The organism is Arthrobacter flavus, from assembly GCF_039526005.1.
GTDB classification, from domain to species: domain Bacteria; phylum Actinomycetota; class Actinomycetes; order Actinomycetales; family Micrococcaceae; genus Arthrobacter_D; species Arthrobacter_D flavus.
In genome coordinates this window covers 56,248-112,200 of the sequence record NZ_BAAAIJ010000009.1, presented here as the reverse complement: position 1 = coordinate 112,200, position 55,953 = coordinate 56,248, and the positions used below count along the sequence as shown (strand labels likewise).

55 protein-coding genes, 1 tRNA gene and 1 pseudogene (1 of these 57 only partly in view) are annotated in these 55,953 nt (G+C 61.9%); 32 read left to right on the top strand and 25 right to left on the bottom strand.

What is annotated here, in order from left to right:
- The 3 genes in view from ABD059_RS04450 to ABD059_RS04440 are tightly spaced (each overlapping or abutting the next) and all read right to left on the bottom strand, a layout consistent with a single transcriptional unit that may run on beyond the window.
- Positions 1-617, bottom strand: the 5' portion of a protein-coding gene (locus ABD059_RS04450; RefSeq protein ID WP_343878074.1) for a carbohydrate ABC transporter permease. Its footprint begins 223 nt before the window's first position; only the first 617 of its 840 coding nucleotides appear in the window; it begins with the start codon at positions 615-617; its stop codon lies off the left edge, out of view.
- Positions 614-1,567 (bottom strand): carbohydrate ABC transporter permease, encoded by a 954-nt coding sequence (locus ABD059_RS04445; protein ID WP_343878073.1) that lies wholly within the window; start codon positions 1,565-1,567, stop codon positions 614-616. The genes ABD059_RS04450 and ABD059_RS04445 overlap by 4 nt, the downstream gene beginning before the upstream one ends.
- Positions 1,564-2,688: a LacI family DNA-binding transcriptional regulator gene (locus ABD059_RS04440; RefSeq protein ID WP_343878071.1), complete on the bottom strand. Its 1,125-nt coding sequence runs from the start codon at positions 2,686-2,688 to the stop codon at positions 1,564-1,566. The genes ABD059_RS04445 and ABD059_RS04440 overlap by 4 nt, the downstream gene beginning before the upstream one ends.
- A gap of 213 nt (positions 2,689-2,901) precedes the next feature.
- On the opposite strand from ABD059_RS04440, the gene ABD059_RS04435 reads away from it, so the two are divergent.
- The 5 genes from ABD059_RS04435 (at position 2,902) to ABD059_RS04415 (ending at position 8,452) form a co-directional block, all read left to right on the top strand.
- Positions 2,902-3,474 carry a DM13 domain-containing protein gene (locus ABD059_RS04435; RefSeq protein ID WP_343878069.1) on the top strand — a complete coding sequence of 191 codons (573 nt, stop codon included), beginning with the start codon at positions 2,902-2,904 and terminating at the stop codon, positions 3,472-3,474.
- 248 nt (positions 3,475-3,722) lie between these two features.
- Entirely contained in the window at positions 3,723-5,522 is a 1,800-nt protein-coding gene (locus ABD059_RS04430) for an ABC transporter ATP-binding protein (RefSeq protein WP_343878067.1), read from the top strand.
- 158 nt (positions 5,523-5,680) lie between these two features.
- A complete protein-coding gene (locus ABD059_RS04425) occupies positions 5,681-6,757 on the top strand; it encodes an AvrD family protein (protein WP_343878065.1) in 1,077 nt (358 codons plus the stop codon).
- Entirely contained in the window at positions 6,744-7,727 is a 984-nt protein-coding gene (locus tag ABD059_RS17700; RefSeq protein WP_377959536.1) for an NAD-dependent epimerase/dehydratase family protein, read from the top strand. Before ABD059_RS04425 ends, ABD059_RS17700 begins: the two co-directional genes overlap by 14 nt.
- A gap of 92 nt (positions 7,728-7,819) precedes the next feature.
- Entirely contained in the window at positions 7,820-8,452 is a 633-nt protein-coding gene (locus ABD059_RS04415; protein WP_343878062.1) for a ScbR family autoregulator-binding transcription factor, read from the top strand.
- A gap of 129 nt (positions 8,453-8,581) precedes the next feature.
- On the opposite strand, the gene ABD059_RS04410 is transcribed toward ABD059_RS04415, so the two are convergent.
- On the bottom strand, positions 8,582-8,971 hold the full coding sequence (locus ABD059_RS04410) for a thiol-disulfide oxidoreductase DCC family protein (protein ID WP_343878060.1): 390 nt from the start codon (positions 8,969-8,971) through the stop codon (positions 8,582-8,584).
- A gap of 291 nt (positions 8,972-9,262) precedes the next feature.
- On the opposite strand from ABD059_RS04410, the gene ABD059_RS04405 reads away from it, so the two are divergent.
- The 7 genes from ABD059_RS04405 (at position 9,263) to ABD059_RS04375 (ending at position 13,379) form a co-directional block, all read left to right on the top strand.
- Positions 9,263-9,484: a hypothetical protein gene (locus ABD059_RS04405; protein ID WP_343878059.1), complete on the top strand. Its 222-nt coding sequence runs from the start codon at positions 9,263-9,265 to the stop codon at positions 9,482-9,484.
- Positions 9,485-9,511: 27 nt separating this feature from the next.
- On the top strand, positions 9,512-9,688 hold the full coding sequence (locus ABD059_RS04400) for a hypothetical protein (protein WP_343878058.1): 177 nt from the start codon (positions 9,512-9,514) through the stop codon (positions 9,686-9,688).
- A gap of 8 nt (positions 9,689-9,696) precedes the next feature.
- Positions 9,697-9,888 carry a hypothetical protein gene (locus tag ABD059_RS04395; protein ID WP_343878057.1) on the top strand — a complete coding sequence of 64 codons (192 nt, stop codon included), beginning with the start codon at positions 9,697-9,699 and terminating at the stop codon, positions 9,886-9,888.
- A 68-nt stretch (positions 9,889-9,956) separates the two neighbouring features.
- Entirely contained in the window at positions 9,957-11,804 is a 1,848-nt protein-coding gene (locus ABD059_RS04390; RefSeq protein WP_343878055.1) for an alpha/beta fold hydrolase, read from the top strand.
- Entirely contained in the window at positions 11,801-12,415 is a 615-nt protein-coding gene (locus ABD059_RS04385) for a hypothetical protein (protein WP_343878053.1), read from the top strand. Before ABD059_RS04390 ends, ABD059_RS04385 begins: the two co-directional genes overlap by 4 nt.
- Positions 12,412-12,543 carry a hypothetical protein gene (locus ABD059_RS04380; protein WP_343878051.1) on the top strand — a complete coding sequence of 44 codons (132 nt, stop codon included), beginning with the start codon at positions 12,412-12,414 and terminating at the stop codon, positions 12,541-12,543. Before ABD059_RS04385 ends, ABD059_RS04380 begins: the two co-directional genes overlap by 4 nt.
- Positions 12,540-13,379, top strand: a complete 840-nt coding sequence (locus ABD059_RS04375) for a class I SAM-dependent methyltransferase (protein WP_343878050.1) — start codon at positions 12,540-12,542, stop codon at positions 13,377-13,379. Before ABD059_RS04380 ends, ABD059_RS04375 begins: the two co-directional genes overlap by 4 nt.
- A 238-nt stretch (positions 13,380-13,617) precedes the next feature.
- On the opposite strand, the gene ABD059_RS04370 is transcribed toward ABD059_RS04375, so the two are convergent.
- Together ABD059_RS04370 and ABD059_RS04365 are read right to left on the bottom strand one after the other, a co-directional pair.
- Positions 13,618-14,145 (bottom strand): GNAT family N-acetyltransferase, encoded by a 528-nt coding sequence (locus ABD059_RS04370; RefSeq protein ID WP_343878048.1) that lies wholly within the window; start codon positions 14,143-14,145, stop codon positions 13,618-13,620.
- Between the two features lie 121 nt (positions 14,146-14,266).
- Complete coding sequence (locus ABD059_RS04365; protein ID WP_343878047.1) at positions 14,267-14,764, bottom strand: tetratricopeptide repeat protein; 498 nt, start codon at positions 14,762-14,764, stop codon at positions 14,267-14,269.
- A gap of 91 nt (positions 14,765-14,855) precedes the next feature.
- Here ABD059_RS04365 and ABD059_RS04360 point away from each other — a divergent pair, with 91 nt between their 5' ends.
- Positions 14,856-15,263 (top strand): ASCH domain-containing protein, encoded by a 408-nt coding sequence (locus tag ABD059_RS04360; RefSeq protein ID WP_343878046.1) that lies wholly within the window; start codon positions 14,856-14,858, stop codon positions 15,261-15,263.
- Between the two features lie 174 nt (positions 15,264-15,437).
- Here ABD059_RS04360 and ABD059_RS04355 read toward each other — a convergent pair whose 3' ends face one another.
- A complete protein-coding gene (locus ABD059_RS04355) occupies positions 15,438-16,976 on the bottom strand; it encodes an MFS transporter (protein ID WP_343878045.1) in 1,539 nt (512 codons plus the stop codon).
- A gap of 79 nt (positions 16,977-17,055) precedes the next feature.
- Between ABD059_RS04355 and ABD059_RS04350 the strand changes: the two genes are divergently transcribed.
- From ABD059_RS04350 to ABD059_RS04335, 4 genes are all read left to right on the top strand, one after another.
- Complete coding sequence (locus ABD059_RS04350) at positions 17,056-17,613, top strand: TetR/AcrR family transcriptional regulator (RefSeq protein ID WP_343878044.1); 558 nt, start codon at positions 17,056-17,058, stop codon at positions 17,611-17,613.
- A gap of 819 nt (positions 17,614-18,432) precedes the next feature.
- Entirely contained in the window at positions 18,433-19,140 is a 708-nt protein-coding gene (locus tag ABD059_RS04345; RefSeq protein WP_343878042.1) for an ABC transporter ATP-binding protein, read from the top strand.
- Positions 19,137-20,432 carry an ABC transporter permease gene (locus tag ABD059_RS04340; protein WP_343878041.1) on the top strand — a complete coding sequence of 432 codons (1,296 nt, stop codon included), beginning with the start codon at positions 19,137-19,139 and terminating at the stop codon, positions 20,430-20,432. The genes ABD059_RS04345 and ABD059_RS04340 overlap by 4 nt, the downstream gene beginning before the upstream one ends.
- Before the next feature lie 67 nt (positions 20,433-20,499).
- Positions 20,500-21,165, top strand: a complete 666-nt coding sequence (locus ABD059_RS04335) for a TetR/AcrR family transcriptional regulator (RefSeq protein ID WP_343878040.1) — start codon at positions 20,500-20,502, stop codon at positions 21,163-21,165.
- A 94-nt stretch (positions 21,166-21,259) separates the two neighbouring features.
- Here the strand turns inward: ABD059_RS04335 and ABD059_RS04330 are convergent, their stop codons facing one another.
- Positions 21,260-22,114 (bottom strand): PhzF family phenazine biosynthesis protein, encoded by an 855-nt coding sequence (locus ABD059_RS04330; RefSeq protein WP_343878039.1) that lies wholly within the window; start codon positions 22,112-22,114, stop codon positions 21,260-21,262.
- A 450-nt stretch (positions 22,115-22,564) separates the two neighbouring features.
- Between ABD059_RS04330 and mraY the strand changes: the two genes are divergently transcribed.
- Positions 22,565-23,668 carry a phospho-N-acetylmuramoyl-pentapeptide-transferase gene (mraY, locus tag ABD059_RS04325; RefSeq protein ID WP_343878038.1) on the top strand — a complete coding sequence of 368 codons (1,104 nt, stop codon included), beginning with the start codon at positions 22,565-22,567 and terminating at the stop codon, positions 23,666-23,668.
- A 1,181-nt stretch (positions 23,669-24,849) separates the two neighbouring features.
- Here mraY and ABD059_RS04320 read toward each other — a convergent pair.
- Positions 24,850-24,922: transfer RNA gene (locus ABD059_RS04320), tRNA-Ala, on the bottom strand.
- Between the two features lie 51 nt (positions 24,923-24,973).
- Between ABD059_RS04320 and ABD059_RS04315 the strand changes: the two genes are divergently transcribed.
- The 4 genes from ABD059_RS04315 (at position 24,974) to ABD059_RS04300 (ending at position 30,206) form a co-directional block, all read left to right on the top strand.
- Entirely contained in the window at positions 24,974-26,494 is a 1,521-nt protein-coding gene (locus ABD059_RS04315; RefSeq protein WP_343878037.1) for a DHA2 family efflux MFS transporter permease subunit, read from the top strand.
- A gap of 196 nt (positions 26,495-26,690) precedes the next feature.
- Positions 26,691-28,178, top strand: coding sequence for a S10 family peptidase (locus ABD059_RS04310; RefSeq protein WP_343878036.1), 1,488 nt, complete (start codon positions 26,691-26,693; stop codon positions 28,176-28,178).
- Between the two features lie 100 nt (positions 28,179-28,278).
- Positions 28,279-28,407 carry a hypothetical protein gene (locus tag ABD059_RS04305; RefSeq protein ID WP_343878034.1) on the top strand — a complete coding sequence of 43 codons (129 nt, stop codon included), beginning with the start codon at positions 28,279-28,281 and terminating at the stop codon, positions 28,405-28,407.
- 8 nt (positions 28,408-28,415) lie between these two features.
- Complete coding sequence (locus ABD059_RS04300) at positions 28,416-30,206, top strand: glycoside hydrolase family 15 protein (RefSeq protein ID WP_343878033.1); 1,791 nt, start codon at positions 28,416-28,418, stop codon at positions 30,204-30,206.
- A gap of 11 nt (positions 30,207-30,217) precedes the next feature.
- Here ABD059_RS04300 and ABD059_RS04295 read toward each other — a convergent pair whose 3' ends face one another.
- Together ABD059_RS04295 and ABD059_RS04290 are read right to left on the bottom strand one after the other, a co-directional pair.
- Positions 30,218-31,831 carry an amidohydrolase gene (locus ABD059_RS04295; RefSeq protein ID WP_343878032.1) on the bottom strand — a complete coding sequence of 538 codons (1,614 nt, stop codon included), beginning with the start codon at positions 31,829-31,831 and terminating at the stop codon, positions 30,218-30,220.
- Between the two features lie 50 nt (positions 31,832-31,881).
- Positions 31,882-32,382, bottom strand: coding sequence for a DUF456 domain-containing protein (locus tag ABD059_RS04290; RefSeq protein ID WP_343878031.1), 501 nt, complete (start codon positions 32,380-32,382; stop codon positions 31,882-31,884).
- Between the two features lie 109 nt (positions 32,383-32,491).
- Here ABD059_RS04290 and ABD059_RS04285 point away from each other — a divergent pair, with 109 nt between their 5' ends.
- On the top strand, positions 32,492-33,562 hold the full coding sequence (locus ABD059_RS04285) for a TIGR04086 family membrane protein (protein ID WP_343878029.1): 1,071 nt from the start codon (positions 32,492-32,494) through the stop codon (positions 33,560-33,562).
- 59 nt (positions 33,563-33,621) lie between these two features.
- Here ABD059_RS04285 and ABD059_RS04280 read toward each other — a convergent pair whose 3' ends face one another.
- The 4 genes and pseudogenes from ABD059_RS04280 to ABD059_RS04265 form a co-directional block, all read right to left on the bottom strand.
- Positions 33,622-35,694 (bottom strand): bifunctional copper resistance protein CopD/cytochrome c oxidase assembly protein, encoded by a 2,073-nt coding sequence (locus ABD059_RS04280; protein WP_343878028.1) that lies wholly within the window; start codon positions 35,692-35,694, stop codon positions 33,622-33,624.
- Entirely contained in the window at positions 35,687-36,523 is an 837-nt protein-coding gene (locus ABD059_RS04275; RefSeq protein WP_343878026.1) for a DsbA family protein, read from the bottom strand. Before ABD059_RS04275 ends, ABD059_RS04280 begins: the two co-directional genes overlap by 8 nt.
- Positions 36,524-36,575: 52 nt before the next feature.
- A pseudogene (locus ABD059_RS04270) lies at positions 36,576-36,734 on the bottom strand (Dyp-type peroxidase); the annotation flags it as partial.
- 172 nt (positions 36,735-36,906) lie between these two features.
- Positions 36,907-37,527 (bottom strand): hypothetical protein, encoded by a 621-nt coding sequence (locus ABD059_RS04265; RefSeq protein ID WP_343878025.1) that lies wholly within the window; start codon positions 37,525-37,527, stop codon positions 36,907-36,909.
- Positions 37,528-37,612: 85 nt separating this feature from the next.
- On the opposite strand from ABD059_RS04265, the gene ABD059_RS04260 reads away from it, so the two are divergent.
- On the top strand, positions 37,613-38,206 hold the full coding sequence (locus tag ABD059_RS04260; RefSeq protein ID WP_343878024.1) for a vitamin K epoxide reductase family protein: 594 nt from the start codon (positions 37,613-37,615) through the stop codon (positions 38,204-38,206).
- A 3-nt stretch (positions 38,207-38,209) separates the two neighbouring features.
- Here ABD059_RS04260 and ABD059_RS04255 read toward each other — a convergent pair whose 3' ends face one another.
- Both ABD059_RS04255 and ABD059_RS04250 read right to left on the bottom strand, forming a co-directional pair.
- A complete protein-coding gene (locus ABD059_RS04255) occupies positions 38,210-38,494 on the bottom strand; it encodes an ArsR/SmtB family transcription factor (protein WP_343878023.1) in 285 nt (94 codons plus the stop codon).
- Positions 38,495-38,618: 124 nt separating this feature from the next.
- On the bottom strand, positions 38,619-39,530 hold the full coding sequence (locus tag ABD059_RS04250) for an SDR family oxidoreductase (protein WP_343878022.1): 912 nt from the start codon (positions 39,528-39,530) through the stop codon (positions 38,619-38,621).
- 320 nt (positions 39,531-39,850) lie between these two features.
- Between ABD059_RS04250 and ABD059_RS04245 the strand changes: the two genes are divergently transcribed.
- The 5 genes from ABD059_RS04245 (at position 39,851) to ABD059_RS04220 (ending at position 43,588) form a co-directional block, all read left to right on the top strand.
- Entirely contained in the window at positions 39,851-40,693 is an 843-nt protein-coding gene (locus tag ABD059_RS04245; RefSeq protein WP_343878020.1) for an SDR family oxidoreductase, read from the top strand.
- 9 nt (positions 40,694-40,702) lie between these two features.
- Positions 40,703-41,317 (top strand): flavin reductase family protein, encoded by a 615-nt coding sequence (locus ABD059_RS04240; protein ID WP_343878019.1) that lies wholly within the window; start codon positions 40,703-40,705, stop codon positions 41,315-41,317.
- 425 nt (positions 41,318-41,742) lie between these two features.
- Positions 41,743-41,934: a helix-turn-helix transcriptional regulator gene (locus tag ABD059_RS04230; RefSeq protein WP_343878016.1), complete on the top strand. Its 192-nt coding sequence runs from the start codon at positions 41,743-41,745 to the stop codon at positions 41,932-41,934.
- On the top strand, positions 41,924-42,352 hold the full coding sequence (locus tag ABD059_RS04225; RefSeq protein ID WP_343878014.1) for a hypothetical protein: 429 nt from the start codon (positions 41,924-41,926) through the stop codon (positions 42,350-42,352). The genes ABD059_RS04230 and ABD059_RS04225 overlap by 11 nt, the downstream gene beginning before the upstream one ends.
- A gap of 153 nt (positions 42,353-42,505) precedes the next feature.
- The gene (locus ABD059_RS04220) at positions 42,506-43,588 is read left to right on the top strand and encodes a fatty acid desaturase family protein (RefSeq protein ID WP_343878013.1); all 1,083 of its coding nucleotides are present in this window, start codon (positions 42,506-42,508) and stop codon (positions 43,586-43,588) included.
- 94 nt (positions 43,589-43,682) lie between these two features.
- Here the strand turns inward: ABD059_RS04220 and ABD059_RS04215 are convergent, their stop codons facing one another.
- The 4 genes from ABD059_RS04215 to ABD059_RS04200 form a co-directional block, all read right to left on the bottom strand.
- On the bottom strand, positions 43,683-44,528 hold the full coding sequence (locus ABD059_RS04215) for an HpcH/HpaI aldolase/citrate lyase family protein (RefSeq protein ID WP_343878011.1): 846 nt from the start codon (positions 44,526-44,528) through the stop codon (positions 43,683-43,685).
- 165 nt (positions 44,529-44,693) lie between these two features.
- Positions 44,694-45,848, bottom strand: coding sequence for a glycerate kinase (locus ABD059_RS04210; protein WP_343878009.1), 1,155 nt, complete (start codon positions 45,846-45,848; stop codon positions 44,694-44,696).
- Between the two features lie 152 nt (positions 45,849-46,000).
- On the bottom strand, positions 46,001-46,810 hold the full coding sequence (locus tag ABD059_RS04205) for a hydroxypyruvate isomerase family protein (protein ID WP_343878008.1): 810 nt from the start codon (positions 46,808-46,810) through the stop codon (positions 46,001-46,003).
- A 224-nt stretch (positions 46,811-47,034) separates the two neighbouring features.
- Entirely contained in the window at positions 47,035-47,976 is a 942-nt protein-coding gene (locus tag ABD059_RS04200; protein ID WP_343878007.1) for a type IV toxin-antitoxin system AbiEi family antitoxin domain-containing protein, read from the bottom strand.
- A gap of 262 nt (positions 47,977-48,238) precedes the next feature.
- On the opposite strand from ABD059_RS04200, the gene ABD059_RS04195 reads away from it, so the two are divergent.
- Together ABD059_RS04195 and ABD059_RS04190 are read left to right on the top strand one after the other, a co-directional pair.
- On the top strand, positions 48,239-49,216 hold the full coding sequence (locus tag ABD059_RS04195; protein ID WP_343878005.1) for a ring-cleaving dioxygenase: 978 nt from the start codon (positions 48,239-48,241) through the stop codon (positions 49,214-49,216).
- A gap of 8 nt (positions 49,217-49,224) precedes the next feature.
- Entirely contained in the window at positions 49,225-49,863 is a 639-nt protein-coding gene (locus ABD059_RS04190; RefSeq protein ID WP_343878004.1) for an alpha/beta hydrolase, read from the top strand.
- Positions 49,864-49,985: 122 nt separating this feature from the next.
- Here ABD059_RS04190 and ABD059_RS04185 read toward each other — a convergent pair whose 3' ends face one another.
- The 3 genes from ABD059_RS04185 to ABD059_RS04175 are packed head-to-tail and all read right to left on the bottom strand — an operon-like array spanning position 49,986 to position 53,250.
- Positions 49,986-50,876, bottom strand: coding sequence for a sugar phosphate isomerase/epimerase family protein (locus tag ABD059_RS04185; protein WP_343878003.1), 891 nt, complete (start codon positions 50,874-50,876; stop codon positions 49,986-49,988).
- Positions 50,873-52,087, bottom strand: coding sequence for a dihydrodipicolinate synthase family protein (locus ABD059_RS04180; RefSeq protein WP_343878002.1), 1,215 nt, complete (start codon positions 52,085-52,087; stop codon positions 50,873-50,875). Before ABD059_RS04180 ends, ABD059_RS04185 begins: the two co-directional genes overlap by 4 nt.
- The gene (locus ABD059_RS04175; protein WP_343878001.1) at positions 52,084-53,250 is read right to left on the bottom strand and encodes a Gfo/Idh/MocA family protein; all 1,167 of its coding nucleotides are present in this window, start codon (positions 53,248-53,250) and stop codon (positions 52,084-52,086) included. Before ABD059_RS04175 ends, ABD059_RS04180 begins: the two co-directional genes overlap by 4 nt.
- A gap of 250 nt (positions 53,251-53,500) precedes the next feature.
- Between ABD059_RS04175 and ABD059_RS04170 the strand changes: the two genes are divergently transcribed.
- The gene (locus tag ABD059_RS04170) at positions 53,501-54,850 is read left to right on the top strand and encodes a glycoside-pentoside-hexuronide (GPH):cation symporter (RefSeq protein WP_343878000.1); all 1,350 of its coding nucleotides are present in this window, start codon (positions 53,501-53,503) and stop codon (positions 54,848-54,850) included.
- A 47-nt stretch (positions 54,851-54,897) separates the two neighbouring features.
- On the opposite strand, the gene ABD059_RS04165 is transcribed toward ABD059_RS04170, so the two are convergent.
- Entirely contained in the window at positions 54,898-55,914 is a 1,017-nt protein-coding gene (locus ABD059_RS04165) for a LacI family DNA-binding transcriptional regulator (RefSeq protein ID WP_343877998.1), read from the bottom strand.
- Positions 55,915-55,953: the final 39 nt, after the last annotated feature.

Here is a 55,953-nt window from a genome sequence, read left to right as displayed (position 1 = left end):
ACGAAGGTGAACATGGCCGTCGCAACAAGCCCTGGTGCCAGCAGTGGGAGGATGATCGTCCGCAGGATCGTGATGCGCGAGGCCCCATCCATTTCTCCGGCTTCCTCGAGTTCGACCGGGATCGCCGCAACATAGCCCTGCAGCATCCACAGGGTGAAGGGCAAGGTGAAGGTGACGTACACCAGGATCAGACCCAACAGAGTGTCATTGAGGCCGATCGAACGCAGCACCAGAAACAACGGGATGATGATGAGGATGGAGGGGAAGACCTGGCTGGTGAGGATCCAGATTGTGCCGGCCGCGCGCAGCCGCCCCTTGAGCCGAGCGAGGGCGTAGGCCATCGGCATCGACAGCAGCACAGTGATTACCATCGTTGACAGCGAGACCATCAAGGAGTTGCCGGCCGCCGGCAGGAGGTTCTGACGCTCCAAAGCGGAACCGTAATTGCTGAAGTCCCACACAGCCGGCACGAGGTTAACGGCGAGCGAGTTCAGTTCCCCCGACGATTTGAACGAGGCGGACAGCAGCCACAGCAGCGGGAAGCCGAGAAAAAGGAGAAACCCCGTCAGCGCGGTGTACATGAGCACCGTCGCATACCAGGGACGCTTGAAATTCACGACCGTGCTCCCTTCGTCTGGCGGAACTGATTGATGAGGTACAGCGACAGGATCAGCATGATCGCGATCACGAGTACGTCGCCCATCGCCGAGGCGTATCCGATTTCACGGTTACGGAAGGCCTCCAGATAGGTGAACAGTGGTGGAATCATCGTGCGCCCTCCGGGACCGCCCTCGGTGAGGACATAAATGAGGCCAAAGGAGTTGAATTGCCAGATGAAGTCGAGGGCCGTTACCGCAAAAATGATAGGGCGAAGGGAGGGCAGGGTGATGTGCCAGAACCGGCGGAACGCTCCGGCGCCGTCGACCGCCGCAGCCTCATGCTGCTCGGATGAGACCGACTGCATACCCGCCAGCAGTAGCACGGTCGTCTGCGGGATGCCCGCCCAGACACCGACGACGATTACTGCAGGGAGTGCGGTCGAGAAGTCGCCGAGCCAGTTGACTCCCGGGATGCCGACCGATTCGAGCACTCCGTTGAGCGGGCCCGAGTTGGGGTTGTAGATCATCCGCCACACAATCGCGATGACCACCGGCGGCATCGCCCAGGGGATCAGGGCCAGCACCCTGGTGAGACCCTTCAGGCGTAGATCACTGTTCAGCAGGAGAGCCAGACCCATCGCGCAGACGAGCGTGAGGAGCGCGACCGAACCTGCCCAGACAATGCCGATTCCAAACGATCCCCAGAAGCGGTGATCACCGAAGAGTTCGATGAAGTTTCCGAAACCGATGAAGTTAATCTCGGCATTCCGCCTCAGCGTGGCATCGGTGAAGCCGAGAGCTACACCGCTTACCAGCGGGATGACGGAGAAGATGATGATTGGAAGAAGTGCCGGAATCACCAGACCGATGGCTTCCCGACGTTGCGCGCGAGCGCGGTAACCCACCCGTTTCACTCCCCGCGGTGCCATCTTCGCCTCGCGTGGGGCCTTTGTGGCGCTGGTGCTCATCGGGCTGCCCTCTCGTCGTTGAGATCACTGGCTTCGGTGCGGTGGCTGGGAGGTGATACTGCGGGGCCCTGAGTGCGCGCGCGGGATGATCCGCGGACGACCAGTGAAGGCGCGACGGTAACGGTATGCGCGGGACGATTCGGTTCCTCGATCCGCGCGAGCAGCAACTCCGCCGCGACACGACCACGCTCTTCTGCACCGAGGTCGACGCTGGTGAGGCCTGGGCGGATGACTCCCGCCAGTTCGGTGTTGTCGACGCCGGTGATCGCGATATCGCCGGGGACGGTTAGTCCGAGGTCGGTAGCTGCCTGGATTGAGCCGATGCCGATCAGGTCATTCGCCGCGACAATCGCATCAGGACGCGGGTGTTCCTGCAGGACCCGAAGCGCTGCGGCGTAGCCCGCCGCGATAGTGAAGTCGTCCGCGCCGACGCTACGCGCCGAGATGGCCGGGTGCGCGGCGACCGCGGCAGCAAAACCATCGCGTCGGAGGGCGCCCGGGGTGGTGTCGCTGGGACCGTTCACGAATACGACATCTCCCCGGCCCTCCTCAACGAGGTGGTCTACGAGAAGGCGCATAGCTGTGATCGAATCCGCGCGTACGGTGTCCAAGGTGGCGCTGTCAGGCAACCGTCCGAGGACGACCACAGGCGTCGGTGTCTTTGCGAGCGCAGAGAGGAGTTCATCCGTGACGCGCAGCGGCGAGAGGATCATCCCGTCGACATATCCGCGGCCGAGGTCGCGCACCACGTCGACCGAGGAGGAGGACGTGCCCGTGGATGACAGCACCAGCCGGTAGCCGGAAGCCGAGACGACACGTTCAATTGCGGTCATCATCTCGACGTAGACGGGGTTACCGATGTCGGCGACGGCGTAGGCGAGCTGGTTGGTACGGCCCAGCTTCAGCGACTGAGCCGTCGCGTCGGCAACGTACCCGAGTTCTTCGGCGGCTTGCTGCACCTTGGCTACGGTCTTGGCGCTCGCGATCTGACCGTTTAACGCCCGCGAAGCAGACGCAACGGACACACCGGCATGTACGGCGACCTGCGTGATAGTGACCCGGACCAACGCTCTCCCTCGAGTGTTGTAAACGTTTACAGTGGATGCACGAGATAATTCCATTGACGCGCTCCGGTGTCAAGAAAAAGCGCCCACTGGGCGTCGGGACAGTGTCTTGTGGTCCCCCTCGGGCCTCTGCGTGGGTGCGTGACTCCGCCCGGATCAACCGGGGGCAGCCGAGGCTGATGCCCTAGCTGGCTCATCCTGAACACCAAGACCGAGACCAGCCCCGGGCGCTGACCGGAACTGCGTCATCGACATGATCGTTGAGAGGGCATGAACAGACGCATTGTTGTTCCGATAGTGACCCTACTGGCCTTCACCGTTATTGCTGTCGGGCTGTATCTGTTCCAGCCGTGGCGGATGTTCACCAGCTCAACCGTGACCGAGGACATTCCGTCTGTAACGGAGACTGTCACCCCTGCGCCAACCCAATCCGGGCAGCCATCGGTTGAGCCCTCCGAGCCCTCGGCTGAGCCCTCCCCGATCGCTCCTCGTGAGATTCTCACCGGCGAGCTGATCAGCCACGAACATGCCAGCACCGGTACCGCGAAGATCATTGAACTCGCCGACGGGAGCCAGATCCTAAGGCTCGAAGGCCTGGACACCTCCGACGGCCCGGACCTTCGGGTATGGCTTACCGACGCCCCCGTGATCGAGGGAGTAGACGGCTGGCATGTCTTTGACGACGGCGCCTACCTCGACCTCGGTGCCCTCAAAGCCAACAAGGGTAATCACAACTATGCGATCCCGCCCGGGGCAGACCTGACCGCCTATAGCTCGGTCAGTATCTGGTGCGCGCGCTTCGCTGTGTCCTTTGGCGCCGCCGAACTGGAGGGACAAGTCTGATTCGGGGCCGAAAGAGATTCTTGTAGCCGTACGCCTCGTCCAGCGGATGCCACCCACGCCAGAACTCCAACTAACCAAGACTGAATTCGCCCGAACTCAGTAAAGAACATAGCGTACTGTTTTCTTTGAGATGGCTCCCTTTACTTTCACACGGATACGACGCGATGGATAGGCTCACCTCGCCTGATCGTGACATTCCCCCGAGAACGACCGATTGACCGCCTGCCGCACATCAGAACCGAGGCCCAATGTCTGACAAGTCCGAGTCCAGTGCTGCTGGCGAGTCCGGGTCGTCAAGCAGATTCAGGCATCTTTTGCCGTACCTGGCTGCCCACAAGACAGCCCTCACCCTCGCCTTGATGCTGAGTGTCCTCGGCGCGGGAGCGTCGTTGGTGCAGCCGTTACTGGTGAATCAAGTCATCGGCCGAGTGGAGGCTGGACAGGCACTCGGGAGCCTCGTGGTCATCTTGGCGGTCCTCGTCGTCCTCTCGGGCGTCCTGGGCGGCTTACAAACCTACATTCTCCAGCGGACCGGAGTTGCAGTAGTTTTCGCCGCCCGGCGGGGACTTGTGCGCAGTATCCTCAATCTTCCCATCAAGGAGTTCGATCGGCGTCGTACGGGCGACCTCGTTTCTCGCGTCGGCTCTGACACCACACTGCTCTACGGCGTCCTCACCCAGGGCCTCGTAGATGCCGCGGGAGGCTCACTTGTCTTCATCGGCGCGCTGACCGCGATGCTGATCATCGACCCAGTAATGCTGGCCCTGACCCTCTCCGTTGTCGCCATTTCAGTGGTGACGGTCACGGTACTGTCCAAGCGCATTCGGCGCGCGAGCCTTGAGCAGCAGCGACGCGTCGGAGACCTGGGCGCCGCGGTCGAGCGGGTCCTCAGCGGCATCCGGACCGTACGCGCCGCGAATGCTACGGAGCGAGAGATTGCCAAGATCGACCGACAGTCTCGTGGAGCTTTTGAAGCTGGCCTCGAGGTCGCCAGGATCTCCGCATTCATCGTGCCCATCTCCGGGATCGCCATGCAGGCATCCTTCCTTATCGTCCTGGGGGTCGGCGGCTACCGAGTCGCTTCAGGCACGATTTCATTGGCCGACCTGGTCGCCTTCATTCTCTTTCTCTTCATGATGATTGGCCCACTGAGCTCCGTGCTCGGAGCGATCACCTCCGTGAATCAAGCCTTGGGCGCGATAACTCGCATCCGCGAGGTGACGACGTCTCCCAGCGAGACTGACGACGACGTGAAGATCGACCTTGTCTCGCCCTCCTCCACCGCAGCCGTGTCCTTCGAAGAGGTCACCTTCTCTTACGGAGACGAGACCACTGACGATGAACTCTCCGGACAAAGCCACCCCAGCTCGCCTGTCCTGGTGGGGCTGTCATTCGAAGTACAGCGGGGGTCGCGGACCGCAATTGTGGGGCCGTCGGGAGCGGGAAAGAGTACAGTGCTTGCTCTTCTTGAGCGATTCTACGACCCGTCGTCGGGAGTTGTGCGGCTGAACGGAACGAATGTAAGAGACATAACTCGGACCAGCCTGCGGTCGCAGATCGGCTACGTCGAGCAGGACGCCCCAGTGCTGGCGGGGACGATAGGCGAAAATCTCCGGTTGGTGGCAGACAGCGCAACAGATGACGAGTGCAGGGCCGTCTTGGCATCGGTGAACCTCGACGCAGTTCTTGGGCGGAGTCCGATGGGACTGGAAGCATCAGTCGGCGAGGACGGCGTCATGTTGTCAGGCGGCGAACGTCAACGGTTAGCTATCGCGAGAACACTGCTAAACGCGCCGCCGATCCTGCTTCTCGACGAGTCGACGTCGTCGCTGGACAGTCTCAATGAAGTATTGCTGCGCGACGCAATCGATGCCATCTCAGCGCAGCGAACACTGATAGTGATCGCGCACCGGCTCTCGACTGTTGTCGACGCCGATCAGATCATTGTCCTTGATGGCGGACGCATCGTCGGAGTTGGCACACACTCAGAGCTCCTATTCACAACGCCCTTGTATCAGCGCCTGGCGGAACATCAACTCCTCGCCTGAACGTATCCCGTGCTCGGCTATGACCGGTATCCGGAACACGAATATCACTAGGACTCTGGAAACAAAACAATATAATCGGTATGTTTATTAGGTCGCCGATCCGACGATGATGCTATCCATCCACACCACGAGGTCGATGAGATCCCATGACAATCATGTTGAAGCGCCAAGCTGCTGATGAGCATCGAGCAGGAGACCGGCCTGAACCGGCGAGTGACAGCGAAGGTTTTGATGAGTATCTCGGGCCAGCTGACCAACGATACTTTGGATCTGGCTATCGGCGCGTCAAGCACCAGATCCTGGAGCTGGCAATCCGATGTGACCCCGATGGGTCCGCTGCTCTGGCAGGGATGGGTGCCGCGCTCTATCCCCACGACTGGTCGAACGACCCGGCCGGGGTGCCCCGAAAGCCTCACCTGAGCACCATCGATGCCTTAGTCATGTCCGTCAGCATGGCTGAAGAGCACCTACGCCACGTCGATGGTTTGTCCGAGGCTCAGTTAGGCGATGCGTGGCTGGTTGAGATCGACGTCAAGGCCGGGGCGCAGCCGTGGGACCAGTTGAACAACATCCCACTATTCTGTCGACGAACCAGCCTTGATCGCTCAGGGACCTCAGCCGAGTCAGCTTTCAAAGCCAAGGTCGGAGCCATGTCGGTTGTCGTGCGCCTACGACACAATTTTCCTGTCCTGGATGACGCAGCCGCAAGGCAGAGCGAACGGGACAAAGGAGTACGCAACGCGTCATGTCTAGGCCGCGCTCTCGAGGGGCGGTACCGGGAGACAGGGCATAAGTCCTCCGTTCGCCTCGTCGAAGTGGGCGGCGAGATAGTGATGGATTCGACCCACCGGATCGCTCCTCGTGGCCAGAGTCGTCCAGAAGGCTTGGAGAGTTCGTATTGGCCTAGCGTGACGGTGATCGATTGTCTCGTGATCGCATCGCAAATGGCGCAGGTTCTCATTTACGCGGCACCTTCGATCAGTCGCAGTACCGTTTCGAACCTGTGGATGCGGAGAGCGCGCTTCACGGCAAAGCGGCCACCCCAAGCGGGAACGTACGCCTCCGCGGTTCTGCGGATCACGGGAGAGCGGTCATTCGATCGGGGGAAAGAGGGATCTCTGCACAGCGTCGACGTCGAATGCTCGAACCTGTTCGGCATCGCGGCTTCTGCCTCTCTTGCGTACACCTTGCCAGTTGCCGACGGCGAACTGCCTGCTCCTCGTGATCGCGATTAGGGTGCTGACGGAACCTCCGGTTCGTGACAGCGGAGCGGCGAGTGAGGTGGGCGACGGTCGTCGTGTTCTGTTGATCGGCGCCCGAGGATTCATCGGCACGGCTGTCTCTCAGCAACTCAGAGCCAGTGGGTGGCTCATCACCCATTTGACCCGCCATGCGCTCATCCCGGGGCAAGGTGAAATCGCAGGTGACCTCACAGATCTCGATTCGTTACGACGAGCGTGCGTTGGACACGACGTCGTCATCAATGCGGCGAGCTATGTCGGTCCCGATGCGAGAGAACAGCACGAGGTGAATTCGCGCGGGTCGCGGCACCTGGCCAACGCTATCGAGGGAACGAGTGTCTCGCGCCTGGTCTACATCAGCAGCACAAGTGTGTACGGCGGCCAGGTGCCGAACGGATCAAGGGAGCAGCACGTCGGATTCACACCACGCTCCACCTTGAGCGCGAGCCGACTCGAAGCAGAGAGAATAACGCTCGACACCGGTGGAGTGGTTCTGCGACCGCACCTCGTCTACGGTCCGCGGGACAGGTTCTTCCTCGCCCCGCTAATCCTCGCGATGCATTCACTGGGCGGTTGGATAGAACGCGGCAAGGCTCGAATCTCCGCTATCTCCAGCGAGACCCTCGCGCGTGCCGTATCCGAAGTGGCTGCACACACCTCCATGCCGGTTGCCGGCCAGGTTTTCCACGCTGCTCATCCCAAGACTGTATCCGTTGAGCAGTTGGTAGAATCGATACTGCGCTCCGCTGGTCGTACAGCGCCAACCAGGTCATTCTCCGCAGACCACGCCTTCGAGGTATTGAGATCGAAGGGGGTCACTGCGAACCAGATCAGTATGGTTGCAACTGACAACTGGGTCGACTCCACTCGACTCTGGGAGCGTCTGAATGTTCCACCAGCCGCTCCTTTGCACCTGACTGCTGCTAGCCACACGTGGTACCAGTCTCAGCTGGATCGTATGTAATAAACTGTCCCAAAACTGACAAACCGGGCGATGGAAGGATGCGAACAGCACATCCAAGCCGGTAGCATTTCCGCGAAAAACAATGGAGACGAATGGCCAAGCAAGCTCGAGCGCGCGCGACGAGAGAACTGATCGTTCAAGCTGCCGGCACCGTGTTCTCGCAGAAGACCTATGCACAAGCCACGCTGGGAGATGTGCTGGCAGAGGCTGGCGTTACGCAAGGCGCCCTGTACTTCCACTTCCCCTCCAAGAAAGCTGTCGCGCAGGAAGTAATCGATCGGCAGCATGAGCTATTCCTGGCCGCAGGCGAAACTCTCAGCGACCCATCCGTCAGGGGGTTGGAAACGATGATTATGCTGTCACGGGAACTCGCCCAACAGATCACTTCGGATCCGCTGGTGCGAGCCGGCCTTCGACTGAGCACGGAATCAGCAGACGTATTCGTCGAGACCGCGAGCAAGCCCTACGAGGACTGGATCTCGGCGTGTGAGGTGCTCATAGATCGCGCGATCATCGAAGGCGACATCTCTCCACGGCAGGACTCAGGTCGGCTAGCCGCTTTTGTAATCGCGACGTTCACCGGTGTGCAATCTCTTTCCCAGGCGCGGACCCACTGGGCAGACATCATCGACCGCCTTGAAGAGATGTGGGCGTTCTTGCTCGAAGGTATCTCCTCGACAGACGCAGCCCAACGCCCCGACGTCTCGGCACTGCTTAGAAGCTGAACGCGGATCCACCGGTTTAGGTGGCGATCGTGAGGTTTGCGTGCTGTATCTGGCTAGATGAGGATGCATCTGACCGGCCGGGCCGACACCGTCAAACTTGAGCGGCGCTGGTACGGGACTGGCCCTGCTCTACTTCGAGGGTGATGAATCGATCCGGCAGGCGTTGGTACCACCTGAGAGACGGTAGCGGTTGCCCGCAACCCACCGGTAGCCGGGCTTCGCCGCCCAACTCAATGGCGGGGTTCGGAGCATAAACCCGGCCGCCGACCAGAACACTCCTTGATCACGCAGTAATTCTGCGATCGCCAGATGACCGCCGATGGGCGCCCTGCCCGGGCGGTAGACCCAGGCTTGTTCCACCGCGTCCGACGTGGTGAGCCCAATGCGGGACAAATCCACATCCGGGTGGGCGGCCAGTTGCATCATCGATGGCAGCCGCCGTCCGAACCACGAGAGCGCATTCATGCAGAAGCCACAGTCGGGGTCGTAAATGAAGAACGGAACATCGACGTCAGTCACTTGATCCCGCATCTCCTTTCGATTCGCCTGCCGCCCGCAATCCGGGTCAGGTGTCTTCACACAGAGCATGAGCATTCGGCAGCGACGCCTGGATTGTGCCGGATAAAAGGTCGCCAACCGACCTTCCAGCCCGCAACCGGGGGCATGAATAAAACCTATCAAAAAAACAGGGCGTATGGTATTTTTTTGAAGAAGGACAGGGTTTAGACCTTGGGGGCGCGAACCGATCGCGGCTTTCGGCATAGTCGTCGGCCTGCAGGAAACCTTCTACACAACGAATGGGGCTACGAAATGATTGACCTTCTCGAAAAGCGTGTCGGGGCGACACTCGACGCAGCAACCGCCGCAGCGAATGGCAGGACGTTCGCTACGTCAGTCAGCCCGGTGTTGGCAACACCGGCGGCGGCTCCGGTCGTGGCCGTCGCCACCTGGAAGCTCGCTGCAGGAGCAGCCGCCGGTGCCGGAAGCGTCGTCGGCGCCTACGTCGCTGGCCGCTGGGCTGGTAGCTGGTAGCTGGTAGCTGGTAGCTGGTAGGTCCAGATGGACTCTCTTACACTGCGAGCCGCCACCGTCCTCGACAGCATGCATGTCGACGGCGCACCGGCGCGCGCCTTGGTCAGCATGCCTGTGCTGGCTACTCCTGCTCTGCTGGTCGGCGCGGCTTACGTTGCTGTCGCGGCGACTGTTCAAGACTGCCCCAAAGTGGGCGGAAGGTAAGGAACGACATGACAACAATCGACCAGCGGGCAGGTGCCGTTCTCGACCGCCTCGTATCTACCAACCCGAATGAGAAGGGGGTCACGCGAAGCAGCATGCCCGTGCTCGCAACGCCATTCGCAGCTGCGTTCGCCGGTGCCGCATATGCGGGCGGGCTCATTGCAGCTTTTGAAGCAGGCAGGACCGTTCGCGGCGGCTGAGGATCGGTCGACGACGACCGAGATTCTTCCAGCTAGGCAAAACGCACCAGTAGTTGAAGGGTACGGACATGGGTCTGTTTGACAGCATCGCCACTTTGGTCGCTCAAGGAACCGGGGAGCGCGAGCGTGCTCTTCGTAATTCTGAGCGATTAGGCGCAGTGACGGCCATGCTTTCCAGCCTTGAGGCTCTGGCCAGTCCGAGGGACACTGGGCGGGGACAATTGAACGATTGGCACACCGTGCGAGGCGTGCTCTCTGAGCGCTCACCTTTCCTCACCCAGGTTCTGGACCAACTTGACAGCAATCGTGCCGATCGGGCGTTTCACGCAGTGCGATGCGCCATGGGGGGTTTCATACTTCTGCCCGGCCAGAGTACTGCAATAAGGAATGTGAGAACTGCCGCATCCCTTGGTCTTGTGGCGGCGGGGATGTTAAGTCAAGTGCGATCACGCTATGGAAGCGACGGGTCGGACCAGGCGTCGCTGCAGGTGAATGCTGCGACCGCTGTGGCTAGGCTCATGCCGAGTGCGCGGGTCGTCGATGCAACCCTCTGGTACATCGCGCTGCAGGGGGTCATGTCTTACGCCGCGTCCGGGTGGGTCAAACTGTTGGGTCGCCCCTGGCGCCAGGGAACAGCGCTATCCGGCGTGATGCGAACCTCAACCTATGGACATGACGGAGCGTGGCGGTTCCTGCAGAAGCATCCGAAATTCGAGCACATTGCCACCGCAGGTCTGCTTGTGTTCGAATCCGCTTATCCTCTGGTCTATCTTGCTGGCCCCCGAGTTGGTGCGTTGGTCTCGTTGTCGGCGATGAGCTTCCACGTTCTGAACGGTGTGGTCATGGGGCTTGGCCGGTTTGTGTGGGGTTTTGCTGCGTTCCATCCTGCAATTCTCTATACGACTCACAGACAGTCTGCGCGTTCAGGCGGCTACCTGCTCCCGATAGCAAGCGCCTCGCTGTTGGCGGCAGTGGTTGGAGTTATCCAGATCGCAGCACTTCACCGGCGACGGCTCGTGCTCGACGGTCCACCATTCCGTGAGAACCTCGAGACTCGCAGCGGCAACGTGCTCAACTACGGCGGAAAGCTCAAGGGAGCATCTGTGCTGGTTGTCATGGAAAACGCTCTGTTCGCGACGCAGGAGCACTACGGATGGATCACATCGGCTCTCGACCGCGCGGACGACGTGGACTTCATCACCTATGACCGTGCCGGTTACGGCGCTTCGCGCCTGAACGCCGCGAAAAATCGCACTGGTCAATACCTCATCGACGATTCAGTTGAGGATCTCGTCTCATTGGTCTCTACCCTGCACAAACCTGGTCAGAGACTCGTCCTCGTCGGACACTCCTTCGGCGGAGAAATTATCCGTCGCGCAGCACGCCGGATCCCATCCGAGGTGCTCGTCGGAATCGTTTTGATCGACAGTACCCACCCTTCTCAATTCGCATCGTCTGCACTTCAAAGTGAAGGTCTGCAACTGATCAGGGATGGGCAGGCTCAAGTAGGAACAATCGTGAACCTCGGTTTCGGTTCGCTGATGGAGCGCCCGGAGTGGGTGGAGCAACTCCCACGTCGCTTCCGCCGGATTGCGAACAATCAGTACCGCGACGGCCGGATGTGGACTGCTGGGAGACGAGAAATCGACGCTATCGCTCGGGAGCTGGATATTGAGGAGCCGCCACAGCTCGAGAAGCTGCCACACACGAAAGTCTCAATCATTTCCGCATCGCGGACGATGGAAGATCCGGACGCGGGCCGAATGCAGGTCGAGATGGCCGAATATTACGGAGCGGCGCACGCTCATTCAATCTTCAAAGCGACTCACGACTCGCTGCTCACCGACCCACTCGTCGCTGTGAGGGTCGCAGGCGTCATCCTCGACCTGGCCTGCACAACGGAGGAGGCGAAATGATGCCCCGTAGGGCTGTCACGACCGCTGAGCTCGGTATCGTCGCCGCCTTCTCCGGCGGCCTCGTCATCACGTTCTTATCCCAGCTTCCGGGAAATGCATTTGATCGCCTGCGCAGAACCGACGTGTTCGGACTCATACCGAATTGGAAGTTTTTCGCACCTGTTCCTGCGATGGAGGATCACGAACTGTTCCATCGTGCGCAACTTCAATCAGGCGACTACAGCACCTGGACGCGTACGTCCCCTCCCGCTCCGCGTCAGCTGGCTCATCTCGTATGGTTTCCAGGTCGCAGAGCGGACAAAGGAATCTTCGACCACGCCAGCGAGCTCGTACAACTCACGATTGCCGATGGGCTGGAGGATGTGGGCGTCGCCCCCTCTTACCGACTGATCCAGGCGAGTGCCGAAGCTGCTGTGCGGCGCACGCACCCCGACGCGCCCGCGTACCAATTCGCAATCGTCAGGCACGCAGGATTCGACGACTCGGTCGAACCGCAGGTTGCGCTGTTGTCGCCGATACACCTTGTGGCTACCGACCGCCATCGCGATCCCTCTACCTCTGCCGTCCGGCAGACCCAGAAAACCGAAGTAAGGAAGAAGGTACAAAGATGACAACTCTCATTGTTTTCATACTCGTCGGAGGCGCATCCCTATCCACCGCGGTCTGGCTCGGATTGCGTGGAACCAAGGGCGGGCGAGAATTTCTGCGCCGCGCAGGAGAAGAAGACGTACAGAAGTGACGATTGAGGAGGCAGAGGTCGAATCTGTCCTGACCGCGAAACAGATCTCGGAAAAGTACGGCAGTGACGTCGCACCTATCTACAAGTCCATCTTCGGTGAGTTGAACCCAGAGTCGTCTGAGATTCTGGCGCTGAAAAGTTTGATCGGCGACCTCGACAGCCCTATCGTTGTTGAGTTCGGAGTCGGCACCGGCAGAGTCCTAATACCCTTGGCGGAAGCGCTCGCCCCCGACACCTCACCCCGGCTAGTTGGTATCGACGGGTCATCAGATCTGCTGGATATCGCACGAGCAGCCTCCGAGCGTCTGCCGATCGAGCTGATCGAATCGGACATCAGCGCTATCGACCTCGATGTTCCCCACGCGTTGGGGGTGACCTCGCTGGTCTTCTGCGTCTGCGGTACGATCTCGATGCTGCCGGATCGCGAATCTCAGTTGCGATCATTGCACAACGCGGCCGCGCTCCTCACAGAGACTGGGCTTCTCGTGATCGAAACCCATTCGCCGGAGCTCATCCGCCAGGCTCTTGGACAGGGTGGCGGGTCCACCTATGTACCTTACCCACCCTCGAACCGAGGTCTTGTGTCCTTCCACGACATCGATGGAGACCGTTGGACAGTAAAAGAGGTCTGGATTGACGGCGACGAAATTACGAGGATGTCGGAGTCCAGCCTGCTAACCACAGTCGATGACTTGACCGCATTGGCTGCACAAGCTGGCCTCGAGGTAGTCGAGACCTGGGGGTCGCTCTCTGGGGGAGAATATTCGCTCGATGCGTCCCCGATGTATGCGCTTGTCCTGCGCCGACGGAGCAAGCAAGACTCGGGGAGGCCCTGATCTCGGTCCGGGAGTTGCGTACCGTCTGTCGACAAGTGTTGACCGATCACGGTCCAGAGGACCTAGCCCGAGGTCCTCAACCGTTCTCCAAGGACCAGGCCGGGCGGGGCCTCGGACGAGTTCGGTCTTCGGCTGTGGAACCGCTTCAACGCTTCGGATTAAAGTGCAGTCATTCGGAATACGCTCGGGCCTCCCCTATCGACGCCAATCAGCGAAATGGAAAGTCGTCAGAAGGATCTTAGCGGGCGCTCCCGTTTAGGTGCTGGAACATCAAGTGATCCTGCCATTCCCCTGCAATTTTCAAGTAACGAGGAGCAAGCCCGTACTCTTTGAAGCCTACTTTCGCGAGGACCCGCTGAGAGGCGACGTTATTCTTCAACGTCTCGGCCTGCACCCGGTGAAGCCCCAACTGACTATCCGCAAAAGCCAGCGCTGACTGGACAGCCGCAGTAGCCAGGCCCTTACCAGTCTCACTTTCAGCAAGCCAGTACCCCATGCTGCACGACAGAAAAGGGCCCCGGACAATGCCATTGAGGGTCAGCCTGCCCGCAACTCCGCCATCGTCGCCTAACACGACCCACGGCACTGTCTCCCCACGCTCATGGCGAATAAGTGAAGCTTCGATATCGGCCCGTTGGCCAGAGGGGGTGAAGTAAGTATCCGGTCGAACAGGATCCCACGGCGCCAAGAAGGCCCGGTTCTGGATCTGCAGCTTCGCGAGTGCTTCATCGTCTGAAGGCGCGATGAGCCGGAGAGGAAAAGTCATGAGTTCTACATTCGCAGATCCCACCATGTCCACTCAATCGCACCAAATCGGCAGAAAACCCATACGCCGATCGCTATGTGGGCTTGTCACGGCTGACGATTCCCCAGTGCGAAACTCTGTTTCAGGTTGTCGTGGCGGTGCTCGGAAGTTCGGCAGCGTAATCGTTCAGCGCCCGCTTATACCCATCCAATGTGGGAATAAGGGCTGTCAGCGCTATTCGCAGTGAATCGCCATGCCGCCCCTCGTCGTGCAACGCCAAGGCAAGGAAGGCCTGGCGGGCACCCTCATCAGCTCCACCATCGGGCATCGATTCAAGGATCGACACGGCCTCTTTCGAATCACCGACATTCCGCAGACTGCTCGCGAGCTGGATGAACGCGCGAATCGCATGTGTGCCCTCGAGGCCTGCTTCGATGGCTCGCCTGTACAGCGGAATTGCCTCGCCTTCGAGCCCAAGAGCGTCGTGCACGCCTGCTAACTCAAACAGTGCCTCCGCGTCACCATCTGGCCGCCCTGACATGAGATCGCGCATTTTGGCGATAGAGCCATTCGGGTCATCATCGTCGAACTCTTGCTCGTAGAATGCGCCGATTCTTTGGTCCCAGCTGGCATCAGTCATGATTCCAGCTTGCCATGTCACTCTGGTCGACTGCATAGTCTCTCCTAAGGGATCGGCTTGCGGACTTGCTCGGTACTGGTTAGCTGGTGGGGTGAATGATGAATTGGTCCCCGTCGAATTTGCCTTTCCCGGTGCGTTGCGGGACTACCTACTAGCTGCAATCAGATCCGGAACCAAGACAGCGACAGCATCTCTCGCTCGTGAGTACGAGGTTGGGGGCGAGCCGCTACCGGTTACCGGCCAGCGAGGTACCGTCATCGACTCGGACGGCAACGGATCGTTCATCATCGAAACGTCCGAGGTTCAGATTGTCCGACTGGACGATGTCCCCTTGGACCACGCGCTGGCGGAGGGCGAGGGGTACGAGTCCGTTGCAGAGTGGCGGGCCGGGCATACCCAGTTCTGGACGTCGGTAGCTATGAGGACGGAACTTGGCGACGAGTTCGTGCTAACAGGCGCATCTTTGGTAGTGCTCGAACGCTTTATTGTGGTGCGGTAGGGGATTCCCAACGCGACACTGGGCCCGATAATCTATGCAGTGTTTTGCGTATCGAGGCCATAGCGTTGCTGTAGGGGTGATCTGGCGACGGACGGTAGTCGGGATCGATGCCCGTGAGCCGACTTCTTACTGCATCGAGCTCATCGAGAGTCGGATAGGGCTGTCTTGGTCGCCCTAGTCTCCGGCATCTTCACGGTGACCTCTCTTATTGTGTACCGGTTCACTTTTTAGTGTTGTCGCAGTCGTCCACAGAACATCGATGATTACCACTAGGACCCAGATTTTTCCGGCGTTGTAGATGAGGCTTGGAACTCCTTCGAGTTCGGGACGACCCCCTGTACCAAGATGCGCGCCGAGGTCATTAGTGCTGAAGGTATCGGTGATCCAGGACCAGCCGGTGAGAGCCAATCCAGTCTGAACCACGGCGAATATGGCGACGTGCCACATAAGACCGGTGATTTTGGAGCGGTCGGCCCGAGTATTCGTCACGGTTTCCTCCTCGGTTAGCTTTTGGGTTGGTTCCGTTCGCAGCGCGGCGCCCTGCACCACTACTGCGGGGGACGAGACCGGGGGCGCAGACTTTCTCGGCTCGCTGTCGCGGGGAAAGTTGGTTGCACCGGCGCGTTTGACCGCCCACGGGGTGATGAGGGCGCCGAGAGCAATGATGGATGCGAAGAGGAAGCAGGCGATCTGCCAGTTCGTGGTCTCGTAGCTGATCCCAGCTGCCAAGACTCCCGCCCCGGCACCAGCCAGTCTCGCGGATTCATAGAGTCCGAATCCCTTGCCCGCACGGTCACCAGATACTTCAGCGATCACGGACTGTTCAATCGGGATGATGGTTGCCCAAGCGGCCCCACTGAGAATCCACAGTGCGGCAATCAGCAGTGGAGATGGAGCAAATCCAAGGGAGAACGCGAACAGAGCACTGGACAACGCAGCGATAGCAACCACTTTGCGCCGCCCAATACGCATGGCCAGCCGGTGCGCTGGCACAGGCATCAAACTCATCACGATCGCCCCGGGCAAGAACACCAAGGCGACAGTCACCACGTCAAGGTCGAAAGCACTTTGGAGATGAAGGAGCAACAGTAGCCCGATGGCTGCTTCCGCAAGCGACGTCACCCCCGTCGCGAACAGCATTGGCCAGTGCCGCCGGGTAGGAATCGCCCGGGCTTCACGGCCCAGCCGCAACACGGGATGGCGAGGAGCGCTAACCAGCAATGCTGCCGCAATGAAGCAGGCTAGCGAAGCGCCGAGGAAAACGCCGTGGAAATCGAGAGAACCGATCAGCGTCAGGCCAGTAACGAATGCCACCCACGAGCCGGTCTCTTGCCATGCCATCAGTCGCGGGAAAGATGAAGAATCCTCTGCCACCGTCTCGCTGACCATCGCGCGCAAAGGCACCCAAAACAGTGCCCCACCGACACCACCGACTACAGCGGAGGCAAACGCCATTGCGGGGGCAGAGGAGAAAGCGTACCCGGCACACGAAATCCCATATAGTGCTGCTCCTACTGCCGCGATACTTCGACGATCACTCACATCAGCAAGAAGCCCCGCGGGAAAGCGTGCCACGAATGACACCAGCAGCTCGGTGGCAACCAACAGTCCGATCATCGTTGCATCCAGCCCCAGGGCAGAGCCAGCCCACAGGGGAATCAGGAAGTCGAGCAAGTCCACCGGCCCACCCACAAGTGCGGCGGACCACCTCACGGATGTTACGCGAACGGGCTGTCGTTCAGAACTCGGTGGCGATTGCATGATTCACAGAATACACACGTATTCTAGTTCTATGAACCGAGCCCCGGACAAGCACGAAGCTTTCGCTGAATCTGTGCTGAAGTTGATTGTCCGCGGGGGCATCCAGGCTGTAAGCGTGCGCACCGTCGCCTCAGATGCTGGCTGGTCAGTCGGCGCTCTACAAAAAACGTTCCCGAACAAAGAGGCCCTCCTGCGTGCCTCTCTCCAGCTTTTGGTAGCCCGGGTCGACACCCGAATGGAAACCATACCCTTCACCGGAGACGCAGCAGACTATCTCGTGCGTCTCATCACGGAGACCCTCCCCCTCGACCAGGTGCGAAGAGATGAAGCCCTAGCCTGGAATGCGTTCACCGCCGAAGCCACTCATACCCAGTGGATCGCCGACATGCTCACTTCCCAGGACGAACGTATTTCCGAACAACTCGTGCAAGCTCTCAGTGCTCTGGGGGTCCCGCAACCCGCAATCACCGCAGCCAGCATCCTCGCAGTCTCTGATGGATTCGCAACCAGACTCCTGTACAACCCGGACCGCGCAGAAGAACTCAGGGCGGCGCTCGAACCAATCATCAGCCGTTTACTGGTCATGTAATCGCCGAACATGAGCGTTTCGTTTGCGGATCGGCCAGCGGGACAGTCGAAGCAAGCGATTAATGCAGTAGCCGAGCACGACAAGACTGACTATCGCCAAGAGAACACTCTCTGGCCAGCCAATCGCTGGCCGCCCGTGAGTGATCCCTCTGCGGGCGTGGTTTGAGGCGATCAGGCGGGGATGGTTGTCATCTTGAACGGAACATTTGGGCGTACGACCTATCGGGAATCACCGATGGTCCGCGCTGACTCCTCGATGGCGCTTCCACTTCAAGTGAAGAACCAGCCCTCGAGCAATCATCGCTATCCCAAGGGCAAGCATTAGATAGGGGCTCCACCGCTGGAAGTCTTCAACGGCTCCAACTACTCCTACACCGCACCAAGCCAGTCCGAAAGCCAAAAACCAGATTGATTGGGCACGCGTCCTATTTGGATCAGATCCATTTCCAGTGCTCCCCATCACCCCACACTACAAATATTTGTACCCAGTGACCACCGAACACTACATCGATAGGGACTGCTGAAGGCTTACTTGACTCTTTTCTTTATGGCTGACGCCGATAACGTTCAAATACGTCAACTAGGGTCTGGCTTGCCTAACGATCGCGGCAATGTCGCTGGGCTCGGGAAGACGAGTTCATGACACCTGCCGACGTTGGTCTTCTCGATGGTTACAACCGGACTCTCGACGCTCTCAAGTGGCGCTATGGCGACGCCCTCCCCGAGGCCAGTGCTGAGCAACTAGAGAAACTACAGCCTAAGCATGTTATTATGCAGTCACTGCAAGTTTTACCGGGGGACAGGACTGAAGGTCACAGCAATGACATCCACGCCAATCATCGACGCCAAGAATATTAGCAAAGCCTACGGATCAGGGACGGGCCGGTTTGAGGCGCTCCGAGATGTCTCTCTCCGAGTACACCGGGGTGAAAGTGTTGCCATCGTGGGTAAGAGTGGATCTGGAAAATCCACGCTGATGCACATTATCGCGCTGCTCGATGTCCCTGATGCTGGAACAGTTTCTTTCGCCGGTCAAGACGCGCTGTCTCTTCCCGCAAAGCAAATGAGCGAGGTCCGCAATAAAGAGTTCGGCTTCGTCTTCCAGCAGTTTTTCCTCACACCTGGCGCCTCAGTGCTCGACAACGTCACCTTGCCTCTGAAAATAGCGGGTGTTCCGGGCAAGTTGCGGAAAGAACGCGGGCTGGCAGTCTTGGAACAGTTCGAACTCGCAGACAAAGCCTCCAATAAAGCCACTGACCTCTCCGGCGGTCAGAAGCAGCGGGTGGTGATCAGTCGGGCGTTGGTCAACGAACCGAGCGTCATCTTCGCTGATGAACCAACCGGCAACCTCGACAGTGCAACGGGAAGAGTGGTCGAGGATACGCTATTTGATTTGAACCGTGATCTTGGGATCACGCTGGTCATCGTGACCCACGACGAGGACCTCGCGGCGCGGTGTGACCGTCAAGTCTTTGTGCACGACGGCGTCATAGTCTCCGAATCCCGCAAGACGGAGGACGCAGCATGAAAGCCACTGACCTGATCGGTTCCGCCGTTCGCAACACTTTCCGCAGCAAGCTCCGGACAACCCTCACCGTGCTCGCGCTATTCATTGGTGCGTTCACCTTGACCTTAACGACAGCAGTAGGCGCGGGAGTCACCGACTACGTCACGAAGCAGGTGGCGAGCCTAGGCTCAGATGATGTTTTCATCATCTCCCGCACCGTACCGACGTCGACTGACGGTCCCGTCCCGTACGACCCTGCCACCTCGAGCGCATCCTCCGGCGCCGGAGGAACTAGCCTCCCGGGGCCAGGCGGAAGCGATCCGCTAACCGACCCGGACCTCGCCGAACTGGCCGCTATCGACGGCGTCCTCAGCGTGGACCCGGTCCAGGGCATCGCCATCGACTTCATCGAACACGCTGGCGGACCACAGTATGAGTTCAGCATCAACCCCACATCATCGATCACGCAGGCTGATCTCCTCGCTGGAGAGCAACTCTCGCAAGACTCATCGACCAACGAAACAGTGATTCCCTCCGATTACGTGGAATCGCTTGGCTTCGCCGACGCGGACGACGCCGTCGGTTCCACCGTCCAACTGGGTCTGACCGATCTGCTCGGGGAGCAGCACACGGTCGATGCCGTCGTCGTGGGCGTGTCTCAGGACAGTCTCCTCGCCTCCGGCGCGGGAGCGAATCCTGCACTGGTTGCCGAAGCCGCCGACCTCCAGTCAGCGCGGATCGACACAGGCCCGGCCCGTTACCCCCTCGCCGTCGCCTACTTCGACCCGTCCCAGTCCGCCGCCGGAATCGACACGCTGAGAACCGAGATCGCGGATGCGGGTTTCAGTGCTCAAACCATTCAGGACCAACTCGGAGTCATCAAGACCGTCATCGATGGGATTGTCGGCGTCTTAAACGCCTTCGCTGTCATCGCGCTCATTGCTGCCGCGTTCGGGATCGTGAACACGTTGCTGATGAGTGTGCAGGAACGCACCCGCGAAATCGGTCTGATGAAAGCGATGGGAATGCGCAGCGGCAAAGTGTTCTCCCTCTTCAGCCTCGAAGCCGCGTTTATCGGGTTCCTCGGCAGTGCTATCGGTGTCACCAGCGCCGTCGTGATCGGAACAGCCCTCAACTCCATCCTCAGCGCAGGTCCCCTCTCGGCACTCCCCGGATTGGAGATCCTGCTCTTCGAGCCTTCAGCCATCATCGGGGTCATAGCCCTCATCATGGCTATTGCCTTTGTCTCCGGCACGCTTCCTGCGAGCAGGGCCGCGCGAAAGAACCCCATCGACTCGCTACGCTACGAGTGATCATATGATCCAATCGACAAGACCCGCCGGCGCGCGAAGGGCGAACTCGTAGCAGGAGGAACCGCGCATGATAGCCCCCAAAGAACCGGGACCACGCCAACGTAAACAAGCAGCGACGGCACTCACCATCGAACGGAGCGCAGTCGCTCTCGTGCTCGAACACGGCCTCGAAGCTGTCACCGTAGACATGATTTGCGCTGCAAGCCATGTATCCCAGCGCACCTTCTTCAACTACTACGGAACAAAAGACGCCGCGATCCTCGGCACTGTCCCCGCCAGTCTCAACGAACAAAAAGTACGCGAATTCCTCGCTTCAGACTCCCCCGACCTCCTCGGGGATCTGTTGGACCTCCTCGCCGCGCTCCTACCCGGAGGAGCGACTGACCCGGAACTTGTCGCCACGCGGATGAAGATCATCACCCAGACACCCTCACTGATGCAAAAGGAAATGGAGCGGTTGTCAGCTATCCACGACGACGTCTGCGGCATCCTCTATCTTCGTTTGCGCAGACACGCTCAACCTGGGGAAACAGAAGATGCGATCCGCCAGCAAAGCACACTAATTGCCCACCTCATACCCGGCGTTGTGCGTTTCAAATTCGAGCAACCACACGATGGCGCCATTGCAAGTGAGGTGGGCCCCACATCGCTCCTAAAATCAGCGTTGAAAAAACTCATCCCGCCGGATCGTCCCGCCCAATCCTCCACGGACGATGGTTCTGAAAAGCGCTGACAATGGCCGCAAGAATCCGATCTGGCTTCGGTAAGACGCCCCGCCCTCCCTTCCCGCACCCCGTAGCCTCTTGATACGTCAACCAGGTTCGCGGTTAGGCGGTAATAGGGGTGACGGGTCCCGAGATGAGGGCGGCGGTGGCGAGGAGTTTGACGTTGATACAGCTGCGGCGTCCCATTTCGAGTCCTTGAGTGATCGTGAGCTGGTCACCGGCTGTGACCCGGCCGAGCGTTTTGAGGTAGCCGGCGAAGGCCGCTGCCGCTGCGCCTGTGGCTGGGTCTTCGATGACTCCGCCCCAGGGAAACGGATTCCGTGAATGCCATTGTCCGGCCCCAGCGGGGGCAATGAGCTGAATGGTCACCCAATTTTGGGCCCGGCAGAGTGCACGAAGTTTCTCGAAGTCGTAGCTGAGCTCAGCGAGCCTTGATGTTTTCTGGGCGACGAGCACAGGGTGATGATTACCTCCGAATCCGATGGCCGGTGGGTAATCGGGGTGCAGGTCCGTGCTGTCCCATCCGAGGTAGTCCAGGAGATCGTTGAGATGGCCAGGGTCTATGGGTGTGCTTGAGATGGTGGGACTCTGGAATGCTCCACTGGTTGCTGTACCGGCGTTGGTGGCGGATGCGAGAACGTTTCCGACGTTCGTGTCCAGGGTGAAGTCCCCGAAGCCAAGTTCGTGTCCCAGGGCTACCGCAGTGGAGATGGTCGCGTGTCCGCAGAAGTCGACTTCTCCCCCAGGGGCGAAGTAGCGCACTGTCAGCGCGGTGCCGCGCCGAAGGGGCGAGGTCACGAAGGCGGTTTCGCTGTATCCCACATCGGTTGCGATGCGCTGCATCTCCAATGGGGTCAGAGACTGTGCGTGGAGGACGACTCCGGCGGGGTTCCCGCGGTCGGCTCGGTCCGCGAATGCCGCGTAGCGGCTGACCTCGGAGGCGGGGAAAATGGTCAAGGTGTCTCCTCTGATTCACCATCGATGGCCCAAATGTGTTCCACCAGCAACCGCCGTAAGTCAGCGACGACGCAGCTCGCGCACCACATGCTCGATGTGTCTGGCCCTATCCAAGCCATGGCTCTCCCGGTTAAAGAAAATCAGCCCGAGCCGGGAGGCGAGCGGGCTGATCATGATGAATAGAACCTACCACGCACCCGATGAACACTCAGGGTAAGGATCCGAAGCCGACTGTAGAAACGAGCTGAAGGCTTCCGCATGTTGCCGTCGTTGTTCAGCTCACACAATTCATCGTTTGCGTGGCGCAGCGAGGAGGGAGTGCTTGGGCGGGCCTCACTGATCCTGCTCTGGTCCTTTGATAACCTCGGCGGAGTCGCAGGCGATACATGGGGGAAACGTGAATAGCGAAGCATCCGGTCTTGGTTCAGCTGATAAGTGGGTGCCCATTAGATGATTGCGCTGCTACTTGCTGCGGCTTTAGCTTTGATTATCGCCCTATTCGGCACGCCCTTGTTCGCGCGTTTCTTAGTCAGGAAGAGCTACGGTCAGTTCATCCGTGAAGATGGCCCGACCTCTCACCACACCAAGCGCGGAACACCCACAATGGGTGGGGCAGTGATCATTGGAGCGGTGGTGATCGCCTACTTCGCGACACACGGCATCATGATGATGTTCAGCGAATCGGCCGGCCCATCGGCCTCCGGACTGCTGCTGCTACTGGTCGCTATTGGTATGGGTTTGGTGGGTTTTTGTGATGACTACATCAAAATCTCCAAGCAGCGCAGCCTTGGCCTCACCGGACGCGCGAAGATCATCGGCCAGACAACTGTCGGCGTGGCATTCGCTATTCCGGCTCTCAACTTCCCGGATGAGAACGGGCGGACTCCGGCCTCTACCGCTATATCGTTCGTCCGGGATACTTCCCTCGATCTGGCGTTCGCTGGCCCGTTGGTCGGGGCAATCCTCTTTATCCTGTGGTCCACCTTTATCCTCACCGCTACGTCCAACGCCGTGAATGTCACTGATGGGTTGGACGGTCTAGCCACAGGCGTCTCAATTTTCGTTTTCGGTGCCTACATGCTGATGGGTATCTGGCAGTTCAATCAGCGCTGCGCCAATCCCGGTGTCCCTGACAACATTTGCTACGAAGTACGAGATCCACTCGACCTGGCCCTGATCGCAGCAGCGTTGTGCGGTTCACTCGTTGGATTCCTCTGGTGGAACACCTCGCCAGCAAAAATCATCATGGGCGATACCGGCTCACTCGCCCTAGGCGGTGCAATGGCTGGATTCGCCATCCTGTCCCACACCCAACTCCTCCTCGTCATCCTGGCCGGACTGTTCGTGATGGTGACCATGTCCGTCATCATCCAGGTGTCCTACTTCAAGCTTTCCGGAGGCAAACGAGTATTCCGGATGACCCCACTGCACCACCATTTCGAGCTGAAGGGATGGGAACAAGTAACAGTAGTAGCCCGCTTCTGGATCGTTGCTGCCCTCTTCGTCGCCGCCGCGCTCGGCATCTTCTACGCCGAATGGGTTGTACTGGTGTAACGCAATTCATCGTCATAGGCCGAAGCTATACATCATTTAGCCCAACGGTGAAGTGATCAGAGTCAACCCCACAAAGAGGACAAAGGAGATGACAGGAGCACCTATTGCTATCCAAATAGCCACAATGCCTTGTTGACGACCTCGCCGCTTTGATACAGCCACTGCTCCTTGGATGAGTGCCCAGAGACTAAGTCCCAGCCACAACACTTGCGACCCCAAAGCCGCGAAACAAGCTATCAGAAGGCTCCGCTCCGATTCGCTAAGGCCTTGGGCACTCTCAACCTCAAGCGGACCGAGTTGCGAACCCACAAACGTCGACGCGACAAGAGAACCAACCGCTGCAACTATTCCAATTCGCATCGCAATGGTTCCTAAGCGGTTCGTATAGGTAGAACGCTCGGTGTCGGTTGGTGCGAAACTCATTGCAATACCCTTTCACGTCTACAGCTAAGACAAGAACCAGACGTACAGTACCGCGCAGTTCTCACCACTTGCGGCTCACCAGCGACGTCGCCTAAACGATCATTCTCGAGACCGATCCTCACGGAAGATTTCCGATCCCTGTTGCGGATGGGTGTACCCCAACGCGTCACACATGATGGGCGGGTGATCACCCAATCAGATTCAGACTGCCTGGTTTCTGACGTAAAACCCGAACCGCTCGTAGAGCGGCTATTCTCTCCGACGCTGCGGTTACAACGACTGGGACTCCGGCAGGAACGTATTCCTCGATCGCAATTCTCGCAAATTCAAGCCCACTTGTCCGTGCACCTGGCGCGAACCATAGATCCGAAACGCTGCAGCGTCTTCTTAGTACTTCTGGCTTCAGTCAGAAGAATCACGGCATCGCGGGAGCGCGAGGTGATCACGTCCACTGACGGCATGTACATCAGGAAGAGGAGAACGAGGATTGGCAGCGTGATCGCTGCTTGCAGCCGCTTTTGCCAAGAACTCCGAGGGTTTTTTTCCTCTGCTCAGAGTCAGGGACGTGCTCCAACTGAGCGGAAGCAGATCGACCATACGGGCCCGCTTCACTTTCTAGCTGACCGTCCGCGAGAGATTTCATGAGACCTGATCCTACGGATTCAGCATGACAATAACTAACCCCTGCCGCAAGCGAAATTCCCAGAAAGCGAGGGCCCTCCCACCCAACGTTTCCGCGGGTCAAAGGACCTCAAAAGTGGAGCTTAGGGGAATCGAACCCCTGACCTTTTCATTGCGAACGAAACGCTCTACCAACTGAGCTAAAGCCCCGCAGAAAGTACTGTAGCAAATCGAGGCCCAGACCCGGAGTAACCTCAGAGAATGACCACACAACGCTCCGCTGAGGAGCAGACCGAGATCAACGCCTGGCCAGCGCTCTGGGCGCTGGTGATCGGCTTCTTCATGATCCTGGTGGATTCCACGATTGTCTCAGTCGCCATCCCGGCGATCATGAACGGGCTGAACGCCGATCTGGACAGCGTGGTGTGGGTCAATAGCGCCTACCTGCTCGCGTTCGCCGTGCCACTACTGATCACTGGACGGCTCGGGGACCGGTTCGGCCCTCGCCGAATCTACCTCGCCGGCCTGACGGTGTTCACCCTGGCCAGCGTGTGGTGCGGGATGGCCGGGTCAGTGGAGATGCTCATCATGGCCCGGGTCCTTCAAGGACTCGGGGCGGCGCTGATGACGCCCCAGACCATGGCCGTCATCACCCGCATCTTCCCACCGGAACGCCGAGGCGCTGCGATGGGGCTGTGGGGATCCGTGGCAGGTGTCGCCACCCTCATTGGCCCGGTACTTGGCGGCTTACTGGTCGACTCACTCGGCTGGGAGTGGATCTTCTTCGTGAACGCACCGGTCGGCGTCGTCGGTCTGATCCTTGCCTACCGTCTGGTCCCCCGGCTTCCGACCAACAGCCACAGCTTCGATTTCCTCGGCGTGGTCCTGAGCGCCGCGGGGATGTTCTGCCTGGTGTTCGGCATTCAGGAGGGCCAGACATATGACTGGGGGACCATCGCCGGGCCCATATCGGTCTGGTTCCTGATCATCACCGGCGTGGTCCTGCTCGTGGCTTTCCTCCTGTGGCAGCGTTATAACCGCAAGGAACCCCTGGTACCTCTGGGTCTGTTCAAGGACCGTAACTTTTCCCTGGGCAACACATCGATCTTCGCGATGGGTTTTGCGATCACCACCGTCGCCATCCCGCTGATGCTGTACGCGCAGAATGTGCGCGGCTTCTCCCCCACCGAGGGCGCCTTGCTGCTCACCCCCATGGCGATCATCTCCGGTTCACTTGCCCCTCTGGTGGGGCGACTGGTCCAGCGCGGTAACCCCAAGTACATGGCCATCTTCGGATTCTCAGCCATGTCGGTGTCACTGTTCTGGCTCGGCGCCATCATGACTCCCGATATGCCCGTCTGGGCGTTGCTGCTCCCCATCTCACTGCTCGGCCTGGCAAGTGCCGGCATCTGGGCGCCGGTTTCCCTGACAGCTACCCGCAACCTGCCTCGGTCCTCGGCGGGCGCCGGCTCCGGCGTCTATAACACCACCCGGCAGGTAGGGGCCGTACTCGGAAGCTCCGCCATTGCCGCAATGATGCTCTCCCGTCTGGCTGCCAACATCGGCGACGGCGGAGCCGAGGCTGTGCCCGGCCAGCAGCTTTCCGAAGCCCTACAGCCCGGATACGCGGCAGCCATGGGCCAGTCTCTTTTCCTGCCGGCCACGGTAATCCTCATTGGGCTCGGTGCTGCCCTGTTCTTTGCCCGCCCCCAACCCCGGACCGGCTGGGCGGACGACGAATCGCCGTCGGGCGTTCCAGCCGAGACGAATGCGGCGAAGTAACCGCCGCTGGCTCCAATTTTGGGGAGCAACCTGGACTGGACGCGTCAACCTGGACATCGGTGAGGGAGATTCTGCTATCCGATGACCAGGTTGCTCACCAGGACCGACAACGGCGACCTCGACGGCCCCCCGCCCGCCCGAGACACACCGCCGACGACGACTGGTTGCCTCGGGGAACTACCTGTACGCTCGAGTCATGGCTGACAACACTGCAGAAACCACCGATGACTCCGCAACCTCCGAGAAGGTCGAGGAAGTCAAGGAAGTCACCGACGACTTCGCCATCCGGCAGCACACCACGGCGTCGGGCCTGAAGTACACGAGCACTACCGGCCGGTTGGTCCTGCGCCGGGAGGAAACGAAGGACGGGAAGTCCGACGGATTCAAACCCAAAGCCGAAATCTTCATCGTGGCCTACACCAAGGACACGGAGCCCGACGACGGCCAGACCCCAACACGGCCCGTCACCTTCGCATTCAACGGCGGTCCCGGATCGGCGTCGATCTGGCTTCATCTGGGCCTGCTCGGTCCACGCCGCGTCGATTCCGGCGATACCGGTGCCATGACTCCCGCACCGTTCGGCCTGGTGGACAACCCCGAGACACTCCTTGAACACAGCGACCTGGTCATGATCGACCCCGTCAACACCGGCTTCTCCCGCGTCGTCGAAGGCGAGAAGTCGGACGAGTTCCACGCCTTCATCGAAGACCGCGATCTGGTGGCCGAGGTCATCCGGCTCTGGACTACCCGCAACAACCGCTGGCTCTCGCCAAAGTACCTTGTCGGCGAGTCCTACGGAACGCTCCGGGCCGTCGCCGTCGCCGGGCGGTTGTTCGACGCCTACGGCATGGCAGTGAACGGTCTGGGCCTCATCTCCACAGTGCTGAACATGTCAACGCTGCGCTTCTTTCCCGGCAGTGACCTCCCCTACGCCCTGCACATCCCCACCTACGCGGCCATCGCCCACTTCCACGGCCGCCATCCGGGGCGGGACCTCGCCGACGTCGTCGGCGAGGCCGAAGCCTTTGCCGCCCGCGACTACGGGTACGCCCTGACCCAGGGCAGCCGACTCAGCGCCGCGGAGTACGACGACGTCGTCGCCCGGCTGGCCGCGATCACCACCCTCGACGAAGCCTTTGTCCGGCGCACCAACCTGCGGTGGGAATACGGTGAGTTCGCCGCCGAGCTGCTCCGCACGGAGGGGCTCGCCGTCGGCCGGATTGACGGGCGGTTCACGGCGCAGCCTGCCAGCCTGCAAAGCTCCGCCATGACCGATGACCCGAGCATCCGCGCCATCACCGGTCCGTACGCGGCAGCCATGAACCACTACGTGCGCGCCGAACTCGGCTACGAAAATGACCTTCCATACGAGGTACTCACTGCCCGGGTGCACCCGTGGAGCTACAAGACCTTCGAGGGAGCACCCGTGGATGTGAGTCACACCCTTGAGCGGCTACTGGTCCACAACCCCTCCCTCCGCGTCCACGTGGACTACGGGTACCAGGACGGCGCAACCCCACATTTCGCGGCTGAGTACGTGTTCGCCCACATGAACCTGACCGACCAGATGAAAGACCGGTTTACGCACCACTACCATGAGGCCGGGCACATGATGTATCTGAAGCCTGAATGCCGATTGGCGCAGTTGGCGGCGCTCAAGGACTTTGTGACGCACACCGGCTAGCCGCCAAACGGGACGTTCCAAGTTTCCTTCACGCCGGACTATAAGTAGACTTAGGTGTTCCGTGGAAACCCTCGGTCATCCCAGAGAAAAGGAACATGTCGTGCTGCTGAAGAGAATCCTGTGGACCCTCGTCCCCGTCATCGCCTCCAAGCTGATGAAGAATCGCCGTGGCAGCAACGCGACCACCCGCGCCAACAAGACCCGGTACAACAAGAATCAGGGCCACTAACCCCCAGAATGATCGATCCGAATGAGTTAGCCGACCGCCGAGACGGCTACGTTGACCTGCGTTCCTATGCAGCGATCGGCGACGGGCGGACGGTTGCCCTGATCGCCCACGATGGATCGATCGACTGGTACCCCACCCCCGACCTCGACTCCACGCCTGCGTTCGCCCGGCTACTGGACGCCGACGGCGGCGGCGCGCTTGAGTTGTGCCCAGCCGAATCGTTCACCGCGACGCGGGCTTATGTGGACGGCACCAATGTCCTGGCCACCACGTACACCACCCCGTCCGGTACCGTCCAGGTCACCGATTCCCTGAACACGGGCGTGGCAGGTCGGCTGCCCTGGGGTGAGCTGGCACGCCGGATCGAGGGAATGACCGGGAACGTGCCGATGCGCTGGGCTATCCGCCCCGGCAACTGCTTCCAGACCGCCTCACCCTGGGTCCAGTCCACCGACCATGGCGCCGTACTGATGGTCGACGGCACGGCGCTGGGCGTCCGCGGCATCAATGAGGGCGAGGTGACCATCGAAGGTCAGGCGATTTCGGGGACCCTCACCACCGCTCCCGGCTCACGCCACCTCATCGCTGTCATCTCCACTCACGACGAGCCCCTGCCACTGCCCGATCCCCAGTCGGTGGACGCCGGTATTGAACGAACCATCTCCAACTGGCAGACCTGGTCCAGGGAGTTCAGCTATGACGGACCCTACGCCGACCAGGTACTCCGGAGCGCCCTCGCCCTGAAGCTGCTGATCCACAGCCCCTCCGGCTCAATCGCCGCAGCCGCGACCACGTCGCTACCCGAGAGCAGGGCTGGCGGCAAGAACTGGGACTACCGGTACACCTGGCTGCGAGATACCGCCTACACCCTTCATGCGCTGGTCCGGACCGGGGTGCGCGAGGAAGTCCACGCTGCGGTGTCCTGGATGCTCAAGAACCTTCGCACTCAGGGCAGGGACCTGCAGGTCTTCACCCGCCTCAACGGAGAGATCCCCGAAGGCACACGTACCCCGGATCTTCCTGGCTGGCGGGGACTCGGCCCGGTGGTGGACGGGAACCCTGCAGCTGGCCAACTCCAGCTGGGCGTCTTCGGGGACCTGTTCGACATTGTGCGACTGTACGTTGAGGCCGGGCATGTCCTGGACCCCACGACTTCCCGTCAACTCGCGGACCTGGCAGATCTTGCGTGCGATACCTGGCAGCAGCGCGACGCCGGCATCTGGGAGCTCCCCGAGGAGCGGCACTACACCACCTCGAAGCTGGGCTGCTGGCACGCACTGGATAGTGCTGTGAAACTCTCCGAAGCCGGGCAACTGCAACGACCCGCCGAGCGCTGGCGGGCTGAGCGCGACCGGATCCGGGACTGGGTCGAAGAGCACTGCTGGTCGGAAGACCGGCAGAGCTACGTCTGGTATCCCGGCTCCCAGGAGTTGGATGCCTCGATCCTGCTGCACGCTATCAGCGGCTACGAGCGCGGACCCCGGATGTCCTCGACCATTGATGCCCTGCGCAACGAGCTCGGAGCCGGCCCCCTCCTCTACCGTTACAGCGGCATGCAGGACGAGGAATCCACGTTTGTCGCCTGCGCCTACTGGATGGTGGCAGCCCTGGCCCTGGTCGGGCGCAAGGAGGAGGCCCGCTCTCAGATGGACGAGCTGCTGCCTCTGGCGAACGACGTCGGCCTGCTGGCCGAAATGATCGACGCCGATGACCGGCACGAGTTCATGGGTAACCTACCGCAGGGTCTGAGCCATCTCGCCCTGATTACCGCCGCGCTTTCCCTGGCCGACGACGAATAGACGCCACCCAGTCACAGCTGGTGGTGGGTAAACCGGCCACCCAGCAGCGTTGCCAGAACCGGGATGTCGGCGATGTCATTGGTCGGAACCTCCAGCGGTGATGCCTCAAGGACAGCGCAGTCGGCAAGCATCCCCACCGCAAGCCGGCCCTTCGTCCCACTGAATCCGGTAGCGCCCGCCGATCCGACCGTATAGACGCGGAGGGCTTCCGCAGCCGTGAGCCGTTCGGACGCGGCACCGAAGATGGCGCCGCCGGCGGTCAACCGGTCGATGTAGGACTGGATGGAGCGCAACGCTGTCCCGTCAGCACAGGGCCGGTCAGAGCTACCTGCCATCGGGATACCGGCGTCGAGGAATGACTTGGCCCGGTAGGTGAACGCCGCCCGGCGCGCCCCCAGAGACAGCGTCATCACGTCGCCAATCGGGCGGAAAAACGAGGCCTGGGGCGCCACCGCTACACCCAGGGCGGCGAGTGCTGACAGCTGGTCCGGTCGGACGACGGCCGCATGCTCGATCCGATGCGGCAGGCTCCCCTTGGGTTGGGCAGGAAATTGCCGGAACGTGTCGATCGCCAGGTCCATGGCAGCGTCACCGATCGCGTGCGCCGCGATGGACCAGCCGGCACGGTGCGCGTCAACCATCTGCCGCCGCAGGATCAACGGATCGTCCAACAAGTAGCCCTTGTTAGCACTGCCGGTGGCGTAGGGCTCGGTCTGTGCCGCAGTCTCACTGGAGAGTGCACCATCCAGGAAGATCTTCGCCGGGCCCAACGACAGCATGTTATCGCCAAACCCGCTGTACATCCCAAGGCCCAGACCGGCTCCGGTACTCGACTGCAGCGTCTCGATCGCGGGCATCAGCTGCGCCCGGGCATGCAGCTTCCCCGCTGCCCGGGCGTCCTGGAACGCCCCCAGTTCGTCTGGTGCGTGACCAATCCAGCCGCCCCCGATGCCGGCATCGGTGAAGCTGGTGATCCCCTCGCTCGCGTACCGGGCGCTCGCCCGGGCGATGGCCGCGACCAGGGTGTCACGAGCGTAGGGGCGGAGCAGGTCGAGGACCAGGGCCTGGGCGGTTTCCTGCAGCAGGCCTGTCGGTTCCCCCGAGGCGTCCCGCACGACCCTCCCGCCGACCGGATCACTGAAGTCCCGGGCAAGAGCTCCCGCCCGCCGGAGGGCCTCGGTGTTGGCGATTCCACCGTGACCTGACGTTCGCCTGATGAATAGTGGACGGCCTCCACCCACCCGGTCCAGGGCATCCCGGTTGGGGAACTGACCGCCGAACCGGTGGTGGTCGAACCCGCTGGCAACCAACCACTCGCCGTCGTCGTCCGCCGGGGCCTGCGCCGCCGCATGGAGGCGGGCATAGACCTGCTCCAGATCGTCGAGACGGGACAGGTCCACCTCCCCCAGGGTGAGCCCGAACCACGCGGTGTGGCAGTGCGCGTCGTTCAGACCCGGGATCAGAACCCTGCCCCGCAGGTCAATGACTTCTTTGGCGCTCAGGCCGGCCAGATCGGTATCGAGGCCGACGATCCGCCCGTTCAGGATGCCGATCTTCCCTGCCGTAGGACGCTGGGCGTCCATGGTGATGATACGGGCGTTGGTGAGGATGAGATCCAGCAGCATGGTCAGCTCCCGAGCGACAGTTTTCAGGCGATAGTGGTGATCATCGAACTTCAGGCGGTGGCGAAGTGCACCCACACACCAATGACCCAGACGCTTCCCGCGAGCAGCGCGAGCCCAAGCTCGACCAGGATCCCAATGCCGGTCGCCTTCAACGCAGCACCGCTGGACGATAGCGCCGGGCCGACCTGCCGCTGCCGGGCGAACTCGCTCGCGAACAGGCCAGCGGCGAACCCCACGAAGAGCCCGACGACAGGGATCAGGAACATTCCCACCACCCCGGTGACTAATCCGATCAGGACCGACCTGCCCGGGATCTGGCGCTGCTGGAGTTTTCGGCCAGTCAGGACAGCCCCGGCGAGCAGGCCAGCGACTGCCAGCACCGCTCCGACGCCAAAGGCGACCCAGCCCGCGGTGCTGGACACCACCAGCGCCCACATCAGAAGGGCACCGATGATGAGAATGCTGCCCGGGAGGATTGGCACGATGACTCCCGCGATCCCCACCACGATCAGCAGGCCGGTCAGCACGGTCATCAGGATCTGAAATTCCATAGGGAAAGTCTCTCACTGCGTTGGACCACATGTGGTCCCTCTTGTCCCCTATCGGCGGCAATAGTAAGGTTACTGAGGAAGCCGCAAGGCACCAATAGCAGGAGGCACCATGAGCACGCAAGGAACAGGGAACGACCCGGCAGAGGGCGGCGCTCCACCAGAGCATGCTCCCAAGCATTCTGACGGCACTGCGGAATGGCGTGATTCATCCTCGGCCAGCACCGATGGCGGCGAGCCCACCCAAGCGCACGACTTCACCGATGCGCGCCGCGCAGACCGCGACGGCGACGCCACCCAGGTGCACCGCACCACCGACGGCGACGCCACCCAAGTGCACCAGACCACCGGTTCCCGCCCAGACCGCGACGGCGACGCCACCCAGGTGCACCGCACCACCGACAGCGACGCCACCCAGGTGCACGAGACTCAGTCTGGCGGCACAGCAGATGCAGTGGGTACGGGCACCGGCACTGGCGCCACAGCTGCCTCGCCGTCCACGCGCACCCAGCCGGTCACCGCGCAACCGGTCAGTCACACCGCCGATCCGGATGACGCCCGGTACCGCGATACCCACGACGACCGCCCAGCGCTGCCGGCATCGGCCGAACGCGCGGCGCTCCTGCAGCACGAGAAGGATACCTTTGGCGGCATGAAGTTTGGGTCGGCGTTCTTCGGCTGGCTCACGGCTACCGGGATGGCGGTGCTACTGACGGCGCTTGTCGCCGCCGCTGGAGCAGTCTTCGGGCTCTCCACCAACACTGACCTGACTGATGCCGCCGACCGGGTGGCCGCTGATCCGCAGACTGTAGGCATCACTGGAGCGATTGTCCTGCTGGTGATCCTGCTTCTGTCCTATTTCGCCGGCGGCTATGTCGCCGGACGGATGGCACGGTTCAACGGAGCGAAGCAGGGTGTTGCCGTGTGGCTATGGGCGCTCATCATCGCGGTGCTGGTGGCAGTGCTCGGCTTGATCTTCGGGAGGCAGTTCGACATTTTCGCGAACCTCAACAGTTTCCCGCGCATCCCACTCAATGAAGGGAACCTCACGACCGCGGGCATCATCGCCGTCGTCGTAGCGCTGGTCGCAGCCCTCGCTGGAGCCGTCCTGGGCGGTCTCACCGGCATGCGCTACCACCGCAAGATCGACCGGGCCGACTACGACAACACACCGACCCGATAGATCCTCAACGACTGCGCCCCACCCGTGCTAGCTCGCGGGTGGGGCGCAGTCGTGTGTATTCACCGTCCCGGGGACCGGCGCTGCAGACTTTCGAGATGCTGGTTGTAGGCGGTGAGTTTGGCGTCGTCGTCCCGGTCGGCGGCACGGTCCTCGCGAACCGCTGTCCGTTCGTCGTCCTTCCGCCACGCCATGGCGACACCCAGGGCGAGGAGCACCGTCGGGATTTCGCCGATCCCCCAGGCGATCGCGCCGCCTCGCTGCTGGTCCGCCAGCAGGGCTGCCTGATCGGTCAGCTGCAGGTTAGCCCACCAGGTGGGGGCCAGAATCTCGGTTCCACCGAGAAGGGACAGCCCGAAGAAGGCGTGGAAGGCCATTGTCGCGAGCAGGATGATCAGCCTGAACGGGTACGGTGACCGGGCGGGCCCCGGATCGATTCCGATCAGCACCCAGGCGAAAAGGTATCCGGTAATGAGGAAGTGCACGATCATGAACACGTGTCCCACATGGGTGGACAGAGCCAGTTCAAAGACGGGCGAATAGTAAAACCCCACCATGCTGCCCACGAAAATCAGCCCTGCAACCGGGGGGCGGGTGAGGAAGTGGCTGAAGCGTGAGCGGAAGAGCCAGAGCACCCACTCGCGGAGGCCTCGGCTGCCGTCGGTGCGCGGACGTGTCGACTTGAGAAGCAACAGGATCGGCGCCCCCAGCACAAAGAGCACGGGTGCGTACATCATCAGGCCCATATGTTGGATCATGTGCCCCGAAAAGCTGGTCCGCCCGTACACGGCTGGCCCGCCGCTGGTGAGCCAAATCAGCAGAGCGCATCCTGCGAGGAAGGCCAGCGAGCGGGGAATGGACCAGCGATCACCGCGACGTCGGAGCCTGATGACCGCGGCCACATAGGCTCCGGCGGCTACAAGAACCAGGAGCCCAATGGTCCAGTCGGGGTGCCACGAGGCCAGGAAGCTGGGTACAGTCAGCGGTTCCGGGAATGGGTAGCCGAGAAGGGAACGGCGCAAGTCGACGTCGGCGATTGACCCCTGGGGAACGGGCGGCGGACTCGCTGCAAGACCCGCGGACACACCGATGGTAATAATCATCAGCGCCGCTTCAGCCACCCCAAAGGTAACGAACGCCCGTCGGTCCTCCGGATCGCGGTCCAGTCGCGGCAGAATCCTGCGGCGCTGATACCACCCAGCGAGCCCGAGCAGGGTCAGGCTGCCCACCTTCGCGACCACGAGCAGACCATAGGGCGTGGCCAAGTCCGCCAGGGACCCTAGCCGGAGGCTGGCATTGATGATTCCCGAGAAAGCCACAGCTCCGAATGCCCACGCAGCCAGTGCTGAGTAGCGGCGAAGGACCCGCCCCGTGTCCTTACCCAGCCGGGACCCCAGCAGCAGCACCGCTGCGAGCCCGCCGACCCATACACACACGCCGACCAGATGGAGCGCCAGGGAGTTCACGGCGTTGCCGTGGTCATCCGACCCGGCAGCATGCCCGGCCAGTGCCAATGGCAGGATCCCCAGCGCTGCGATGGCCAGCGCAATGCCAGCCCCTGTGGTCGACCGGACCATTGGCAGCATGACCACCAGAATCAGGACCGCCAAGAGCGCCACCAGCAGGATCTGTCCGAGCTCCAGTTCAGTGGCGAAGAACAGCAAAATCGATGCAAACCCAGGACTGTTAATTGGTTGGCCAGCAGTGTCAGCGGCAATCAGCACCAGCGAGGCGACCGAGGCGACAAACCAGACACTCGCCGAGATCCAGGCCCAGTTGAGGGCCTTCCATTGGGCAAACCCAATGATCGATTTGTTCCGGTCGGACCCCGGTAGGAGACTTGCGCAGAGCACCAGGAAACCGATGGTCATGGCAGCGCTGAGGTCCTGGAGTACCCGCGCGGCGGGCCGGGCATGGACCACAAAGTCGCCGGGATCCGCCATCGTGGTTCGGTATGTAGTGAGCGCTTCGCTGAAGTACATCGACAGGATCGCGAGCGCCAGGCTGACCGGCACCGCGATACTGAGACCTACTCTCACAAGGGTGCGTTCAGGAATCCGCTCCCCCGGTGCTGTCCGTTCATCCCTCGCGGCGACCACCTCTGGTGGATCTTGCAGGGGTCCGCCTTTAGGCACCTTGAGCCTCGATTGCGGCTTCGACGCCGGCCACGAAATCGGCAGGAGACCCAAGTTGTTCACCGTCGATGTATATGGTCGGTGTGCCTGAGATACCCGAGGAGGACGCTGCGTTGGTGGTGAAGTCCACCCAGGGACGGAAGGTGCCCTCAGCCACACAGGTGGAGATGTCCTCTGCTCCCGACGCTTCAGCGAGGTCGCTGAGCCCGTCATCGCTCAGTTCCCCAGCGGCGAAATTCCCGAAGAGCGCTTGAGTAAATGACTGGTATGCCTGCGGCGCTGTGTCAGCTACGCAAGCGAGCGCGTTGGCTGCCCGGGAGGAGTACGCGCTGGTCGAGTTCCGGTCGAGGAAAGCGACGGTTCGGTACTCCATGGTGACGTCGCCGTCGTCGAGCCACTGCTGAATCTGGGCCGAGTAGGCTGCTTCGAAGTCCGCGCAGTGAACGCAATTGACGTCGACCCACGCGACCACCTGGACCGGCCCGGCCCCGGCGTCGGCCCCTACCCCCATCGGTGTGTCACGTGTCTCCTCCAGCGCAGCCTCGGCGTCGACTGTCGAAGCCGCAGTGGCTGCCAACTCGGTGGGAGAGGTAAGGGCGATCCCGCCATATTCGTTGCCGTGGGCTGGCGCGGGGCCAGCAGCCGGAACATCCGGGCGGATCGAGGACACAATGACCACAGCGATCACCGCAAGGACAGCCAGGACTCCACCAATGATTCCCCACCGCACCACCAGGCGTGAGCGCTTTTCCCGCCGCTCGTGTTCCAGCCGAAGTCGCTGCGCCGATTCGCGGGAGGAACCGGCGGGTTGAGGTCTTGATGCGGTCATTTTGGGATTCCTTTAGGTGGGAGGGGGATGCGTGGTTGCGGCGTAGTCGGGGTCAGCTATCGAAGAGTGGATCTCCGACGAACCCTCCTTCGACACAGCCCGGCGGGATGGCGAACACCGCAGATCCAATGGGTGTAGTCAATTGGTTCAGGAGGTCCAGTTCGTCCAGTCGTTGCTGCAACGGGACGAACTGACGGTCGACGTCGGCCTGGGCAAAGAGACGGATCCCCGACAAAAGGTGATTCCACCCAGAACAAAGATCACTAGTACCGCACGTCGGAAAGTGCGAGCCAACCCGCCAGAATGCGGGGTGGCCAAAGGTTTCTCCTACCGTGGTGAGGTACGCGGAGTCACGGTGGTTCTCGGTGCCGCAGCTGACCGGGTCAGGCGAAAGACAGCCGGTTGACCGGGGGCCCCCGGAGGCGACGCCTTGAGTTGGCATGCAGAAGATCGTGCATACCGAGGGTTGCCGGCCGAACAGGAAGTGAGCGCAGCTTCTCGGAAAACGGGCAGGAGCCCACCCACCGGATCATCGCCGTCAAGGATGCAGCCAGGACGCCAACCAGGGCCCACCACAGTGCTTCGCCGTGTCGCACCAGAGCAATTGTCAGCAGACCAGCCGCCAGGTGGGACGCGAGCATCAGGATGCCCGGATAATCACTGCCGGTCATAGCCGCCGACGGGATCGGTAAAACTAGCTCGTGCCCGTGGCCGACCATCGATCCGGTCGGTGCCGTCGAAGCACCAGTGAACAAGGCGAAGAGCGAGTGAAAAACTACTTGGCTGATCGCTACACCGACGATGATTCTCGCAAGGGTCAGTCGACGGCCGGCAAGAATGACGCAAACGAGCGTACCTAGGGTCATCGCAATGACAGCCGCGACAGTTGGAACGCCACCGCCGGCGAGGGCATGTGAGGCACCGGCAAGGAAGGTCGATGTGACAGCGACGAGCAACCCACGGGTGAGGCGGGCGGCTGGTGTCACACTGGTCCTGCCAAACATTGTTCCTCCCTCCTGAAAATTGTAACCTTTTCTACGGGGAGTAGAAAAAGTTGCTCACGACCGCCGAGGCTCCGAGAAAGTCACCATGGACACCGTTACGCCACGCTTCGCGCAGGACAAGCCTTTCGGTCTGATTCTGATCCTCTCCGGGGTGGTGGGGTGGTTGGCATCTGGCCAGTTGGTCCTTGAACGGCTGGCTGTGTATGCGGACCCCAACTACGTCACCAGCTGCGACGTCAATGCCTTCGTTTCCTGTGGTGAAGTCTTCAAAACCTGGCAAGCGGGTCTCTTCGGTTTCCCCAACCCACTGCTGGGAATTGTCGCGTTCTCCGTCATCATCACCACGGGGGCCATGCTCCTCGCCGGAGCAAACGTAGCCCGCTGGTACTGGCGCGCATTGCAGGTGGGTGTAACCCTGGGGATGCTCTTCACCATCTGGCTATGGAGCCAGGCCCTCTTTGCGATCGGGATCCTCTGCATCTACTGCATGGTGGTGTGGGCTGCGATGATCGTGCTCACCGTTTTCCTCACGTCGCGCAATCTAGTGTGCGGCGTGTTTCCGGCGAGCGAGCGAGTGAAGCAGTTCCTCAGCGGATGGACGGGGACGACGGCGGCACTGCTGGTGATTGCCACGGCCGCTGCAGTATTCTTCCGGTTCATCGGCGTCTTTGCCGGCTAGATTTCAGACCGGCCGGCCGGACCACACTGCGCGGAAGGGCTCCAACCATTGATCCACGTCCTGTAGGGGTCCAGCCTCAACGGCGTACAGCCGACGGGTACCGTCCCCCCGCACGCGCGCGAACCCGTTCTCGCGTAACACCCGGAGGTGCTGCGACACGGCGGGCTGGGAGATCCCAAATTCGGTGCGGATGACACGGGCAATATCGCCAGCCGCCCATTCCTCATCCACGAGAAGCTCAAGAATCCGGCGGCGAACCGGGTCGCCCAGGACGTCAAAAGCATGCATCAGCAGAAACCCATCACAGTGCGCTTATCTTCATCTAACCTTACATACGCGAAAGCCCCTGCTGCCGAGCCGAAGCGGCCCGCCAGCAGGGGATAGTCGAGAACTTTCACATCGACAACACGGGTTACGGCGAGGGCTTTCCGCCGTTGACGTTCAGGGTTTCCCCCACCACATAGCTTGACTCGGAGGACGCCAGGAAGACGTAGGCCGGGGCCAACTCGGTGGGTTGCCCTGCCCGCCCCAGCGGCGTGTCCTTGCCAAACTCGGGCAGCTTGTCCTTCGGCTGCCCATCCGATACCTGCAATGGGGTCCAGATCGGGCCGGGAGCGACGGCGTTGACCCGAATACCCTTGGGTGCCAGCTGCTCGGCGAGACCCTTGGTGAAGTTGTTGATCGCAGCCTTGGTGCTCGCATAGTCCAGCAAAGTGGATGACGGGCTGTAGGCCTGAATTGATGTCGAGTTCACAATGCTCGATCCGGGCTTCAGGTGCTTCAATGCCTCACGGGTGATCCAGAAGAACGAGTAGATGTTCGTCTTGAAAGTTTCATCCAATTGCTCATCCGTGAGGTCTTCAAGACGCTCGACGGCAATCTGCTTGCCGGCATTGTTCACGAGGATATCCAGGCCACCCAGCTGTTCGGCGGCTTCGTTCACGAGTGAGCGGCAGAAAGCCGCATCGGTCAGGTCGCCCGGAAGCTTGACGGCCTTCTGGCCGCTCTCTTCAATCAGGCGCGCGACCTCGACGGCGTCGGGCTCCTCGACGGGGAGGTAGGACAGTGCGACGTCGGCACCTTCACGGGCGAACGCGATGGCGACTGCAGCGCCGATACCGGAGTCCGCGCCGGTGATAAGCGCTTTGCGCCCCTTGAGTCGGCCGGTGCCACGATAGGAGGTCTCGCCGCGGTCGGTCTGTGGTTCCAGATCTCGATCCAACCCGGGTTCGGGCTGGTCCTGCTTGGGGGCCGAGATGCTCGGGAAACGAGTCACCGGATCCTGGAAGGTGTACTGGTCAGTCGTTGAAGTCTTGTCAGTCATGCGTTCCTCACTTGCCGTGCGTATGTACGATACGGTCTGTGCAGGCTAGCCGGGAGACGGATCTGTTACCGGCCTCCCCGAAAGCTAAGCCTACTGACTATCCTAGGACGTACCCACCCGTCAGACAAGGCAGAGCAGGGAAGCTAGAAGATCTGAGCGAAGAATCCCGCACCAATACTCGCCACAAGAGCGATGATGAGAAGCCAGACGATGGGCACACGGTATTTGTTGATGAAGCGCATGGTCCCCCAGTCTAGGCGAGCCGGACAGCGTGCTGCCGAACGGAAATAATTCACCCCCCACCCACGCTGCAGAAGAGTATGGATAATCTCATTGCAGTTACCGGAGCGACAGGGGCCATCGGCGGTGCTGTGGCACGCATTCTTGCGGCGGACGGGATCGCGCTTCGCCTGCCGGTCCGAGACCTCAGCCGTGCACCGGCACTGCCGGGCGCGACCGCCGCCGAGTGCAGCTACGCGGACCGCTCGGCAGCCGAGACAGCCCTCGAGGGTATTCACACCCTCTTCATGGTCTCAGCGGGCGAATCCAAAGATCGCGTGGAGCAGCATCTGACCTTCGTCGACGCAGCCCGTGAAGCCGGCGTGCAGCACATCGTGTACACGTCCTTCTTCGGTGCCGCCGCAGACGCCACCTTCACCCTCGGGCGTGATCATTGGGCCACCGAGGAGTACATCCGCCGTTCCGGGATCGCCTACACCTTCCTTCGCAACAACTTGTACCTGGACGTCCTGCAACACTTCGCCGACGACGACGGCACCATTCGCGGCCCCGCCGGCAACGGGCGATTGGCCGCGGTCTCCCGGGAGGACGTGGTGCAGGTGAGCACAGCCATCCTGCGGGATGCCGCCGTCCATGCGGGCAACACCTATGAGCTGACCGGCCCCACGGCGCTCACCCTGGCGGAAGCTGCCGCGATCATCTCGAAGGAAACCGGGCGGGAGGTCACCTACCGGAACGAAACGGTCGATGAAGCTTACGCTTCCCGGCAACACTTCGGCGCGCCCGACTGGCAGCTCGATGCCTGGGTCAGTACCTACACAGCAATTGCCGAAGGAGGGCTGGCCCGGACCACCACCACGGTGCAGGATCTAACGGGTCGACCAGCACAGGATCTTGCCCAGGTCCTCCGCGACGACCGCTAGGGTCAAAGGATGCGCAGAGACTTCAGCAGAGACGACACCTCGACGCGTGACTTTTACCGCCTACTCACCTCGACGGTGGTACCGCGCCCGATTGCCTGGGTATCGTCCCAGTCTGCGGCAGGTGAGGACAACCTGGCGCCGCACTCATTTTTCACTATCGCGTCGGTGGATCCCCCGATGGTCGCTTTCACATCGGTAGGGCGGAAGGACACCCTCCTCAATATCGAGGAAACCGGCGAGTTTGTGGTCAATCTCGCACCAGAAGAGTTGTTCGAGCAAATAAACGCCACTGCCACGAATTTTGACCGGAAAGTGAGCGAGTTTGACGCCGCCGGCCTCACCCGGGAACCGAGTCACACGGTGACGCCCCCACGGCTGCTGGAGTCTCCGGTGGCCTTGGAGTGCAAGTTACATCTGGTGCAGCCCATCGGGGATTGTTTTGTGGTTTTCGGCGAGGTGACCCATGCAGCCATTTCCGAGGACGTCCTGGACGGGAGCCACCCCCTGATGGACCGCCTCAAACCCTTGTCCCGACTGGGTCGCGATGAATGGGGTACCACCGGAGCCGTTCACACAATCAAGCGCATACCCGTGGAGGAATGGCCGGGTCACTTCCGCGGCTGAACGGGTACCGAGGAAGCGCCGCCCGCTCCTCCACGAGGCTTTTTACCGGCCGAACAATCGACCAAACCAACCTGACTGAGCCTGCCCCGCAGACCGCGACCGCTTCGGTTCGACGGTCGGGTTGCAGGTGCACTGATTCTTCTTTGGCACCGACCGCATGACCTGATCGACGTGATTTCCACAGCCAGCCCAGGTGGTTTTCCGACAGCGCATACAGGTGGTTGTCCGACACATACGAACTCTCTTTCATTGGATCCAGAATCGGATCGTGGACAGCTTTCACTCAAGTATGCGAATACCCCTAGGGGTATGTCAAACCCCACTCTCCTGGCCCGCTTTCACAAGGAGTCAAGGACGCTTGACATCACGCGAGTAGTCAAGGAAGCTTGACTCATGACAAGTTTCCTTGACTACCTCGATTTTCAATGAGGAACGATCTCAGCACGCTCCGCCAAGCGGCTGGCATCTCCCAGCGTGAACTCGCAGCATTCCTCGACGTTTCACGTCAGACCATCAATTCCATTGAGACCGGCCGCTATGATCCTTCGCTCCCACTGGCCATAGCCATCGCCCGACACTTTCGCAGCACCGTAGAGGAGATCTTCCATGTCGACTAACACCTACACCTCCAAGCAAAAGGCTGCAGTCCTCGGCCTGGTCTTGGCCGGGCTGTCTGGCCTCATCGTGACAGGGCTGTTGCTTCAGGAGTACGGCCCGGGAAACATGGGGGCTGGACTTCTGATGGGCGGCGCCGTCGGACTGGTCGCCGCCCTGATTGGCCTATGGCGCATCACCAAGACCCCCTCGCGCGTGAGCACCTTCGAACGCGCCTGGACCCAAACGGGCGATGAACGGGACAATGCGGTGCTCACCCGATCGCTGGCAGTCCTCGGACTCGCATCATTCCCGCTGACCGCCATCGCAGCAATAGCTGTGGGCTTTGGGGCTGCCGTGGAGATGGTTCTGTCTTTGCTCCTACTGGCGCAGGCTGTGGTGGGAGCCGTCGCGTTCACTGTAATCAACCGTAAGAGCTGACCCTTTTGAGCGGCTCGATCCCCGCGGATCACTAACTATGCCGCCAAACGCATACTTACAGGCCGCATACATCTAACTCACATAGGCTACGGATATCCGCGGGTTTAGCATCCCTTCGTCTGCTGGGGGCAGAATCTAGCGCAGGGACACTTATTGAGTATCACAACCTCCGGCCGTAGCGTGCGCGTTGCAAAGCCGAACGACGTCGTTGCCTCCTATTCAACGCTGTTGAAGCAGGTACGCAAAGAAGGGTTACTGAACCGTCGCCGACGCTTCTATGTTTCAGTCTTCGCTGCCCTGGCACTGACTATGGGCGCCGCCTGGACCGGCTTCGCCCTGCTGGGTGACACCTGGTTCCAACTGTTGATCGCCGCCGTGCTCGGCATCGTCTTCACACAGATCGCGTTCCTCGCCCATGAGGCCTCCCACCGGCAGATTTTCAAAACCCGCGGGGCCAACGACTGGTCCGGACGGATCCTGGCCGCCGGCGTCGTCGGCATCAGTTACCAGTGGTGGATGAATAAGCACACCCGCCATCACAACGATCCCAATGTGGTGGGCAAGGACCCTGACATTGAGATCGATACCATTTCCTTCATTGAGGAAGACGCGGCGAAAGCTAAGGGGCTTCACGCCTGGATCACCCGCCGCCAGGGCTACCTCTTCTTCCCGCTGCTGACCTTCGAGGGCGTCAACCTGCACGCCAAGTCCATTGGCACCCTGTTCCGACCAGGAGCGGTGCAGGGCCGCTGGATTGAACTAGCCCTCCTCGCGATGCGGTTCGGCGCCTATCTCGGCGTCCTGTTCTGGTTCCTGCCCGTCGGCATGGCGTTTGCCTTCATCGGCGTTCAGATGGCTGTGTTCGGCATCTATATGGGAGCCTCCTTCGCCCCCAACCACAAGGGCATGCCGATCATCCCCAAGAACAGCAAACTGGACTTCTTCCAGAAGCAGGTTCTCACCTCACGCAATATTCGAGGCGGCAACTTCGTCAACAATGCCTTTGGTGGCCTGAACTTCCAGATTGAGCACCACCTGTTCCCGGACATGCCACGCCCACACTTGCGCAAGGCCGCCTTGATCGTCCGCGAGCATTGCGAACGCCTCAAGGTCCCCTACACGGAGGTCGGCGTCGCCGCCTCTTACGGCGCTGTGGTGTCCTACCTCAACCGGGTGGGCCTCGCCGCGCGCGACCCCTTCGACTGCCCCATGGTGAACAAGTACCGGCACCAGTAGCCAGCCACAAAGAAACTGCCCTGCGGGTCAGATCTGCCGCTTCCTGGCGGCGGACCTGACCGGCAGGGCAGTTTCTCTGTCTGACGTGGCTTGTTTACGCGTTCCACAGTCCGTAGGAATCGGCCAGTGAAGAGATTTTCTGGGCTCGGGCCAGTCGGGGAAGGTATGACCCGTCACCGACGACGGCGCCAGCTTCATGCGCAACAAGGAGTTCATGCGCCCACATAATCTCGGACTCGCTCGGGGAGAGGCCCTTGTTGATGGTGTCGGTGGCGTCAGGTAGGAGGCAGAGCTTACCGGTCATACCCATCGAGGCAGTCACCTTGCAGGCCTCCAGCAGGGTGTCCCCCAGCGCCCCGACGGTTGGACCATCGATAGGCCCGGGCAGCTGCCCCACCCGCGAAGCAACCACCAGTTTGGCGCGGGCGTAGGCCAAGGCCATCGGCTCGTCGGAGGCTCCGGTATCTCGCCGGAAATCTCCAACGCCGAACGCGAGCCGGAATGTACCCGGTGCGCTGGCAATAGACGTGGCGTTCTCAATACCCAGCGCCGACTCGATCAGAGCCAGCACCGGGGTGCCCGCCTGGAGCCGCATGGCAGTGTGGGTGACCTGCTCGGGCTTTTCCGTCATGGCCAGCATCACGCCGCGCAGCCCGGGAGCCTTCGAGAGTGCGGCTAGGTCATCGGCCCAGAAATCGGTTTCGATGCCGTTCACGCGCACCCAGGCCGTCATCCCGGTGGAAAGTGCCTCGACCACCCGCTCCCGCGCTTCGGCCTTGCCAGCGGAGGGAACCGCGTCTTCCATGTCGAACACGACCGAGTCTGCCTCGGACGTGAGGGCAGGCGCGAAGTTGGCCTCGGACGCCGCGGAGGCCAGCAGCCAGGAACGGGAGAGTTTGGCGGGGAGCGCCGCTGCGCGGCTGTTTCTTAAGGAGGCCATAGATGAACACTACTGAACGGTCGGAGCCATAATCCACCGCAGCACCGAAGCTGACACAAACACTACGAACAAAACCAGCCCCAATACCTCCGGCGTAACTGCTCAGCTCCTCGGAGGCATGGTCAGCAGCTAGGTGAGTGGACCCTGAATGATGGGTCGCCCGGCCTAGTGGGCGTGCTGCTCGGTGAGACCGACATAAGCTGCGATCTCCTTGCCCACTTCCTGCAGCAGCGTGGCCGCGTTGGCAATACACAGCTCGACGTCGGGTTCCCGGTCCGTCAGCGCGAAGGTGCGCTCAAACCCGGCCGTGGACAACTGGTCAGGAGTCAGGACGGTCCGCCCGCAGACGGCGATAGCCCTGACGTTCGCAACCGCCGCCGCGGTCGCCACACCCATGGGGGTCTTTCCGCCCAGACTCTGTTCGTCGAGGCTGCCCTCTCCGGTGATTACCAGGTCGGCGTCGCGCAGCTTCTCGGCCAGGCCGGTCAGTTCCAGGACGACGTCGATGCCCGGTCGCCGTCGCGCGTTCAACACCGCGAGCGCAGCGAACCCCACCCCGCCGGCGGCACCGGCACCCGGTGCGCTGGCCGCCTCGTTGATTGCCGGGCCGGAGACAGTCGCCAGAACACTCACGAACCGTCCGAGCGCGGCATCGAGATTCTGGACATCGCTGGCGGTGGCGCCCTTTTGCGGGCCGAACACTGCAGCGGCACCGGTGGGGCCCAGGAGCGGGTTATCGACGTCGGAGGCGAGCGTGATCGAAGCCGTCGACAGGCGCGGGTCAAGACCGGCCAGGTCGATTGATGCGAGGCGGCCGAGCGCTGCACCACCGGGCGGAAGGTCACCGCCGTCGTCGTCAAGCAATCTGGCGCCCAGGCCAGCCAGCAGGCCCGCCCCACCGTCAGTGCTGGCGCTGCCGCCTACTCCGAGCACAATGCTGGTGCAGCCCTGGTCGAGCGCGAACCGGATGAGGTCACCGGTGCCTTGGCTGGTGGCGCCGCCCGCATCGAGGGTGCCGTTGGGCAATACGGCCAGGCCCGATGCGAGAGCCATTTCAATCACTGCCTGCGACCCGCGGATCGCAATCGGCGCTTCCAGCGGCTCACCCGTGGGTCCGGTGACCGTGGCAATCAGGAGGGAGAAACCGGCGGCGACGGCCGCATCGAGAGTTCCTTCGCCGCCGTCCGCCGCTGGCACCTGCTCAATGCTGAGGATCGAGTGGGGCCCCAGCGCGTCGCGTAGGCCCGTGGCCACAGCCTCGGCGACCTGGGGGGCCGAGAGTGAACCCTTGAACTTGTCCGGTGCAATCACGATGCGCATACGGCCATTAGATCATTGGTGGGCTCGCCGCAGCCTCGGGCAGACCGACGAGGCCGGTGAAACTCCGCCCCCTGGACGTTTCCACGGGTGTCGCTGGCGTTCAGCATCCGGTGACGGTGCGCGCCTCACTACCGTCACGCCGATGCAAGCGGTCAACCGATGCGTCTTTTACCTGACGACTGGCGGGCAAGCCAGATGAACGCCTGTTCGGCGGGCGCTTTGTATTCGAGGCCAATCGGGCCCTGATATCCGAGGGCTCGGCTGCGATCGATCCAGTCAGCCAGCGGGAGCTCTCCGCTGCCGGGTGCGCCGCGCCCTGGGGCATCGGCGATCTGAATATGCCCAAAGTCCTCGGCGTGTGCTTCGATGACGGCGCCGACGTCGTCGCCATTCACTGCCAGGTGGTAGAAATCGGCAAGCAGCTTGATGTTGGTGGCGCCACGGGCGTGGACATTGGCGATGACGTTGAGCGCGTCCTGGGCGGTCTTGAGTGGGTAACGGTCTGCACCGCTGATCGGCTCAAGGAGGACCGTCCCGCCAATTGCTGCGACAGCGTTGGCGGCCAGGACGAGGTTGTCAACGGCCAGCGTGTCCTGCTCCTGCGCGCTCACGCCCTCCACCCGGTTCCCGTACAGGGCGTTGAAGTGCTTACAACCCAACCGCTCGCCAATACCGACAACGACCGGAACGTTGGCTCGGAATTCCTCAGTACGGGCTGGCCAGGAGACCAGACCGCGATCGCCGCCTGGCATCTCACCGGCAATAAAGTTCAAGCCCGTCAGCTGAACTCCCGCATTCGTGATGGCATCTTCGAAATCTTGGACTTCGGCGGCGGCGGGTGTTGAAGTGGGGAATGGCCACCAGAACTCGACCGCATCGAAACCGGCGGCCTTCGCGGCAGCTGGTCTGTCCCATAGCGGCAGCTCAGTGAAGAGGATTGAACAGTTCACGGTGTAAGTCATATGGATTCTCTCATCTCAATTCCGCGCCTCGGAAGTTTTCTTCGCCCTGGCGAAATGCTAGGAATATCGCGGTGGCGCGTCAACTAATCTCTTCACAGACCCGGCCCTTCGAGCAAGGTCTGGCCACACAAACTGCCGCCAGAGAGAGTTCCACCGGTCACAACCGGCAATCCTTGCCCTGACGGCCGCTTCTGTCAGCGGCAAGCCGTCCCGCGGGCGACGGCCTATGCGGCTCGACGGCTTCCGGCGCGCCGAAGGTGTGCCAGAATTCGCTCCTTCAACTCCGCCTCCTTGAACAGGTCTGCCCACTCGATCCGCAGAATGGTCCACCCCAGCTCAGTGAGGGCCTTCTCGCGTCGTCGCTCCTCAAAGAGGACCTTTGCAGTGGGTTCATAGTTGAAATACTTAGCCCTGCCATCAAACTCCAGTGCGGCCTGCAACTCCCACCAGGCGAAGTCCAGCCGATAATCACCCAACCGGGTGGGTATACAGACCTGCTGTTCTGGCATCGGGATACCGAAGGATCGAAGTGCATGAAGCGTGAGGGTCTCACCGGGCGATTCCGACAACTGACTCGCGTTCGCCAGCACCCTCCGCGCACCCCCGACACCCTGATGGTTGACAAGTTCCGCGACAATTTGCCTCATCTGCTCCCGGTCCGCCCCAAGCCGCAGGGCATGCTCGGTAGTGATCAGCGCCTGCCGATACTGGAAGATGCGCGAGCAGTCCACTGCCGTGCGTTCCAGCGTTGTGACGAGGATCCCTGACCTCAGACCTACTTCGGCGGTTGCCAACCGCCCTTGATGCTTACGCACATCCTGCGCGTGGCTGGTGGGCGAAACACTCGATGGTTGGGTGATATGAATCAACGGGTCAGGATCAAGAAGGAACAGTCCATGCAACCGAGCGGCAGAGGTGTGACTATAGACGGGACTCTCATTGCCAAGTGAGGCGCCGATCGCGCGGTGCGCATAGACCCGGAGCACTTCCTGCTGAGCGGACGTCAATTTATTCCACCGACCGGCACCCTGATAGCACCCGCGCCGCACTCGAACCAACTGACCGCGGCGCACCAGTGCGTTGATATTGGCTGTGGTCAAGCCCTGAGCCGCGAGATCACGAGTCAGCCACAAAGCCTTCCGATTCAGCCAGTCTAAAGAAGTCATGACAGCAGAATGCCCACTACGAAGGGTTTCGACCATAGCCATGACCCGACATGTGGACAACCTGAGCGGATGCATCAAGAAACGGCCCTACAGCCAAGATTGGCCGAGTGTACGCGGCAGGTCTGACCCGGAGGGCCGCATCTAGGGCACGGAACAACGGGACACCCCAACCATCCGCAAACACGCCGGGAACAAACTCGAGGATTCATGCGTTTGCATCTACATGCCGGCGTCGAGCGCTGGATCTATCGAGGAGGACGTTGTGACCGCACAGACCGAAGGGCTCCACCACGTCACCGCAATTGCTGGTGACCCCCAGAAGAACATCGACTTTTACATCAAGGGCCTGGGCCTGCGGCTCGTGAAGAAGACCGTGAACTTCGACGATCCCGGCACCTACCATCTCTACTACGGAGACGAGGCGGGCAACCCCGGCTCCCTCCTCACTTTCTTCCCCTGGCAAGGGATTCGCAGCGGCAAGGTCGGCAGCGGACAGTCCACCACTACCGCATTCTCGGTCCCGCAGGGCACCCTCGGCTGGTGGCAGGACCATTTCAAGGCCATCGGCGTGGACTCGACCATCACGCGCGCCTCTTCCGAGGAAGAGCGCCTGTCGCTGCGCGATCCCGACGGCCTGCAGATCGACCTCGTGGCGTCGTCGCTCTCTGACCCCCGCAACCCGTGGGATTCCGCCTCGGTGCCAGCTGAATACGCGGTCCGGGGCCAGCACTCATCGGTGCTCACCGTTCAGGACCCTACCGCCAGCCTCGAAACGTTCACCCGCGACCTCGGCATGAACATCCTCAGTGAGACCGACGGCAGGTACCGCCTCAGTACACACAACGGCGAGCCCGGAACAGTTGTCGATATCGTCACCGACCGCCGGGGCGAACGCGGCCTCGTCGCCGGCGGCACCGTGCACCATATCGCCTTCCGGGTGCCCGACCAGGCCACCCAGGAGCTCTGGCGCCAGGAACTGGCCGAGCGCGGCTACGCCGTGACAGCCATCCTCGATCGCCAGTACTTCACCTCCATCTACTTCCGGGAGCCCGGCGGAACCCTGCTGGAAATCGCCACCGACACCCCAGGCTTCGACATCGACGAGCCGCTGCTCGAACTGGGCCGCTCACTGAAACTGCCACCATGGCTCGAGCCCAACCGTGACGCCATCTCCCACGCGGTCGCGAAGATCACCGTGCCAGCGGAGAACAATCCGTCAATCGCTACCTTCCTGAGTTAGGAACCGAGATGACCACCGTCGAGGAATGGCCGCACCTGTATCACGCAGGAACACCGGCGACCCCTGTCCTGCTGTTGCTCCACGGCACCGGCGGGACCGAGCACGACCTCCTGCCGCTCGCCGAACGCCTCGCACCCGGTGCCGGCTATCTTTCCCCTCGCGGGCCGGTGCAGGAACAGGGCATGAACCGGTGGTTCCGACGCTTCGGCGAAGGCCAGTTCGACGTCGACGACGTCGTCCGGCGCACGGGCGAGCTGGCCGGCTTCATCGGTTGGGCGCGGGAGCACCACGGCCTGGGTGACCGGAGGATCATCGCCGTCGGGTTCTCGAACGGCGCGAACATTGCACTGGCCACGGCGCTGCTGCACCCCGAGGTGCTGGCTGACGTCGTCGCCTTCTCCGGCATGTACCCGCTGGGTGACCGGACGGTCGACGCCGACCTGACGGGTACCGCCGTCGCCCTTTTCAACGGGGAGGCGGATTCCATGGCGCCACTAGCCAGCGTGCTGCAGCTGAAGTCGGTGCTCGACGCCGCCGGCTCGGACGTTCACCAGACCATCCGCGAGGGCGGGCACGGAGTGCACCCCTCAGAGGTGGACGGTGCGGCGGCGTGGATCGGCTCCCGAACGGCCACGGCGACCAGCTGACCCTTCCGGCCATCGAGTCAACAGAAATAGCGTGTTTGAGGTCGGAAACCTGCGATTTCTGTTGACTCGATCCTTGGTAAGGGGCCCGGCGCCGCGGCGCATCGACCCGATCCTGACGGAAGTTAGAGGTGCGGGAGCACGTGCTGCGCCCAGCGGGATTTCACCGTCCCGACGACGTCGGCTCCCGGGCTGTCCCAGATGGCCTGGTTGAAGATTTCGACCTCCACCGGACCGACATAGCCGGTCTGGGCGACCCATCGCCCGATGGTGGCGAAATCAACGAACCCGTCCCCCATATAGCCACGCGAGAGCAGCGCATCGGCCGCAATGGGGAGGTTGAAGTCACACACCTGATACGACGCAAGCCTGTCCTCGGATCCGGCGCGGGCAATCGACGCCTCCAGGGCAGGGTCCCACCAGACGTGGAACGTATCCACTACTACCCCGACGGTGTCGGAGGGGAAAGGCTCCGCAAGATCCAGCGCTTGCCCCAGGGTGGAGAGTACGGCCCGGTCTGCGGCATACATCGGGTGCAGCGGCTCCAACACCAGCCGAACCCCGTACTGCTGCGCCACCGGAACCAGTTCAGCGAGCCGGTCGGCCACCCGTCGGCGGGCTGCGGCAACGTCCTTCGCGCCCGGTACTGACGGGTCGACGGCGGGCCCTCCGATCAGCGCGCTGGCCGCGGGAAGCCCGCCCACCACCATGATCAGTTCCCGGGTGCCAAGCGCCGCGGCCTCACGAATGGCTGCAGTGTTGTCGGCCAGGGCGCGCTGCTGCCCATCGGCGTCGGCGGCGGTCAGGAAACCTCCCCTGCAGAGGCTTGACACCTCCAGGCCTGCTTCGCGGACCAGCCGTACCGCGTTGTCCAGGCCTGCTTCAGCGACCCGGTCACGCCACACGCCGATGTGCTGGAGGCCTGCGTCGGCGTAGACCCGAACCGCCTCCTGCAGCGTCAGGCTCTTGGTGGTGGCGGTATTGATGGATAGCCGACTGAAATCGGGGCTGCTCATGCGCTCACTCCGTAGGCGCTGAGCAGTTGGCCGAAGCGGTGGGCAGCCAACTCCGGGTCGATCAACAGGCCAGCGGTGTCGGCCAGGGTGAAGGTCTCGGCCAGGTGCAGCACTGAGCGCCCCGAATGCAGGCCGCCCACCATCTGGAAGCCCGGCTGCTTTCCGTTGAGCCAGGACAGGAACGCCACCCCGGTCTTGTAATACAGGGTTGGGGCGCTGAAGATGTGCTTGCCAAGTTCCCGGGTGGAGTCGAGGATTTCACGCCCCCGGGCGGCGTCGCCGTCGTCGTAGGCCTGCAGCGCCGCCGAAGCGGCAGGGTAAATCGCCGCGAAGATCCCCAGAAGCGCGTCCGAATGGTGCGGACCATCGCCGTGAATCAGTTCGGGATAGTTGAAATCGTCTCCCGTGTAGAGCCGGACGCCGGCGGGCAGGTCCGCGCGCAACGCCACCTCGTGGGCCGCATCGAGCAACGACACCTTCACCCCGTCCACCGCAGCAGTGTTCGCCGCAATGAGATCGCTGAACGTCCGGGTCGCAGCAGCCACATCGTCGCTGCCCCAGTACCCAGCAAGCGCGGGATCGAACATGGTCCCCAGCCAGTGGAGAATCACCGGTTCGTCGACCTCGGCGAGCAGCGTACCGTACACGTACTGGTAGTCAGCGGGGCCGTCCGCAACGGCGGCAAGCGCCCGCGACGCCATCAGGATCACCTTCGCGCCGGCGGCGGACACTACCTTGATCTGCTCCCGGTAGGCCTCGATGACCGCGTCCAAACCAGCGCGTCCCGCGGGAAGACCCACAGGATCCAGCTGGTCGGTGCCCGCACCGCAGGCGAGGAGGTCGCGCACCGACTTGCCGCGAGTGGCGGGAGCGTCGGAGGCGACGACGACGGCGGCTTCCGCTCCGGAACGATGGATCAGTTCCTGGGTGGCGGGCCAGTCCAAACCCATCCCCCGTTGCGCCGTGTCCATGGCATCAGCGACGCCCAGCCCGTAGGACCACAGTTCCCGCCGGTAGGCGAGGGTATGGTCCCAGTCGAGCACAGCTGGGGCACCGGGAGTATTATCCGCCGTGACGACGGGGATGACGTGGGCTGCGGCGTACACGTGCCGCGACGTCAGCGGCGCCACGGGCTTGAGCCACGATGTCGCCTCCCGCAGCTGGTGCCGCTCAAAGGTCCCGCCCCGGGTGGGGAGGTGGAGGGCGGTCACAGGGTGATCTCCGGAATGTCGAGGGTGCGGCGTTCGGCGGAGGACTGCAGACCAAGCTCGGCCAGCTGCACCCCACGGGCGGCCGAGAGCAGGCCAAAGCGGTGCTCGCGGCCGGCGACGACGTCGCGCAGGAACTCTTCCCACTGCAGCTTGAAGCCGTTGTCCAGCTCTGCGTTGGCGGGGACTTCCTGCCACTGGTCCCGGAATGACTCGGTGACGGGCAGGTCCGGGTTCCAGACGGGCTTCGGGGTGTGTGCACGTTGCTGGGCGACGCATTTGTTCAGCCCGGCGACTGCTGACCCGTGGGTTCCATCGATTTGGAACTCCACCAGTTCGTCCCGGTAGACCCGGACGGCCCACGAGGAGTTGATCTGGGCGATGACGCTGTCACCCGCAGGAGTTTCGAGTTCGAAGATGCCGTAGGCGGAGTCGTCGGCGGTCGCCTTGTACTCGTTGCCCTGCTCATCCCAGCGGGCGGGGATATGGGTGGCGGTTTTGGCGTTGACGCTGCGGACCTCGCCGATGATGCCTTCGAGTACGTAGTTCCAGTGACAGAACATATCGGTGGTCATGCCGCCGCCATCTTCCTTGCGGTAGTTCCAGGATGGCCGCTGCGCCGGCTGAATCTCGCCCTCGAACACCCAATAGCCAAACTCGCCGCGGAGGGACAGGATACGACCGAAGAATCCTTCGTCGACCAGGCGACGGAGTTTCACGAGACCGGGAAGGTACAGCTTGTCGTGCACCACCCCGGCGGTGACCCCTGCGTCCCTGGCGATCCGGGCAAGCTCAACGGCCTCGCCGAGAGTCTCGGCGGTGGGCTTCTCGGTGTAGATGTGCTTTCCGGCAGCCATGGCCTTTTTGAGGGTCGCCGCTCGCAGCGACGTCATCGAGGCGTCGAAGACGATGTCGACAGTGGGGTCATTGATGATCCCGTCGAGGTCGGTGGTCCAGTGTTCCACCTTGTGCTGCTGGGCCAGGTCACGGATCTTGGACTCGCTGCGTCCCACCAGAATGGGTTCCACCTGCACCCGGCTGCCGTCTGCCAGGAGTATTCCCCCGGCTTCGCGGATGGGCAGGATGGAGCGCAGCAGATGCTGGCGGTAGCCCATCCGACCGGTGATTCCGTTCATGGCAATACGGAGGGTGCGAGTGCTGGTCATGGGTTGTCTCCTGAAAGCTTGGGCGGAAAGGAACTGGAACTGGCTCGTACGGAAAGCGCTTTCCACACTAGCCCTCAACTTCTGAGTTCGTCAAGGGTTTACCCAAGCGCCATCAGCCCCCTTACATTGACCTCGCCTCAGCCCGCCTGCTACCTTCCAAGAAAACGCTTTCTTCGGAACCCGCGCGCCTTTTCATTTCATCCAGCGCTCGCGTCCGGCTGCTGATTCCCAGAAAGGCTCAGGGCGCCACATGACCAACCCCTCCGCCGCCATCGAACCCCGCCCGATTGCCATCGCTGGATATGGGGCGGGGGACATAGCAAACAGCATGGCGTTCACTACCATCGGCATGTTCCTGCTGGTCTACTACACCGACGTCGCTGGCATTCCGGCCGCAGCGGCCGGTACGGTCCTGCTCCTGGCAGGGCTTTTCAACGGGGTCACCGATATCCTGGCGGGTCGCCTGGCTGACCGGAACTACCACCGCCGACTCGGCAAGTTCCGCCCATTTCTGCTGTTTGGCGCTATCCCGCTCCTGCTGTGTGTCGCGATGTTCCATGTGCCCGGACTCGATCCCGCCGGCAAACTCATCTACGCCTATGTCACCTACTTCGGGTTCTGCCTCGCCTACAGCCTGGTCAACGTCCCCTACGGCGCCCTCGTTGGTGCCATGACGCGCAATCCGCGGAGCCGCGCCCGGCTAGCCAGTGCGCGGACAATCGGCGGCCTGGCCACCACCTCAATCCTCGGCGTTTTCGTCGCGCCGCTCCTGGGCGCCGGCGCTGACCTGCAGGGCATTTTCACAACGCTCACCATCGGCTTCGCCCTTGCCGGTACCGGTCTCTACCTGTTCTGCGCGCTATCGACCCGTGAGCAACTCCATCAGGCGTCCCCGAAACTCTCCCTCCGCCAGGCCGGTGCGGCGCTGAAGGGCAACACTCCCCTGCTGGTGCTCTGCATCAGTTCGCTGCTCTTCATGACCTCAAACGTGGTCACCAATACCGCCAAACTGTTCTACCTCAGGGACGTGCTGCAGCGGCTTGACCTTTTCCCGATAGTGGCACTGGCGCAGGTGCTGATCACCTTGACCCTCGCCGCCACCGCACCCCGCCTGGTCCACCGTTTCGGCAAGCGCAGCATCTATATCGCCGGTGGACTCACCAGCGCCGTCGGGGGAATCCTGGTCTTCGCCGCGCCGACAGACCTCGTCTGGGTCGCCCTGCTGGGGATTTTCCTGGCCCTCGCCGGAGCCGCCAGTGTGAGCATCATGGTCTGGGCGCTAATCGCCGACACCGTCGAGTACGGCGAATGGAAAACTGGGGTACGCTCCGACGGCATCAACTATTCGCTGCTGTCCTCCACGCGGAAGATTGGGATGGCGTTTGGCGGCGCCCTGGCCGCCTTCGCCTTGGCCTGGGGCGGCTACCAGTCGGGTGCCGCCCAGCAGTCCGAGTCGGCCATGTTTGGCATTCGCGTGGCTGCGGGGCTTGCCCCGGCGCTGGCCATCCTGATCGCCGTCGCAGTGATGGGTTGGTATCGCCTCACCGATCACACTCACGCAGAACTGGTCGCCACCATCCAGGGACGCCCGTCGCCCTGAGCGCCGTCGCCCCAGCCGCAACGGCCCCAATAGGCACCTGCCCCCGACTAACCAAGCGGGACGGGACCAGTACTTCCCCGAGCAACGACCCGTGGACTGAACGTCGTTGCAAGGGCGACCGCTTCATCCTCCTGCAGTACCGCCTTCATCCGCTCCCAGGCCGCTTCACCGAGTTCGGTAATCGGCACCGCCGCCGTAGTCAGCGGGGGTGTGGTGTAGCGCGCAAACGGAATGTCATCGAACCCGGTTACCGAGATTTCACCGGGAACGTCAACCCCACGCTCATGGAGGCCACTGAGCAACCCCATCGCCACCAGGTCATTAAACGCGAGAACAGCGGTGGCTCCCGAAGCGAGGATCCGCTCGACGGATTCGTGACCCTCCGCAAAACTCACGCCGCCGGACAGTGTCTGGAGTTCGACGTCGGGATGCTCTGCCACGAACTGGGCCAGCCCATCCACGCGCAGCCGGTTCGACGCGCTCTGCGGGGGCCCAGAAAGGAAAGCCAACCGTTTGTGCCCCAGCCCCACCAGGTAGGTGGCAAGCTCCTGGATGCCTTGCCCGTAGTTGGCGGAAAGGGATGGGGTGTTCTCGATGGGGACGGTGCGGTTAATCAGCACCAGCGGGTGCAGCGCGGAGGCCAGGTCCTGTAGCTCGGCGTCGCTCATGCGCGGGGCGCAAAGTACGACGCCGTCGCACCGCCGCCGTGCCTCGGCCGCGAGGATGGCTTCCTCGCTCAACACCTCCGACGAATCCGCAATCAGTACCCGATACCCATCCTTGGCCGCTGCCCTGCTCACGCCGCGCAGCATGGCCTGGAACGTCGGGTTCCCCAGATCGGGCACCACCACGCCGATCGTGTCCGTCTTCCCCAGAGCGAGAGACCGTCCCACCGAATTGGGGTAGTACTTCAGCTCTGCTGCCGATTCGCGCACCCGCTGGGCAATCACCGGATCCACTGTGAAGTTTCCGTTCATCACCCGGGACACCGTGGCATGCGAAACTCCGGCGTGTTTGGCCACGTCGGCAATGCCGGTACGCCGTGTGGTGGATCGCTTAGCCATCAGACCGTCCTACCTCCAATCGGTTCGGTGCTCCACGCT

Bases quoted from the DNA above. Each gene is read 5' to 3' on its own strand.
- ABD059_RS04445 (WP_343878073.1), bottom strand. From the start codon at position 1,567: ATGAGCACCAGCGCCACAAAGGCCCCACGCGAGGCGAAGATGGCACCG.
- ABD059_RS04440 (WP_343878071.1), bottom strand. From the start codon at position 2,688: ATGGAATTATCTCGTGCATCCACTGTAAACGTTTACAACACTCGAGGG.
- ABD059_RS04435 (WP_343878069.1), top strand. From the start codon at position 2,902: ATGAACAGACGCATTGTTGTTCCGATAGTGACCCTACTGGCCTTCACC.
- ABD059_RS04430 (WP_343878067.1), top strand. From the start codon at position 3,723: ATGTCTGACAAGTCCGAGTCCAGTGCTGCTGGCGAGTCCGGGTCGTCA.
- ABD059_RS04415 (WP_343878062.1), top strand. From the start codon at position 7,820: ATGGCCAAGCAAGCTCGAGCGCGCGCGACGAGAGAACTGATCGTTCAA.
- ABD059_RS04405 (WP_343878059.1), top strand. From the start codon at position 9,263: ATGATTGACCTTCTCGAAAAGCGTGTCGGGGCGACACTCGACGCAGCA.
- ABD059_RS04400 (WP_343878058.1), top strand. From the start codon at position 9,512: ATGGACTCTCTTACACTGCGAGCCGCCACCGTCCTCGACAGCATGCAT.
- ABD059_RS04395 (WP_343878057.1), top strand. From the start codon at position 9,697: ATGACAACAATCGACCAGCGGGCAGGTGCCGTTCTCGACCGCCTCGTA.
- ABD059_RS04390 (WP_343878055.1), top strand. From the start codon at position 9,957: ATGGGTCTGTTTGACAGCATCGCCACTTTGGTCGCTCAAGGAACCGGG.
- ABD059_RS04385 (WP_343878053.1), top strand. From the start codon at position 11,801: ATGATGCCCCGTAGGGCTGTCACGACCGCTGAGCTCGGTATCGTCGCC.
- ABD059_RS04380 (WP_343878051.1), top strand. From the start codon at position 12,412: ATGACAACTCTCATTGTTTTCATACTCGTCGGAGGCGCATCCCTATCC.
- ABD059_RS04370 (WP_343878048.1), bottom strand. From the start codon at position 14,145: ATGACTTTTCCTCTCCGGCTCATCGCGCCTTCAGACGATGAAGCACTC.
- ABD059_RS04365 (WP_343878047.1), bottom strand. From the start codon at position 14,764: ATGACTGATGCCAGCTGGGACCAAAGAATCGGCGCATTCTACGAGCAA.
- ABD059_RS04350 (WP_343878044.1), top strand. From the start codon at position 17,056: ATGAACCGAGCCCCGGACAAGCACGAAGCTTTCGCTGAATCTGTGCTG.
- ABD059_RS04345 (WP_343878042.1), top strand. From the start codon at position 18,433: ATGACATCCACGCCAATCATCGACGCCAAGAATATTAGCAAAGCCTAC.
- ABD059_RS04340 (WP_343878041.1), top strand. From the start codon at position 19,137: ATGAAAGCCACTGACCTGATCGGTTCCGCCGTTCGCAACACTTTCCGC.
- ABD059_RS04335 (WP_343878040.1), top strand. From the start codon at position 20,500: ATGATAGCCCCCAAAGAACCGGGACCACGCCAACGTAAACAAGCAGCG.
- mraY (WP_343878038.1), top strand. From the start codon at position 22,565: ATGATTGCGCTGCTACTTGCTGCGGCTTTAGCTTTGATTATCGCCCTA.
- ABD059_RS04315 (WP_343878037.1), top strand. From the start codon at position 24,974: ATGACCACACAACGCTCCGCTGAGGAGCAGACCGAGATCAACGCCTGG.
- ABD059_RS04310 (WP_343878036.1), top strand. From the start codon at position 26,691: ATGGCTGACAACACTGCAGAAACCACCGATGACTCCGCAACCTCCGAG.
- ABD059_RS04300 (WP_343878033.1), top strand. From the start codon at position 28,416: ATGATCGATCCGAATGAGTTAGCCGACCGCCGAGACGGCTACGTTGAC.
- ABD059_RS04295 (WP_343878032.1), bottom strand. From the start codon at position 31,831: ATGCTGCTGGATCTCATCCTCACCAACGCCCGTATCATCACCATGGAC.
- ABD059_RS04290 (WP_343878031.1), bottom strand. From the start codon at position 32,382: ATGGAATTTCAGATCCTGATGACCGTGCTGACCGGCCTGCTGATCGTG.
- ABD059_RS04285 (WP_343878029.1), top strand. From the start codon at position 32,492: ATGAGCACGCAAGGAACAGGGAACGACCCGGCAGAGGGCGGCGCTCCA.
- ABD059_RS04275 (WP_343878026.1), bottom strand. From the start codon at position 36,523: ATGACCGCATCAAGACCTCAACCCGCCGGTTCCTCCCGCGAATCGGCG.
- ABD059_RS04265 (WP_343878025.1), bottom strand. From the start codon at position 37,527: ATGTTTGGCAGGACCAGTGTGACACCAGCCGCCCGCCTCACCCGTGGG.
- ABD059_RS04260 (WP_343878024.1), top strand. From the start codon at position 37,613: ATGGACACCGTTACGCCACGCTTCGCGCAGGACAAGCCTTTCGGTCTG.
- ABD059_RS04255 (WP_343878023.1), bottom strand. From the start codon at position 38,494: ATGCATGCTTTTGACGTCCTGGGCGACCCGGTTCGCCGCCGGATTCTT.
- ABD059_RS04250 (WP_343878022.1), bottom strand. From the start codon at position 39,530: ATGACTGACAAGACTTCAACGACTGACCAGTACACCTTCCAGGATCCG.
- ABD059_RS04245 (WP_343878020.1), top strand. From the start codon at position 39,851: ATGGATAATCTCATTGCAGTTACCGGAGCGACAGGGGCCATCGGCGGT.
- ABD059_RS04240 (WP_343878019.1), top strand. From the start codon at position 40,703: ATGCGCAGAGACTTCAGCAGAGACGACACCTCGACGCGTGACTTTTAC.
- ABD059_RS04230 (WP_343878016.1), top strand. From the start codon at position 41,743: ATGAGGAACGATCTCAGCACGCTCCGCCAAGCGGCTGGCATCTCCCAG.
- ABD059_RS04225 (WP_343878014.1), top strand. From the start codon at position 41,924: ATGTCGACTAACACCTACACCTCCAAGCAAAAGGCTGCAGTCCTCGGC.
- ABD059_RS04215 (WP_343878011.1), bottom strand. From the start codon at position 44,528: ATGGCCTCCTTAAGAAACAGCCGCGCAGCGGCGCTCCCCGCCAAACTC.
- ABD059_RS04210 (WP_343878009.1), bottom strand. From the start codon at position 45,848: ATGCGCATCGTGATTGCACCGGACAAGTTCAAGGGTTCACTCTCGGCC.
- ABD059_RS04205 (WP_343878008.1), bottom strand. From the start codon at position 46,810: ATGACTTACACCGTGAACTGTTCAATCCTCTTCACTGAGCTGCCGCTA.
- ABD059_RS04200 (WP_343878007.1), bottom strand. From the start codon at position 47,976: ATGACTTCTTTAGACTGGCTGAATCGGAAGGCTTTGTGGCTGACTCGT.
- ABD059_RS04190 (WP_343878004.1), top strand. From the start codon at position 49,225: ATGACCACCGTCGAGGAATGGCCGCACCTGTATCACGCAGGAACACCG.
- ABD059_RS04185 (WP_343878003.1), bottom strand. From the start codon at position 50,876: ATGAGCAGCCCCGATTTCAGTCGGCTATCCATCAATACCGCCACCACC.
- ABD059_RS04175 (WP_343878001.1), bottom strand. From the start codon at position 53,250: ATGACCAGCACTCGCACCCTCCGTATTGCCATGAACGGAATCACCGGT.
- ABD059_RS04170 (WP_343878000.1), top strand. From the start codon at position 53,501: ATGACCAACCCCTCCGCCGCCATCGAACCCCGCCCGATTGCCATCGCT.
- ABD059_RS04165 (WP_343877998.1), bottom strand. From the start codon at position 55,914: ATGGCTAAGCGATCCACCACACGGCGTACCGGCATTGCCGACGTGGCC.